The sequence below is a fragment of the Palleronia salina genome, assembly GCF_900141995.1.
GTDB classification, from domain to species: Bacteria; Pseudomonadota; Alphaproteobacteria; order Rhodobacterales; family Rhodobacteraceae; genus Palleronia; species Palleronia salina.
This window is the reverse complement of sequence record NZ_FQZA01000004.1, coordinates 167678-222657: the sequence shown is the minus strand read 5'-3', so window position 1 is coordinate 222657 and position 54980 is coordinate 167678. Positions and strand designations below refer to the sequence as shown.

The window sequence follows — 54980 nt, the reverse complement described above, 5'->3', positions numbered from 1 at the left end:
CAAATTCCAGCCGCGCGGCAAGCGGCGCATCCACCAACGCCCCGACGCGGGCGAAGTGCAGGCCTGCAAATGGTGGCTCGAGGCCGAGCGGCAGCTGGTCCGACCGAAACTGATCCTCGCCATGGGCGCGACGGCGGCGGAAAGCCTGACGGGCAGCGGCAAGGGCATCCTGTCGCGACGCGGCACGGTCGAGGCGGCCGAGGACGGCACACCCGTCCTGCTGACGCTGCATCCGTCCTACCTGCTGCGCGTGCCCGACGCGGCGGCGAAAGAGGCCGCCATGCGCGATTTCCGCGCCGACCTGTCCATTGCGGCCCGGATGCTGGCCGAGGCCGCCTGATCCCTCAGGCCGCCGACACCCGCTTCGACGCGTCCTGCGCGTCGACCGGCACCAGCGCGCGGACCAGGTCCTTCATGTGCAGAAGGCCCACCTGCTGCCCGCCCGACATCACGCGGTAATGCAGGTTCGTGTCGCCACCCGAGATCGCGATGACCGACTCGAGGTTCTGGTCGGCGTCGACCTCGCCCGCAAGGCCGTCGCCCTCGCGGTCGGTCTCTTCCATGATCGAGCGGACGCGCAGCACGCGGGCGCGATTGATGTCCGAGATGAAGTCCACGATGTAGGGGTCGTTCGGATGCAGCAGGATCTCCTGCGGTTCGCCCTGCTGGACCACGCGGCCGTCCTTCAGGATCACCAGGTGATCGGCCAGCTTCAGCGCCTCGTCGAGGTCGTGGGTGATGAAGACGATGGTCTTGTGCAGCTCTTTCTGCAGTTCCAGCAGCAGGTCCTGCATGTCGGTCCGGATCAGCGGGTCGAGCGCCGAGAACGCCTCGTCCATCAGCATGATCGGGCTGTCCGAGGCCAGCGCCCGCGCGATGCCCACGCGCTGCTGCATGCCGCCCGACAGCTGGTTGGGGTAATGCCCGCCGTAGCCGTGCAGGCCCACCCGGTCGAGCCACTTGGTCCCGTCATCCTCGGTCGCCTGGCCGCCCTCGCCACGCACGCGCCGGGGCATCGTGGTGTTCTCCAGCACCGTGCGGTGGGGCAGCAGCGCGAATTTCTGGAACACCATCGACATTTTCGAGCGTCGCAGGTCGCGCAGCTTCTTCTCGCCGTAAGCCAGCACGTCCTCGCCATCGACCTCGACCTTGCCATCGGTGGGTTCGATCAGGCGGTTCAGGTGTCGGATCAGGGTGGATTTGCCCGAGCCCGACAGGCCCATGATGACGGTGATCTCGCCATCGCGCATGTCCACGTTGATGTCCTGCAGGCCCAGCACATGGCCATAGCGCTTCAGCAGGTCGGGTTTGCCGACGCCGGCCTTCACGTGCTCCAGCGCCGATTTCGGGTCGGATCCGAAGATCTTGTAGAGCTTGCGGATCGAGATCTTCACGGGCTTTTTCTGTTTCATGTCGCTCACCGTCCGCTTGCGTCGATGCGGCTCAGCGCCGCCTTGGTGGACCGGTCCAGCAGGATCGCCAGAAGCACGATGCAGAAGCCAGACACCAGGCCCACGCCCAGCTCGAGGTTGCGGATGCCGCGCAGCACCAGCACGCCCAGTCCCGGCGCCGAGACCAGCGACGCGATAACGACCATGGCAAGGCTCATCATGATGGTCTGGTTGATGCCGGCCATGATGTTGGGCAGCGCCAGCGGGATCTGCACCCGGGTCAGTTTCTGCCACGAGGTCATCCCGAAGGCGTTCGCCGCCTCGATCACGTCCTTGTCGACCAGCCGGATGCCCAGGTCCGTCAGGCGGATCACCGGCACGATGGCGTAGAGGATGATGGCGATGCCGTAGAGCTTGGACTCGGTGACCGAGAACAGGAAGATCAGCGGCACGAGGTAGACGAATGTCGGCAGCGTCTGGAGCATGTCGAGTACCGGGATCGCGCCCCGTTGCAACACGTTCGAGCGCGACATGGCGATGCCTATGGGCACGCCCAGCACCACCGAGAATATCGTGCAGACGAAGATGATCGACAGCGTCTGGATCGCGTAGACGTAGTGGTCGATGAAGGCCATGAACAGGAAGCTGAACGCCACCAGCGCCGTCACCTTGGCCGATTTCGACGCGAACCACGTGATCGCGATCAGGAACGGGATCATGATGAACCACGGCACCGCCTGGAAGAACTGAAGCGACAGGTCCAGCATCCAGCCCAGCGGCGTGGTGATCGGGTCCAGCACCACGCGCAGCGCGTCCTTGATGCCCAGGAAACCCTGCTCGACCGCGTCGGTCATGTCGCGGGTGCGCGGAATGACCGAGCACGACTGGTTCAGCGCGTCCAGCGACGGGAAGGGCAGTTCCCACAGGTTGACGTCCGGCGCCTCGGTCTCGCCGCGGGCCTGCGCCATGAGCTCTTCCATGGTCATCGGGCCGCCAGCGCCCTCGACACTGCACCAATCGGTGAGGCCCACCGCCTCGATCACACCGTCATAGGTCGCCATGTCATATCCGCCTGTGGGTGATTTTCATGTTGGGCGCCGGGTCCGGTCCCGCGCGCCGGAAAGGGCGGGCCCGCACGATGGAGGCCCGCCCGGTCATGCGCTTACTGCAGCAGCATCGACAGGTTTTCCGAGGCCTCTTCGTTGACCCAGTCGCGCCACACGTCGGTGTAGGAAGTCAGGAAGTAGACCGCCGCCTCGTCGGCCGAGGCGTTGTTGGCTTCCTGCCAGGCCAGCACGTCGCCCATCTGGGCGTTGGTGAACTGCACGTTGGTCATCAGCTCGGTCAGGTCCGGGTGCTCGTCCGCGAAGGACGTGGTGACGACCGTCTTGACCGGTCCCACGGGGTAGGACGACACGCCCACTTCTTCGCAGTCGGGGTCGGAGTTGCACATGTGCACCTCGTGGTTGTACTCGCCCAGGTCCACCGACACCATTTCGTACTTGCCCAGAACGCTGGTGGGCGCCCAGTAGTAGCCCAGCCACGGCTCGTTGTTCTCGAACGCGGCCGCGATCGAGGTCGCCATGGTCTCGCCCGAGCCGTGCTGGAACACCTCGAAGCCGTTGCCTTCCAGGTCCACCGCGTCGGCCAGCGCGCGGTTGGTGTTCTTGCAGCCCCAGCCCTCGGGGCACTGGTGGAAGCGGGCGCCGACCACTTCGGGATTGGCCAGCAGGCCTTCCAGCGTGGTCACCTCGGGGTGTTCGTCGGCGATGTATTTCGGGATCCACCAGCCCTCGATCCCGCCGTCGGACAGCACGTCGGTCAGGGTCGTGATGACGCCTTGCTCGGACAGCCGGTCGTAGGCGGGGGTGCCGTTGATCCACAGCTCGGTCACGATGTCGGGCGAGCCGTTCTCGGCGACCGACACCAGCGACGGCGTGGTCGAGGACGGGACCTTCGTCACGTCGCAGCCATAGCCCTGTTCCATCAGGAAGGTCGCGACCGAGGTCACGATGGCCGACGAGGCCCAGTTCATCTCGGTGATCGAGACTTCGCCGCAATCGCTGGATTGGGCCTGTGCAAGCCCCGGCAGAGCCGCGAGGCCGAGCGCGGCCAGTGTGATGGTCTTCTTCATTGGATTTCCCCTTGCTGCGATCCGCCGTGAGGCGGCGGATGTTTATTATGGTTTGCATTACTGCCGCAGCTTGCGCTGCGATTGCAACCTTTCAAAACCTCAAGATTTCCGTGCGGTGCCTCCTTTTGGAACATTAATGCGATGATTGACTGATCAGTCAACACGTGGCATGGCGAAGCCTATCGCAACCGCAGGAGTCGATCATGCCGAGACCCGACATCCAGACCTCGCGCCGCCGGGCGCTGGTCCAGGCCGCCATCGCCGAGATCGGCAAGCGCGGCACGCTGGACGTCACCGTGGGCGGCATCGCCCGCCGGGCGGGCGTCTCCAGCGCGCTGGCGCATCACTATTTCGGGTCCAAGGATCACATCCTGACGGCGGCCATGCGCCATATCCTGCAAGGCTTGCGGGCCGAGCACATGCGGCGGCTGCGCGGCGTCACGGGCCCGCGCGAACGGCTCCGCGCCACGATCGCCGCGAATTTCGGCGGGCAGTCCTTCCGGCGCGAAGTCATCGCCGCATGGCTCGCCTTCTACGTCTCGGCGCAGCACGACCGCGAGGCGCGCAGGCTGCTGCGCGTCTACCAGCGGCGCTTGCGCTCGGCCCTGCTGTCGGACCTGCGTCCGCTGGCCGGCGACGATGCGCCGCAGCTGGCCGATACGGTCGCGGCCCTGATCGACGGGTTCTACATCCGCGAGGCGTCGCGCACCGGCGCGGCCGACCCGGCTGGCCTGGCCGCGCGCATCGACGCCACGCTCGACATCCTGCTGGAGGCCCGCGCATGACCAAGGGCCCGAACATCCTGATCCTCATGGTCGACCAGTTGAACGGCACGCTGTTTCCCGACGGCCCCGCCGACTGGCTGCACGCGCCCAACCTGAAACGGCTGGCCGCCCGCTCGCGCCGCTTCGCCAATGCCTACACAGCCTCGCCGCTCTGTGCGCCGGGGCGGGCCAGCTTCATGTCGGGGCTGCTGCCGTCGCGCACGCGGGTCTACGACAACGCGGCCGAGTTCGCGTCGGACATCCCCACCTACGCCCACCACCTGCGCCGTGCGGGCTGGCAGACCTGCCTGTCGGGCAAGATGCATTTCGTGGGCCCCGACCAGCTCCACGGGTTCGAAGAGCGTCTGGCCACCGACATCTACCCGGCCGATTTCGGCTGGACGCCGGATTACCGCAAGCCGGGCGAGCGCATCGACTGGTGGTATCACAACATGGGCTCGGTCACCGGCTCGGGCGTGGCCGAGATCACCAACCAGATGGAATACGACGACGAGGTCGCGCATTTCGCCAGGATGAAGCTCTACGACTACGCGCGCGGCCACGATCCGCGCCCGTGGTGCCTGACCGTCAGCTTCACCCATCCCCACGACCCCTACGTCGCCCGGCAGGAATTCTGGGATCTCTACGCCGATTGCGACCACCTGGACCCGCCGGTGGCCGAAATGGCCTACGAAGACCACGACCCGCACTCGCAGCGCATCCTCGACGCCAACGATCGCGGCAATTTCGACGTCACGCGCGAGGACGTGCGCCGGTCGCGCCGCGCCTATTTCGCCAACATCTCGTATCTCGACGCCAAGGTGGGCGAGATCCTGGACACGCTCGACCGCACGGGGCAGGAGGCCGCGATCCTCTTCGTCAGCGACCACGGCGACATGCTGGGCGAGCGGGGGCTGTGGTACAAGATGAGCTTCCTCGAAGGCTCGGCCCGCGTGCCGCTGATGATCGCGGCCGAAGGCGTCGCGCCGGGCCTGGACGAGACGCCGGTCAGCAATATCGACGTCTGCCCGACGCTCTGCGATCTCGCCGGGGTCGACATGTCGGAAATCGAACCCTGGACCACGGGCGAAAGCCTGCTGCCGCTGGGGCAGGGGGCCACGCGCACCAGCCCCGTCGCCATGGAATACGCGGCCGAAGGCTCCTACGCCCCGCTGGTCGCGTTGCGGCAGGGGCGGTTCAAGTACACCCGCTGCGCGCTGGACCCCGAGCAACTGTTCGACCTGGACGCCGACCCGCACGAGCTGACGAACCTCGCCGGCGAGCCCGCGCACGCGGACACGCTGGCGCAGTTCCGCGCAATGGCCGACGCGCGCTGGGATCTCGACCGCTTCGATGCCGAGGTCCGCGAAAGCCAGGCCCGCCGCTGGGTCGTCTACCCCGCGCTGCGCCAGGGCGGCTACTACCCCTGGGACTGGCAGCCCACGCGCATCGCGTCCGAGCGGTACATGCGCAACCACATGGATCTGAACGTGCTGGAGGACGCCCAGCGCGCCCCGCGCGGCCAGCAGCCCGACCCCGACGGAGACGCGTGATGACCCACGATGCCCAACCCACCGCCAGCCATTTCATCGACGGCCAGTATGTCGAGGACACGGCCGGCGACGCCATTGCGGTGATCTATCCCGCCACCGGTGAACAAATCGCCACGGTGCACGCCGCCACGCCCGCAATCATCGACCGCGCGCTCGACTCGGCGGCCCGCGCGCAGGCGGACTGGGCCGCGTTGCCAGGGGTGGAACGCGGCCGCATCCTGCGCCGCGCCGCCGACATCCTGCGCGACCGCAACGACGCGCTGTCGCGGCTCGAGACGCTCGACACCGGCAAGCCGATCCAGGAAACGCTGGTGGCCGACGCGACCAGCGGCGCCGACGCGCTGGAATATTTCGGCGGTCTCGCCGGTGACATCTCGGGGCGGCACATCCCGCTGGGCGGCGGCGATTTCGCCTACACGATCCCGCGCCCGCTGGGTGTCTGCGCGGGCATCGGCGCGTGGAACTACCCAACCCAGATCGCCTGCTGGAAGGGCGCGCCCGCGCTGGCCGCGGGCAACGCCATGGTGTTCAAGCCGTCCGAGACCACGCCGCTCTGCGCGCTGAAGGTGGCCGAGATCCTGCACGAGGCCGGACTGCCGCCGGGCCTGTTCAACGTGATCCAGGGCGCCGGCCCGGTGGGCGCGGCCTTGTCGACCGATCCGCGCGTGGCCAAGGTGTCGCTCACCGGCTCGGTGCCCACGGGGCGCAAGGTCTATGCTGCCGCGGCGCAGTCCATGAAACACGTCACGATGGAGCTGGGCGGCAAGTCGCCCCTGGTGATCTTCGACGACGCGACGCTGGACGACGCCGTGTCCGGCGCCATCAACGCGAATTTCTACAGCTCGGGGCAGGTCTGCTCGAACGGGACGCGGGTCTTCGTGCACGAGGCGGTGGTCGGGGACTTCCTCGAACGCCTGGAAGCCCGCGTCGCGAAGGCCGTGATCGGCGATCCGCTGGATCCGGCCACCAATTTCGGCCCCATGACGACCGAGGCGCAGATGCAGATCGTGCTCGGCCATCTCGACACCGCGCGGGCCGAGGGCGCGCGCGTGGTCTGCGGCGGCCACCGGATCGAACGCGCGGGCTACTGGATCGCGCCCACCGTGCTGGCCGACGTTACCGATGCCATGACATGCGCGCGGGACGAGATCTTCGGCCCCGTCATGTCGGTCCTGACCTTCACCGCCGAGGACGAGGTGATCGCGCGCGCCAACGACACCGCCTTCGGGCTGTCGGCGGGCGTCTTCACCCGCGATATCGCCCGCGCGCACCGGGTCGTGGCGCAGCTGAAGGCCGGAACGGCCTGGATCAACGAATACAACCTGACACCCGCCGGGATGCCCTTCGGTGGATCGAAGGCCAGCGGCATCGGCCGCGAGAACGCGCGCGAGGCGCTGGATCATTTCACCGAGGTGCAGACCGTCTATGTCGGCACCCACCCCGTGGAGGCCGCGTTTTGACCGGTTTGCAGGCCGATTACGTCATCGTCGGCGCGGGCTCGGCGGGCTGTGCCATCGCCTACCGGCTGGCCGAGGCCGGGCGGTCGGTGCTGGTCGTGGAACATGGCGGCACCGATGCCGGGCCGCTGATCCAGATGCCCGGCGCGCTGTCCTTCCCCATGAACATGAAGCGCTACGACTGGGGCTACAGCACCGAGCCCGAGCCGCATCTGGGCGGCCGCGTCCTGGCCACACCGCGCGGCAAGGTTCTGGGCGGCTCGAGCAGCATCAACGGCATGGTCTACGTGCGCGGCCACGCCCGGGACTTCGACCACTGGTCCGACAGCGGCGCGGCGGGCTGGGCCTTTGCCGACGTCCTTCCCTACTTCAAGCGGATGGAGACGTGGCACGATGGCGGCCACGGCGGCGACCCGCGCTGGCGTGGCACCGACGGCCCGCTGCACGTCACGCGGGGGCCGCGCGACAACCCGCTCTACCACGCTTTCGTGCAGGCGGGCGCGCAGGCGGGCTACGAGGTCACCGACGACTACAACGGCGAGAAGCAGGAAGGCTTCGGCCCGATGGAGCAGACGGTCTGGCAAGGCCGCCGCTGGTCCGCCGCCAACGCCTACCTGAAACCCGCGGTGAAGACGGGGCGCGTGCAGGTCGTGCGCGGCCTGGTCGAGCGGCTGGTCTTCGAAGGCGCGCGCGCCACCGGCGTGCGGCTGGCGGGCGGCAAGGTCGTCAGCGCGCGGGCCGAGGTGGTTCTGTCGGCGGGGGCCATCAACTCGCCCAAGATCCTGATGCAGTCGGGGATCGGTCCCGCCGCGCACCTGGCCGAACACGGCATCGAGGTGCGCGCGGACCGTGCGGGCGTGGGCCAGAACTTGCAGGACCACCTGGAATTCCTGGTCCAGATGGCCGCGAGCCAGCCGGTCACGCTGTTCAAGCACTGGTCGCTGATGGGCAAGGCCATGGTCGGCGCGCGGTGGCTGTTCACAGGGACCGGGCCGGGCGCGTCGAACAACTTCGAATCCGCCGCCTTCATCCGGTCGCGCGCGGGCGTAGAATATCCCGACATCCAGTATCACTTCCTGCCGCTGGCGGTGCGCTACGACGGCCAGACGGTGGCCGAGGGGCACGGGTTCCAGGCGCATGTGGGGCCGAACCGCTCGGCCTCGCGCGGGGAGATCACGTTGCGCTCACCCGATCCGGCGGATGCGCCGCGCATCCTGTTCAACTACATGTCCGACCCGAAGGACTGGGAGGATTTCCGCCTTTGCATCCGCCTCACGCGCGAGATCTTCGGGCAGGAGGCCTTCGCCCCCTTCCGCCGGCACGAGATCCAGCCGGGCGAGGCGGCGCAGACCGACGACGAGCTGGACGCCATCATCCGCGAGCACGTCGAGTCGGCCTACCACCCCTGCGGCACCTGCAAGATGGGCGCCGCGAACGACCCTCGGGCCGTGGTCGATCCCGACTGCCGCGTGATCGGCGTCGAGGGCCTGCGCGTCGCCGACAGCTCGATCTTCCCGCGCATCACCAACGGCAACCTCAACGGCCCGTCGATCATGACGGGCGAGAAGGCGGCGGATCACATCCTCGGCCGTCGCCTCGCGGCGGCGAATGACGAACCGTGGATCCACCCCGGCTGGCAGGTCGCTCAGCGGTAGACGCTGCGCCTGTTCCTGAGTGGGGGCCTGAGCGGCGAGCTTTGTCGATCGCGGCCCGGGTCTTCAGCACGCGCCATCGGCGTGGCCCGCGAAGGCGCCGTCGCATCGAGGCCGGCCCAAGTAAAAACCCCCGGCGTCAGCCGGGCATCACTCCACCCACGGTCCGTGGTGATCCCGCCCGTCGTCATCCAGCCGGGCGAAGCCGTGCCAGCCGAAGTAGTCGCGCTGCCCCTGGATCATGTCGGCGGTGCCGCGATGGCTGCGCATGGTGTCGAAATAGGTGACCGCCGCCGCCAGCGCCGGCACGGGATGGCCGGCCGCGATCGCCGTCGAGACCGTGTCTCGCAGGCCGGGCGTCGAGTCTTCGACCCGGTTCGCGAAACTCTCGGACAGCATCAGCGACGTGCCCGGCGCGTCGGCCAGCGCGGCCGCCATGTCGTCCAGCATGGCCGAGCGGATGATGCAGCCCGCGCGCCAGACCTTGGCGATCTCGGGCAGGGGCAGGCTCCAGTCGAACGCCTCGGACGCCTTGGCCAGCATCTCGAAGCCTTGCGTGTAGCAGGCGATCTTGCCCGCGATCATCGCCCGCTCCAGCGTCTCGTCGCCCGGCACGTCGAAGCGGCCCGCGCCCGCGCCGAAGCGATCCTCGCCCGCCTTGCGTGCGGCCTTCACCGCCGACATGTTGCGCGCGGCCACGGCGGCCTCGATCACCGGGACGGGGGCGGCCAGGTGCTGCGCCTCGATGGCGGTCCAGCGGCCGGTGCCCTTCTGACCGGCCGTGTCCTCGATCACCGACAGAAGCGGCTTGCCGGTCTTCGGATCCTCGGCGGCGGCGACCTTGGCGGTGATCTCGACCAGGTAGGATTGCAACGGCCCGTCGTTCCACCGCTCGAACAGGGTGGCGATCTCGCCGTAATCCGCGCCGCGCCCGTCGCGCAGAAGGCCGTAGATCTCGGCGATCATCTGCATGTCGGCGTATTCGATGCCGTTATGGACGGCCTTCACGAAATGACCGGCCCCGCCCGGACCCATGTAAGTGGCGCAGGGGGTGCCCTCGTGGCGCGCGGCGATGGCGGTCAGGATGTGGCTGACGCGGTCCCACGCCGCGCGGTCGCCGCCGCCCATGATCGACGGCCCGTGGCGCGCGCCGTCCTCGCCGCCCGACACGCCGATGCCCAGGTAGGGATTGCCCGAGTCGCGCGCGGCCTCGGCCCGGCGGATCGTGTCGCGGAAATTGGCGTTGCCCGCGTCGATGATCAGGTCGTCGGGATCCATGATCGCGCGCAGACGCTCGATATGGTCGTCCACGACATCGCCCGCGGGCACCATCAGGATCACCGCGCGCGGGGTGGCCAGCGCTTCCACCAGCCCCTGGAGATCCTCGGTCGCGGTGAGGCGCGGCTTCAGGTCGCCCGCGTTCGCCACGAAATCGCGGGTGACCGAGCTCGTGCGGTTCATCACCGCGATGTCGAAGCCCTTCTCGGCGATGTTCAGGGCCAGCGCGGCGCCCATGGTGCCCAGACCCACCAGTCCGATTTCCGATGTGCCCATGTCTTGACCTTTCCTCGTGTGCCTTGCGGTCCCGGAAGGATAGCTTGAACGCGGGGCGCGTCCACGCACCGCGTGCGCGCGATGATTTGCCGGTCGCGCCGCATGCCGCTTGTGCAAACGGCGCGCTTCGCTGTAGGGTTGCGCCATTGAATGCGGGAAAAGCGCCGTATTTCGGCGAAAGGCGTCATAGGTCCGATGAAAAAGAGTGCGAGCCGCAGCGCCACGCGCGCGCCGACCTTTTTGACGCGCTTGCGCGACGATCTCACGGCGCGGGCGACGACGCTCAGTCTCAACCAGAAACGCTCGATCCTGCTGGCCGTCGACATTTGCCTGACGGCGGTCTCCTACGTCCTGACATTGCTGATCCTGGCAGAACCGCTGGCCGTCATGCTGGGGACGTGGACCGGGCTGCTGACGGTCGGGATCATGCTGCTGATCTCGTCCGTCGTGTCGGTGATCCTGAAAATCCCGAACATCCGCCTCAAGGCGTTCGATTCCAAGGGCATCGGGCTGATCGGCGTGCTGGCGCTGATCTCGGCGGCGGTCGCGGCGGCGCTGCACCAGATCGGCAGCCTGCCGCTGTCGGTGGCGACCTTCGTGGTCTTCGGGATGATGATGTTCGTCGCGCTGTCCTCGGCGCGGCTGATCATGCTCGAGGTCCTGGTGGCGATCTACCGGATGCGGGGGCACCGCACGCGGGTGCTGATCTACGGGGCGGGCGCCACCGGCATACAGCTGGCGCGTGCGCTGACCGCCGACGACCAGATCGAGGCGGTTGCCTTCGTCGACGATAACCCGTCGCTGCAGGGGCTGACGGTCACGGGGCTCGAGGTTCTGCGTCCCGTGGATATCGACCGTATCGTCGCCGAGCGCGCCGTCGCGCGCGTGGTCCTGTGCATGCCGTCGATGTCGCGGCCCAAGCAGACCCAACTGGCCCGCCGGCTTCAGGCCCAGGGGCTCGAGGTTCAGGTTCTTCCCTCGTTCACCCAGCTGATCGGGCAGGAACCGCTGGTCGAGAAACTCGTGCCCATGTCCGAGGCGCGGCTGATGGGACGCCAGGTCTTCGACCGGCAGACCGACAAGGCCGCGCGTGAATTCGCCGGGCGCTCGGTGCTCGTCTCGGGCGGGGGCGGGTCCATCGGGTCCGAGCTCTGCCGCCAGCTTCTGGATTGCGCGCCGCGCAAGCTGATCGTGTTCGAACTGTCCGAACTCGCGCTCTACGAGATCCACAAGACGCTGACGCCGCTGGCCGCCGACGCGGGAATCGACCTGGTCCCGATCCTGGGCTCGGTCACCGAAGGCCGTCTCGTGCGTCACGTGATCGAGACCCACCAGGTCGATGTCGTGCTGCACGCCGCGGCCTACAAGCACGTGTCGCTGGTCGAGACGAACCCCCTGGTCGGGCTGGCCAACAACGTGCTGGGAACCTCGACCCTGGCGCGCGAGGCCGCGCGGGCGGGATGCGAACGCTTCGTGCTGGTGTCGTCCGACAAGGCGGTGCGCCCGACCAACATCATGGGCGCGTCCAAGCGCCTGGCCGAACTGGTGGTGCAGGACCAGGCCGCGCGCAGCCGGGGCACGATTTTCACCATGGTCCGCTTCGGCAACGTGATCGGGTCGTCCGGTTCGGTCATCCCGCTGTTCAAGGAGCAGATCGCCCAGGGCGGTCCGGTCACCGTCACCCATCGCGACGTCACGCGGTTCTTCATGACCGTCGAAGAGGCGGTGAGTCTCGTTCTCATGGCCGGGTCCATGGCGAAGGGGGGCGAGGTCTACGTGCTCGACATGGGCAAGCCCGTGCGCATCTGGGACCTGGCGCGTCACCTGATCGAGGAAAACCGCTATACCGTGCGCAGCGACGAAAATCCCGACGGCGATATCGCCATCGTCGAGGTGGGGCTGAAGCCGGGCGAGAAGCTGCGCGAGGAGCTCATCATCGGCGAAGGCCACGTGGTGACGATGCACGAGAAGATCTTCGTCACCCACGAGGCCAGCCTGTCCGAAATCGAGGTGGCCAGCGCCCTGCGGTCCTTGCGCGAAGCGCTGAGCTCGGGCAACGAGGAGGCCGCGGCCGCCGTCGCCATGCGCTGGGTCGAGGGGTATCGCAAACCCGGCACAGTTGACACGGTCGTTGCGCCACAAGGCGCCTAGCCGGCGGGCAGGCCTTGCCCTTGCGAAAGGCCGCCTTCATACCTTTTGCGTGACCCAAGTGATGCGCGCAGGAGCAGTTCTTTGACGATCAGGCGAACACTGGCGACCGGGTGCTGCACCGCCATGCTGGCCGTCGGTGCCGTGGCGACCCCCGCCGGGGCCGAGTTCGAACGCCCGCCGATGAACCTTTACGGCGTGACCGGTGCGATCGACATGCCCACCGCGCTCGAGCAACCCGAGGGCGAGCTGTCGGGCACCGTCGCGCAATTCGGCAACATCACGCGGGGCACGCTGTCCTTCCAGGCGCTGCCGTGGTTGCAGGGCTCGTTCCGCTATTCCCAGTTCTCCGGACTGCGGCTGCTGAACAACCCGGGCTACGAGGATTACTTCGACCGCAGCTTCGACGTGTCGGTCCGCCTGCTGTCGGAAACCCGCTGGCGCCCGGCCCTGAAACTGGGGCTCCAGGACCTCGCGGGTACCGGGATATCGTCGGGCGAGTACCTGGTGGCGACGAAGACGTTCGGGGGCACGCTGGCGCTGAGCGCGGGCCTCGGCTGGGGCCGTCTGGGCAGCTACAACCCCGCTTTCTCCACCGGCACGCGCGACCCCATCGACAACGGGCGGGGCGGCAACTTCAACGTGGACCAGTGGTTCCGCGGCGATGCCGCGCCCTTCGCCAGCGCCATCTGGCAGGCCACGCCGCGCCTGTCGCTGATGGCCGAGTACAGCTCGGACGCCTACGACCTGGAGACCGGCAACGGCACACTGGCCTCGCAGCGCATCATCGATCGCGACAGTCCGCTGAACTTCGGCGCGGTCTACCGGGTCAACGACGCGGTGACCGTCGGCGGCTACTATCTTTACGGCAGCGAATTGGGCGTCAGCCTGACCTTCCAGGGCAATCCCAACCGCCCGCCGGTGCAGGGTCAGGTGATCCGGGCGCCGGGTCCCGTGGCGCCGCGTCCGCCGCGCGCTTCGGCGCCCGAGAAATGGATCGAGACCTGGGCCGCCCGGCCGACCGCGCAGACCACGCTGCTGGGCGCGCTCGAGCGGGACCTGGCGGGCAGCGGGATCGACGTCGAGTCGCTGCAAGTCCAGGGACCGAACACCGTCGAAGTCCGCATTCGCAACCAGCGTTACGGCATGGCGCCGCAGGCCATCGGCCGCACGGCGCGCGCGCTCAGCCGCACGATGCCCAGCTCGGTCGAGACGTTCCGCATCGTGCCCAGTTCGAACGGCCTGCCGCTGTCGGCGATCGTGATGCGCCGCTCGGATCTCGAGGCGTTGGTGCTGGAGCCCGACGCCTCGGCGCAGCTCTTCGCCGCGACAGGCTTCGCCGATCCGCCCGCGCGCGACCCGCGCGCCTCGCTCTCGCCGTCGGTCTTCCCGCGCTTCGACTGGTCGGTCGGCCCCTACGTCCGGCGCGTGCTGTTCGAGCCGGAAGAGCCGCTGCGCCTTGATGTCGGCGTCCGCGCCCAGGCGACCTACGAGCCGCGGCCGGGCCTCGTCTTCAGCGGCTCGGTCACCAAGCGGATCGCGGGCAACCTGTCGGACAGCGTGCGGCAGAGCAACTCGGTGCTGCCCCGCGTCCGCACGAACTTCAACCTCTACAACGAACAGGGCGACCCCGCGCTCGAGAAGCTGACAGGCGCCTATTACTTCAAGCCGGGTGACAACCTCTACGGTCGGGTCACGGTGGGCTATCTCGAGCGGATGTTCGGCGGGCTATCGACCGAGCTTCTGTGGAAACCGGTGGGCAGCCGGCTCGCCCTCGGGGCCGAGCTGAACTACGTCCACCAGCGCGATTTCGACACCCAATTCGGGTTCCAGGACTACTCGGTCGCCACCGGGCATCTGTCGGCCTACTACAAGCTTCCCGAGAAATTCCACGTGCAGCTTGACGTGGGCCGCTACCTGGCGGGCGACGTGGGCGCGACCCTGAGCCTGCACCGCGAATTCGCCAATGGCTGGCGCATCGGGGTCTTCGCCACCAAGACCGATGTCTCGGCCGAGGAGTTCGGCGAGGGCTCGTTCGACAAGGGCATCACGCTGGAAATCCCCGTGGGTCAGTTCCTGGGACGGCCCTCCCGGACCACCGCGGCGACGACCCTGCGGCCCATCACCCGCGACGGCGGCGCGCGGCTCGAGGTCGATGGACGCCTTTACGACCGGGTGCGCGACTACCATCGCCCCGACATGCAGGACGGCTGGGGTACGGTATGGCGATGACACGGATGGCACCGGCGGCCCGGGCGCTGGCGCTCGGGATCGGGCTGCTGGCGGCGCTGGGCGCGTGCTCGAACCGCAACGCCAACAGCGACACGATCCTCCGGGACTTTCGCGGCCTCGCCGTCGGCCTCGTGCGCGGCGGCGGCGATGGGCCGCCCCCGGGCATCACCCTGTCCGACGCGGAACTGAACGCGGCGCCCAACGACATCCTGATCCTGCGCATCCCCGAGTCCGGGTTCGAGGCCGGGATGCTTCAGCAAGTGGTCAACCGCGATGTCACCACCTGGATCACCGCGGATGGCGACGCCGTGTCGCTGAAGGACGGACAGATCGTGGGCACGGCGGGCTTCGGCTTCGATCTGTCCTCGGCCGAGGTGCCCAGCGTGGCGCAACTGGCCGGCGGCCCCGCGCAGGTGGTGCGCGATCATTACCGGCTCGAGGGGCCGCAGGTGATCCGGCGCACGCGGTATTTCTGCACGCTCGACCGTACGAGCGGGCAGGCGATCACCGTCACCTCGCGCCGCTTCGTGACCATCCGCGTGGACGAAAGCTGCCGCACCGAGGCTGGCGAGACGACGCGCAACACCTACTGGATCGACGGGCGCGGCGTGGTCCGCCAGTCGCGGCAGTTCGTGACGCCGACGCTGGGGTATTTCGAGCTTCAGGCCGTCCATACCGGCCTGCGCTAGCGCGGGCGGATGCGCGTCACCGTCTCGGCGATCAGCGCCAGGTCGAAGCACAGGCTCCGGTTGCGGGCGTAGATCAGGTCCAGCGCGGCCTTGCGCGGCACGCAGCGCCGGCAATAGACCTCTTCCGTCTCGGCCGCGGTGGCGCACGCGTCCAGCAGCCGCTCCTCGCGCCGGTGAAAGCGCAGGGTCGCGAGGCCGGTGATCCCGGGCCGCGACCGCAGCACCTGCGCGTAAAGGTCGGGAAACATCTCGGTATAGCGGCGCAGGGGCGGGCGGGGGCCGACGAAGCTGATATCCCCGCGCAACACGTTCCAGAGCTGGGGCAGCTCGTCCAGCCGGGTGCGGCGCAGCACCCGCCCGATCGGGGTGATGCGGTCGGTCTTGTCGCCGCCTGTCACGCCGCCATCGCCCGGATCGGGCCGCATGGAGCGGAACTTCCACAGCATGAACGGATCATCGATACCGCGCATCCGTTCCGAGCGGTGCAGCACCGGGCGCCCCGACAGCGCAAGCACCAGCCCCGCGATCACCAGGCCGGGGATCAGCAGGACCGCCGACAGTAGCAGCGCCAGGGCGATGTCGAACGCGCGCTTGCCCGGGGTCATGCGCGCGCAACCACGGGATCGGTCGCCCGGACCTCGTCCCACAAGGCGGCGGCATCCGGCGACGGGACCGGCCACAGGCGGCTCAGGGCGGCGGTGTCCAGGTGCACCCGTGCGATGGCGCCGGGCGGCGCGACCGGACGCTCGGGTCTCACGCCCACCGCGACGAAGAGATCGGCCATGGTCAGCGGATCGCGCCCGGCGAGGTTCAGAACCGGCGGCGGGCGTTCGCCGGCCTCGGCCTGGTCGGCCAGGGCGGCCAGCGCACGGGCCAGGGTCACCGGCCCGATGAAGCTGCGCGATGGCGCGTCGGGCGCGTCGGGAAACCGGTCCAGCCGTGTGGCCCCGCGTCGAATGGACAGGAACGGCTCCGAGGCGCCGGCGACATTGGCCAGCCGCAGGGCGGTGACGTCCGGGCCCCGAACGGCGCGTTCCATCTCGATCTTCGCGCGCGCATAGGGGGACGCCCCGGCCAGGGGGGCGTCCTCGCCGGCGGGCCGGTCGCCCGTCGCCCCGTAGACCGCCGAGGTGGACAGGATGAAGGCGTGGGCCGCGCCCCACGCCCGCGCCGCGTCCACGCCGGCCCGGGCCAGCCTGGTGTTGTGCTCCAGCGGCCGCCCCGACAGCGGCGTGACGCCCGCCAGAACGACCACCGCCGCGCCGCGCGCCGCCGGGCAGGAGGGCGGCGGCATGTCCATGTCCCACCCCAGGTCGGCGGCCTGCCCGCGGCCCACGCCGAGGGCGGGGCGCCCGATCAGCGGAAAGGCGCGCATCAGCCGGGCGCCTACGAGCCCGCTGGCGCCGATCAGGATCAGTGGTTTCATGGCATCATCCGTCGCCGAGGTTGCATCCCCCGGTGCGGGCGATTGCCTTTGCACCGCATCCTAGTAGATTGCCGGGGCGAGGCAAAAGCCCCGGCGGCACCACGCGCGGGCAGGAGGAACGACTTGATCACACGCAAGGGCACGATCGTCGCCGCACTGGTTCTGGCCGCTCTCACTGGATGCAGCCTGCCGCGGGGCGCGGCGCTGCAATCGGAAATCAGCCGTCCCGCCGCCGGCGACACTGCGGACTACGCGTTCTACCAGGTGACACGGGCCCTGCTGCCCACGGTCCAGGCCTGGCCCGACGTGAACGTGACCCGGACCGATGGCTGGCCGCGGGCCGGACACGGGGCACTGGGCCAGATCATCGTGCCCGGCGATACCGTCTCGATCACCGTGTGGGACAGCTCCGAGAATTCGCTCCTCACCAGCCTCGAACAGCGGCAGACGGCCCTGGGGGAACTGACGGTCAGCCCGGGCGGCACGGTCTTCATTCCCTATGTCGGGGCCGTGCGCGTCGCGGGCCAGAGCCCCGAGGTCGCCCGCCGGGTCATCGAGGAACGACTGGCCGAGGTCGCGCCCTCCAGCCAGGTGCAGCTTTCGCTGATCGAAGGGCAGAACAATTCGGTCACGGTGGCCGCGGGTGTCTCGGCCCCGGGTGTTTTTCCCATGCGCGACCGCAATCTCAACGTCCTGTCGCTGCTGGGGCAGGCGGGGGGCGTCGCCCCGACCCTGCGCAACCCGCTGATCCGCTTGCAGCGCGGGCAGAACAACTATGCCACGTCGCTCAAGACGCTTTACGAGAACCCGCAGGCCAACGCGGTCGTGCGCCCCGGCGACACGATCATCGTGGAAGAGGATGACCGCTACTTCCTCGCCCTCGGCGCCGCCGGGAAAGAGGATTTGATCTACTTCCCGCGCGATCACGTCACCGCGCTCGAGGCGGTGTCCCTGATCGGCGGCCTGACCGAGACGCGCGCCGACCCCGAGGGCCTTCTGGTGTTGCGCGAATACCCGGCCTCGGCGCTGGCCGCGGGTCTGCGCGGGCCGCGCCAGACGCGGGTCGTCTTCTCGATCGACATGACCACCGCCGATGGCCTGTTCAGCGCCAAGAACCTGCAGATCATGCCCGGCGATGTGGTGCTGGCGACCGAGTCGCCCGTCAGCTCGCTGCAGGTGGCGCTTGGTCTGCTGACCGGTGGCCTGGGCTTCGCCAACCAGCTGGGCGGCTGACGCCGGTCACGGTTGAGGAATGAGTAACGGCGCCGGCCCGCCGGCCCTTTGTATTGCTTGGTGCAATCCGTGGTTGGGCTGCCTGTGAGCAGGGCACTCTGCCCGACATAGCCTCAGCAGGAAATCTCTGGGAGGCCTTCCTGCCGCAGGTCGGCGTTGCGGACAAAACCGCCGTTCATCTGTACGAAGGTCTCGTTAGTGGAGGAGTAACCGCATGCGCCTTGGGGTCATAGGATGTGGAACCATTGCAAGCGCGGTGGTCCGGGGGATCGCGGACGATGGGCACAGCATTTCTGTTTCGGAACGCAGTTCCATTCACGCAAGGGCACTCGCCGAGGCTTACGAGAACGTCAGGATCGCCGACAATCAGGCTGTCGTTGACGCCAGCGAAGTGATTTTTCTCGGTCTCATGGCAGAACTGGCGTCGGATGTGCTGGGCGCGCTTCGATTTCGTGAGGATCAGAGGCTTATCAGCTTCATGGCGGGTGCCACCCTTGAGCAGGCGGACGCCATGGTGCGTCCCGCGCGGGTGGTCGCGTTGATGATGCCGTTCCCGGGAATTTCGACCGGTGGGACACCCATTATGGTTCAGGGTGACGCGGGGCTCGTCGGTCAGTTGTTCGGCGGACGCAACAGCATTTACCCCCTGAGAGACGGCACCGAGATGGCAGCATATGTGTGCGCGCAGGCCGTTCTTTCGCCGGTCGCGCGACTGATCAACGACACCGCGGAATGGCTCGGAGAGCGCGTTTCGGACAAAGGACAAGGGGAAGCTTTTCTTCGGGAACTTGTTGCCTCCAACCTATCTGAAACCGAGAGCGCCGCGCTCATCGACGCCCTGAATACGCCTGGAGGATTCAATCAGCGTTTACGCTTGCATATGGAAGCAAGCGGTATGGACGAAGCGCTTCGGGTTGGCCTGAATCGTCTAGAGTAGCTGCATCGGCACAATGGCCGCTTCGGGCTCGGAGCCGACACCGCGCTCCGAGCCCATGGCATCCAATCGCACCACAAAAAAACAAAGGACGGCGACACCCTCGGGGGCGCCGCCGTTTTCTTGTCTCCCGGTGTGCCCGCTCGGCGGGACGCTTACAGGGGGCCGTCCTCGCCCGAGAAGCCGGCCATCTGGTCCTCGGCCCAGGCCTTGATGTCGTATTTGCGGATGGTCTCGCGCATGTGCTTCATGCGGTCTTCCTGCTCGGCCTCGGACATGTCCAGCGCCTGCAGCAGGGCGCGGTCCATGCTCTTGTGCGAGAACGGGTTCGCCAGGATCGCTGACCCCATCTCGACCGCCGCGCCCGCGAATTCCGACAGCACCAGCGCGCCCCGGTTGTCGGTGCGGCAGGCCGCGAATTCCTTGGCGACCAGGTTCATCCCGTCCGCAAGCGGCGTGATCCACGCCACGTCGGTGGCGCGGTAGTAGGCCACGAGGTCGTCAAAGGGGATCGCCCGGCTGATGAGCGTCACGGGCGTCCAGTCGAAGGTGCCGAAGCGGCCGTTGATGCGTCCCACCGTGGCCTCGATCTCGTTCTGGATACCCTCGTAGACGGTCATGTTGCGGTTGGCACTCACAGACACGTGCATCAGGCGCACCTTGCCGTGCAGGTGCGGATTCTCGTCCAGCACGCGCTCGAAGCTCATCAGCTGGTCGGTGCCGCCCTTGGTATAGTCGGTGCGGCCCACCGACAGGATCATGGCGCCTTCGCCGATCTCCTCGCGGATTTCGCGCGCCTTGGCCTGTGTCTCGTCGGCCGAGGCCTTGCCCTCGATATAGTCCACGTCGACCCCCACGGGCGAGGCCTGCACCTGCACCTTGTGCCCCTGGTAGGTGATCTGCTGCGCCACGCGGCGCTCGGACAGGGCCACGTGTTCCTTCACGAAATCGGGGTTCACGTCCTCGCGGGGGCCGGTCTCGACCGTGAACAGGCTCTCGGCCACGCCCACGAAGTTCGCGGCATAGCGCGGGATGTGGAAGCCCACCACGTCGGCGGCCAGCAGCGATTCGACGATCTCGCGCCGCCAGGGCAGCACGTTGAACATGTCGGCCGAGGGGAAGGGCGTGTGGTGGAAGAAGCTGATGCGCAGGTCGGGGCGCAGCTTGCGCAGGTATCCCGGCACCAGCCACAGGTTGTAGTCGTGGACCCAGACCACGGCGCCCTGCGCCGCCTCGTTCGCGGCAGCCTCGGCAAAGGCCCAGTTCACCTCGCGGAAGGTGGGCCAGTCGACGGGGTCGTAGTCGTACTTTTCCTTGAACGAGTGCAGGATCGGCCAGAACGCCTCTTTCGAGGTGACGTGGTAGAACGACTTCACCTGCGCCTCGGTCAGGGGCAGGCGCGACACGGAATACTTGCCGAAGCTGTCCTCGATCTCGACCACCCGCTCGAAATCGGGCTCGGCGGGGGTCGATGACAGCTTCCAGGCGACCCAGGCGCCCTTGTCCACGCGGCCGAAGAAGGACTTGAGCGTCGGCACGATGCCGTTCGGGCTCTTGTTCTCCTTGAAAACGATCTTGCCGTTTTCCTCGACCTCTTCGTAAGGCTGGCGGTGGTAGACGATGACCAGATCAGACGGCATCAATATCCCTCGGGCGTTGCGTGAAAATCGAACTGGGCGACGGCCTCGATGATACCGGCGGCGCCCACGGCGGTGGCAACATGCACGTGGCTCAGGCCCTCAACCCGTTCGACAAGGGCGGGTTCCGCCCCGCCCACCGCCACGGCGGGCAGGCCGCATTCCAGCATAGACAGGTCGTTCAGCGTGTCGCCGGCCGCCAGGACCTTGTTCGGCGCGATCCCCAGGTGCGACACCAGCCGCTTGAGCGAGGGGCCCTTGCTGATCCCTTTCGGCAGCACGTCGAAATACTTGTTGTCCGAGATCAGCACGTCGTAGCCCATCTCGTGCACCAGGTCGATGCTGGCGCGGTCCAGCTTGTCGGGGTCCAGGTCGAAGCTCACGCGATACCGGAAATCGGTGGGTTGCAGGGTAAGACCGGCATGATCGGCCAGCGCCTCGCGCACGCGGTCGCCGCCGTCGCCCCAGGCCGCGGCGATCTCGGCCTCCAGCGTGTCGATGGGCGCGATGCGCTTGTTCTCGACCCGGGCGATGGTGGTGCCCACGTCGCCCACCACGTATTCGGGCCAGGGCACGCCGCCGTCGCACAGCTCGCCGATGAACTTGGGGTCGCGGCCGGTGACGAAGATCAGGCCGATCGAGTCGCGATGCGCCTCGATCCAGTCGTAGAGCGCCTTGCGGTCCTCGTCGCTGCCGCCCAGGAACGTGCCGTCCAGGTCGGTGGCCAGGACGAAGCGGCGCCCGGCCATGTCTTCGCCGGGGGTGTAGCTGTCAGAGCTCATGCATTTTCTCCGAAGGGGTGATCGAATGCGAGACCCAGCGCCTTCGGCTCGGCCTCGATCGGGCGTGACCACAGGTCACGGAACGTCTGTGTCAGGTCGGCGCCCTCGTGCAGGACGGCGTGGACCGACTCGCAGATGGGCAGGCTCACGCCGATGCGCTGCGCCAGGTCGATGACCGAGATCGAGTTCACTTCGCCCTCGACCACCACCGGCTTGCCGTCGAAGCATTCTTCGCGCTTCAGCCCTTTGCCTAGCTGCGTGCCCAGGCTCATGTTGCGCGAAGTGGTGGACGAACAGGTCAGCGTCAGGTCGCCCGCGCCCGACAGGCCGGTCACCGTCTCGCGCCGCCCGCCCAGCACCTCGGCCAGGGTCTTCATCTCGTCCATGCCGCGGGTGATCAGCGCGGCGCGCGTGTTCTCGGCAAAGCCCGCGCCCGACATCATCCCGCAGGCGATGGCGATCACGTTCTTCACCGCGCCGCCGATCTCGACCCCCACCAGGTCGTCGCTGATATAGGGGCGGAAGAACTCGGACGACATGGAGATGGCCAGCCGCGCCGCGGGGCTGTCCTTGGGCGACAGCCGGTCGGCATAGGTGAAGTCGAAGGCGACCGTGGCCGCCGTGGGGTGCCCCAGCACCGTTTCCTTGGCGAAGGTCGGGCCCGACAGCGCGCCGATGGGATGGTCGGGCAGCTCCTCGGACGCGACCTCGCCCAGCAGCAGGCCGGTCTTTGTCTCGATCCCTTTGGCGCACAGCGCGACGGGCACGCCCTTTTTTAGGTGCGGCTTCATCTGGGCGCAGATCTTGCGCAGGGTCTTCGACGGCGTGACCACCAGCACCGCGTCGGCGTCCTTCAGTGCGGCGGCCATGTCGGTGGTGGCGTCGATCCCCTTGGGAAGCTCCACCCCGGGCAGGTATTTCGGGTTCTCTCCGCGTTCGCGGATGGCGTCTGTCGTTTTCTTGTCGCGGCCCCAGATCACCACCTCGCGCCCCGCGCGCTTGGCCACGGTCGCCAGCGCCGTGCCCCACGACCCCGAGCCGATGACCGCGATCTTCGGATAGGGTTTCGCCAGGGCGGGCAGGATCTGTTGGTCGGATTTGCTGATCGTCATCGAACATCCCAGGGGCAAGAAAGCAGGAAACGCCGCCCATGCGACGCACCGTCGCTTTACCTAGTGGTCCGCCGGGGCGAAGCAAAGGGGAGCCTTGTGCGAAGCTGCGCCAGGTGCACGTTCCGCGGGCATTGTGCGCAATCCGGTGGCAGCGATGGAGGATCGGCCAATCGCGGCACCGCGGATCCGCGCCCCGAGCCGCAGGCGTCACGGGGGCCGGCGCACCGGGTTTTCCCCTATTTTTACCGAAAAATCAGGCCACAGGCACCGAAAGATGGGCCGATTGCGCCCGCGAACCGGCGTGGACGGGCTTCGCGCCGGTATTGGCCGGCCCGACCGGTCCCACCTAGTCTTTCCCACCACCGCCCCCGCCCGCAGGGCCTGTCGAAAGGAAAGACCGTCGATGAAAAACGATCCCGTCCGCACGGCGATTTTCCCCGTCGCAGGCCTGGGCACCCGGTTCCTGCCCGCCACCAAGGCGACGCCAAAGGAATTGCTGCCGGTCATCGACACACCGCTGATCCAGTACGCCATCGACGAAGCCCGCGCCGCGGGGATCGAGCGCATGGTGTTCGTGAGCCACCCGTCGAAGGCGTCGATCGAGCGTCACGTGCGCCACGACGCCGACCTGTCGCGGATGCTGCGGTCGAAGGGCAAGAACGGCGTGGCCCGCACGCTCGAGGCCGCCTGCCTGAACGAGGGCGAGCACGAGGTCGTCTTCGTCATGCAGGACGAGCCGTTGGGCCTCGGCCACGCGGTGAACTGCGCCGCCCCCCATGCGCTGCCGGGGGCGGTGGCCGTGATCCTGCCCGACGATCTGATCCTCGGCGGCCGCGGGTGCCTGGCCGAAATGGTCGACGCCTATGAACACGGCAAGGCCGGTCACCTGGTCGCCGCCATGGAAGTCGCCCCCGACGCGGTGTCGTCCTACGGCATCCTCGCGCCCCGAAGCATCGAGGGCCCGATGATCTTCGCCTCGGGCATGGTCGAGAAACCGGCCATCGACGCCGCGCCGTCGCGCCAGGCGGTCGTCGGGCGCTATGTGCTCGACGGGTCGATCTTCGCGGATCTCGACGCGCTCACACCGGGGGCGGGCGGGGAGTATCAGCTTACCGACGCGATCGCCGCCGGGATCGGCCGCGTGGGCCTGGCGGGCTATGCCTTCTCGGGCAAGCGGTTCGACTGCGGCTCGAAGACCGGGATGCTCGCCGCGATCCTGCACGTGGCCCGGTCGAACCCCGACTACGCGGACGTGCTGGAGGAGTTCTGCAGCCTTCAGGCCGCGACGGCGCCTGCGGCGGCCTGATGTAACAATTCGCGGTCCTGCGTCACGCACCCTGACATGTCGGTGAGCCCGCTATCGCGGGGCCGCGGCGCTGCCTAACGTCGGGTCATGCAGCATGAAAGGACGCTTGCCATGACCGCCGACCGTCGCCGTTTCCTGGCGCTTGCCGCCAGTCTTCCCGCCCTCGGCCTGATCGCCGCGCCCCTGGCCGCGCAGGCCGCGCCGCAGGTCTATGCCGAGGACGGCATCGCCATCGACGGCACGGATGCCGTCGCCTATTTCACCGAAGGCCGCCCGGTGCCGGGCGATCCGTCCATCACCCATGACTGGCGCGGGGCGACCTGGCGGTTTGCCAGCGCCGCCAACCGAGATGCCTTCGCCGCCGACCCCGAGGCCTATGCCCCGCAATACGGCGGCTTCTGCGCCTGGGCGGTGAGCGAGGGCTACACCGCCTCGACCACGCCAGAGGCCTGGCGCATCGTCGACGGCAAGCTCTACCTCAACTACTCGCGCCGGATCCAGCGCCGCTGGAACCGCGACATCCCCACGCATATCAGCCGCGGGGATGCCAACTGGCCCGGGCTGATGGGATCATCCTGATCAGCCGTTCCCGTACCGGGGCGGGCGCCTACAGCAGCGTCCGCTCCACGAACCACCAGGCCCCGACCAGCGCGATGGCGATGCTGGCGGGGTTCGCGATGACGCGGCGATACCAGTCCTTGCGCCCGAACCAGTAGCCCACCAGCGCGAAGGCCACGGCGATCACGAACAGCTGGCCCAGCTCGACGCCCACGTTGAAGCCGATCAGCTTGGCCACCAGGTTGCTGCTGCCTAGCCCGTATTCGGTCAGCACGCCCGCAAAGCCCAGCCCGTGCAGCAGTCCGAACAGCAGCACGATCAGCGGCCGCCAGGGCGTCATCCCCCGGCTCAGCACGTTCTCGACGCCGACATAGACGATCGAGGCCGCGATCAGGGGCTCGACGATGGACCCGGGCACGCTGACGATCCCCAGCACGGCCAGCGCCAGCGTCACGGTGTGCGCGGCGGTGAAGGCGGTGACCTGCCACAGAAGCGGGCGCAGTTGCGTGGACAGGAAAAACAGGCCCAGCACGAACAGGATATGATCCAGGCCCAGGGGGACGATGTGCTCGAACCCCACGGGGATGAAATCGACGAACGCCTCGAAGCCCGATTGCGCCGCGCCGCCGGTGCGCGGGATCGGGTCGCTGGCCGCGCCGTTGGTCAGGTAGCCGGTATAGCCGTCCTGCCCGGCGCCCATCTGGCGCAGCACCAGCGCGCCCAGGCTCGCGTCCCACTGCACGACCACGGGCGCGTCGCCCTCGGGCAGCGGGCCGGTTACGACGAAATCCGACAGGCGCGGCAACTCCACGTTGCCCACGGGCGCGGCGCTGACCGATTGCAGCGACAGCGGCACGCGCGCGCCGTCCACGTTCACGTCGATCTGGTCGGCGAAGCGGTCGAACGCTTCGCGGAACGCCTCTTCCAGCGCGGCGGGCTCCAGCGCCCTCAGGCGGTCGACCTCGTCCGCCACGTCCGAGTCGTTGGTGTCCGACAGCCCCTCCAGGTCGACGCCCGCGATGAAGGGCTCCAGCGTGGCCTCGAAATCCAGGGCGATCTCGTCGCCGCCGATGGTCACGTCCGCCACCGATGGCTGGACCTCGTGCGCGGCCAGCGGCGATGACAAAGCCGCGATGAGCAGCGCAAGCCCCAGAAGCCCGCTTGACAGCACCGACCGCAGCGCCACCCTGACCGGCAACCTGCCCTTGGAAATATTGCGCATCATGTCCCTTTTTCGCCCTTTCGTCCCGGTTATCGCCATCGCAGCTAGCACATCGCTGGCATGGGGCCACGAGTTTTGGATCGACCCCGAGGATTACACGCTGGCCCCCGGCGATACGCTGACCGCCGCCATCCGGGTGGGCGAGAACTTCAAGGGATCGAGCTATGCCTACATTCGCGACAACTTCCGCCGCTTCGACCTGGCGCAGGGCGGCGACGTGGCCCCGGTCGAGGGCCGCATCGGCGACCGCCCGGCGCTGAGCACGACCATCGACGAGGACGGGCTGGCCATCGTGGTCCACGTCACCCGCGACTACGACCTGACCTATTCCAGCTACGAAAGTTTCGTGAATTTCGTCACCCACAAGGACGCCGAATGGGTGATCGACGCCCACGCCGAGGCGGGGCAGGAGGGCGTGGCCCCCAAGGAAATCTATTCCCGCCACGCCAAGTCGCTCGTCGCGGTGGGAGAGGGCGCGGGGCAGGACCATGCCTTCGGCCTGGTCACCGAGATCGTCGCGCTCGAGAACCCCTATACCGGCGACATGGGCGACGGGATCGACGTGCAGGTCTTATACCAGTCCGAGCCACGCGGAGACGCGCAGGTCGAGATCTTCGACCGCGATCCCGATGGCGAGGTCACCGTCAGCACAGTGACCACCGATGCCGAGGGCGTCGCGACCGTGCCGGTCACTGCCGGCCACAGCTACCTGGTGGATGCCGTCGTGCTGCGCCGCCCCGGCGACGACGTGGCCGAGGAAACCGGCGCCGCGTGGGAAAGCCTCTGGGCCTCGCTTACTTTCGCCGTACCCGAGTGAGTGATCCGGGCCGGGCGGTGCACCCGGTCTGTTCCGGCGCTCACTCCGGCTCGTTCGCCTCGCGCTCGCGCATGATGCGGTCGGTGCGCTTGCGCACCAGCACCTGCCGCAGGTCGTGCATCGACAGCAGCAGGGGGTTCAGGATGGCGTCGATCTGCTCTTCCGTGGCCTTGGTCTGGACCCAGTGGGCGGTCTGGTTCAGATGGTCGACGGTGCGCAGGATATCGTCGATCTCGCGGTAGGCCAGAGTGGCGCGGCGTTCCTCCATCCACTCGGTGATGGCGGCCATGTCGTGTTCGTCCAGCGTGCGCTCGCCGTTGGGCTTCACCTCGCCATTGCGGATGTTGACGACCGCGATCTGGTCCATCTCGATCCGGCGCTGGCGATTGTCGGAATCGACGCGGAACACGAAGGCCCCGTTATCGCGCACGCGGAAGAAATACTCGGGCAGTTCCAGCGACATGGTGGCCCCTCTCAGTCTGTCTGCCGCGGTGCCGGGCGCGTGCCGCGCCCGGGGTACCCGCTCAGCTGCACCCGGCGCAGAACCGCTTGATCCGCGTCATCGCCTCGGTCAGCGCCGCTTCGGAGGTGGCATAGCTGACGCGGAAGGCGGGGCTCAGCCCGAAGGCCGCGCCGAAGACCACGGCGACGCCTTCCTCCTCCAGAAGCGCGGTGGCGAAGGCCTCGTCGCTGTCGATGGCGGTTCCCGCCGGGCTGACCATGCCGATCAGCTCGGCGATGGACGGGTAGACGTAGAAGGCGCCGTCGGGCGTGGGGCAGGTGATGCCCTTGCACTGGTTCAGCTCGGACACCACCAGGTCGCGGCGCCGCTCGAAGCTGCGGCACCAGTCCTGCAGGAACTCCTGCGGGCCGTTCAGCGCCTCGACCGCCGCCCACTGGCTGATCGAGCAGGGATTCGACGTGCTTTGCGACTGGATCTTGCGCATGGCGCCGATCAGCCATTCGGGTCCGGCCGCGTAGCCGATCCGCCAGCCGGTCATGGAATACGCCTTCGACACGCCGTTGCAGGTCAGCGTGCGGTCGTAAAGCTCGGGCTCGACCTGGGCGGGGGTCGTGAACTCGAAATCGCCGAAGCGCAGGTGTTCGTACATGTCGTCGGTCATGATCAGAACGTGCGGGTGATGCACCAGCACGTCGGTCAGCGCCTTCAGCTCCTCGCGGGTGTATCCCGCGCCCGTCGGGTTCGAGGGCGAGTTGAAGATCAGCCACTTGGTCTTGGGCGTGATCGCGTCGTTCAGCTGCTTGGGCGTCATCTTGAAGCCCTGCTCGATGCCGCATTCCACGACCACCGGCTCGCCCCCGCCCAGCAGGACCATGTCGGGATAGCTGACCCAGTAGGGCGCGGGGATGATGACCTCGTCGCCCGGGTTCAGGGTGGCCATCAGCGCGTTATACAGGATCTGCTTGCCGCCGGTGCCCACGCTGACCTGCTTGGGGGTGTAGTCCAGCCCGTTGTCGCGCTTGAACTTGGCGCAGATCGCCTGCTTCAGCTCGGGGATGCCGTCGGGCGCGGTGTACTTGGTCTTGCCCGCGTCGATGGCGGCCTTGGCCGCGTCCTTGATGTGGTCGGGCGTGTCGAAATCCGGCTCGCCGGCGCCAAGGCCGATCACGTCGCGCCCCTCGGCCTTCAGCTCGGCCGCCTTGGTGGTGACGGCGATGGTGGGCGACGGCTTGACCCGCCCCAGTGTCGCGGAAAGCATGTCCATGGTCGTCCTCCGGTGGTTCGCAAAGCTGGTTTGTCTTAGGCTTGGCCCTAGCTTCCTTCAACAGCGAAAAACGGATCGAGGATCACCATGACCGACGACCTGGTAGACACGCAGCACGATTGGTATTCCAACGACACCGCGACCTTCGGGGACCGGCTGGCCGACGCGCGCCAGGCCGCGAGCCTTTCGCAGAACGAATTGGCCCATCGCATCGGCGTGCGCATCGGCACGCTCGAGAAGTGGGAAAACGACATGTCCGAGCCGCGCGCCAACCAGCTTCAGACCATCTCGGGGCTGCTGAACGTCAGCCTGCGCTGGCTGATGACGGGCGAGGGCGACGGCCTCGCCGCGCCGTCCGAGCCGTCACCACTCTCCGACGACATGACCCAGCTTCTCAACGAGATGCGCCAGCTCCAGCGCGCGATGGTACAGCAGGCCGACACGCTGGGCCGGCTGCAAAAGCGCCTGCGCCGGATGCAAGAGACCGCCCAATGACCGAGGCGAACGATCGCGAAACCATGCTGCGCCGCCTGCGGATCCGCTCCTGGCGGCGCGGAATCAAGGAGATGGACCTTATCCTGGGCGCCTATGCCGACCACCGGCTGGCCGAACTGGATGACGAGACGGTGGCGCTCTACCAGCAGATGCTGCTGGAAAACGATCAGGACCTTTACCAGTGGGTCAGCGGGCAGGCCCCCGCGCCGCCCCTCTACGCCGACCTGACCGCCGACATCGCGGCCCACATGGCCGAGCATGTGCGCGGCGGCGTGGCCTGAGCACCGGAATAAACCATTACTTAGCGAATTCATCGCATCTTCGCCCGGCGATGCAGAATGGCGAGGTGCGAGATGAATTCGCTGCAAAGGGTGGAGACCGCCGAGAAACGGGGTTTCATCAAGGAATACCTGGATACGCTGTCCCTGGTCGAGCGGTTGCACAGGCTGCTTCTCGACGTTCTCAAGGATGAATTCGAACGCGTCGGCGTGCTGGAGGTGAACCCGGTCCAGGCGTTGCTTCTGTTCAACGTGGGCGACAACGAGGTGACGGCGGGCGAGCTCAAGACCCGCGGCTACTACCAGGGCTCGAACGTCTCCTACAACCTGAAGAAGCTGGTCGAGATGGGCTACATGCACCACCAGCGCTGCGAGATCGACCGCCGCGCGGTTCGCGTGCGGCTGACGCCGAAAGGCCGGCAGGTGCACGAGGCGGTGGGCCGTCTTTTCGCCCGCCACGCCGAGGGGCTGCAATCGCGCAACGTGCTCAGCTACGACCAGGTCGACCTCATCAACGGTACGCTGCGCCGGGTCGAACGCTACTGGACCGACCAGATCCGCTATATCTACTGAAGCGCGCCCAGCAGCATCGACCGCAATTCGCGGATCAGCTTGCGCTCCATCGCGTCGGCGTAGCCTTCGAACCCGTCCGCGCGTTCGACGAAGGCGCCGGGCCCGCTGATGACCTCGGCGCGGAAATAGGACTCTAGCTGGGAAGCGGCCTTCGCGTCCGGCGCAACCACCAACCCGTTCACGGTCACGCCCGCCAACGCCGGCGCCCGCCGCGCATCGCGCGGGCGGGGGCCGGTGTTGGATGGCCCGTCGCCCGAGACGTCCAGCGTCAGCGTCGCGCAGTCGGGGCGCCCGGCCAGCAGGGCGGCGCCGGCTTCCATGGCCGAGCCCAAGGCGGTCGAGGGGCCGAAATCGGGACGGGTGCCGCCCCGCAACCGCGCGGTCACCCGGTCCAGCGCCGCGCCGTCGGTCAGCGCGGCCCAGGGCTGGATCACGTGGCTTTGCCCGGGATCCGCCCACTCGAAAACCGCGATCCAGACGACCTCGCCGGGGGTCGAGAACAGCGCGTTGCGCACCGCCGGGCGCGACAGGGCGTCGGCCAGCCCGTCGCGCTGCAACCGGTACTCGGTCGCGTCCACCGACCCCGAGATGTCGAGACCCAGCGCCAGGGCCTGGCGGCACCCGGCCTCGGCGGTCGTCATCGAAAGTAGCCCCAGCAGGGCGGCAAGCGCGGCCCGGATCATTCGGCGACCCCGATCACGCGCGCGCCCAGTTCGCGCACCAGCTTGCGGCGCATGGCGCGCTCGAAATCCGCGAAGCCGCGCGCCACCTCGATGAAGGCCCCGGGGCCGTGCCGGACCTCGCGCTCGAAGAAGGTGACGACGGCCTGGTCGTGGCCGGTCACCACCAGCCCGTTCACCGTCACCTCGTCATAGGGGAAGTTCTGGTAGGCCAGCGCGGGGCCGAACCCGTCGTTGTTGATGCCGTCGCCCGACAGGTCCAGCGTGCGGAACAGGCATGGCGGCGCCCGGCGCAACAGGTCCGACGCATAGCCCAGCGCGTATCCCATCGCCGTCGGGAAATCGGCGTAGGAGCGTTTCGACGCGGCGATGGTGGCGCTGATCCGCTCCATGTCGGCGGCGCTTTCGACCAGCGTCCAGTCCAGAAGAAGGTCCTGCTGCCAGCGGCCCGACCATTCGAACACCGCGATGGCCACCGGCTGGCCGGGCAGGGCGGTGGCGGCCTGCACCACCTGAGGGGCGATCAGGGCGCGGGCGAGGCCCTGCCGCTGCAGCGCGTCCTCCTCGGCATCCACCGAGGACGAGATGTCGAGGCCCAGCACCAGCGCCAGCCGGCACTGGGCCTCGGCCGCGGCGGCCCACAGGGTCAGGGCCGCCGCGGCGCCAAGGCTTACCAGTGCCCGGTGTTTTCCATGCTGGCCCAAGGTTCCTGCGGCTCCTTCGCGTCGCCCTTCTGCAAAAGCTCGACCGAGATGTTGTCGGGCGAGCGCACGAAGGCCATGTGCCCGTCACGCGGCGGGCGGTTGATCGTCACCCCCGCATCCTGCAGCTTGGCGCACATGTCGTAAATATCGTCGACGCGATACGCCAGGTGGCCGAAATGGCGGCTGTCGTCGGGCAGGGCGTCGTCGCCGTCCCAGTTATAGGTCAGCTCCACGTCGGCGGTGCCGTCGTCCTGATCGGGCGGGCACATGAACACCAGCGTGAAACGGCCGGCTTCGACCTCCTTGCGCATCCGTTCCTTCAGGCCCAGCAGCTTGAAGAACGCCATGGTCTTGTCCAGATCCTTGGCGCGCACCATCGTGTGAAGATACTCGATTGCCATCGGTAAGTCCTTTCTGCGATTGTCTTTCGATTGCGCCGAAAGCTAGGCCGGGCGCCCCGTGCGTAAAGCGTCAGAACCGCGACCGCACCCCCAGCGACACGCCGAATTCGCGCCGGTCATACAGGTCGACCGTGGACGAATTCTTCAATGCCTCGATCGTCACGTCCGGCACGAACCCCATGTAGTCCAAGGCTGGGAAGGCCATGGTCGCGCGCGCGGCCAGCCGCGTGTCGTCGCGCCCGTTCAGCGCGAAGGGTATGCTGTCGTGATGCCGGTCCGCCGCCGACAGGCTGAACGACACCTGCGCGCCCATGACCGGCTCGGGCAGGGCGGCGCCCAGCGTGATCTCGGTCTCGCGGAAATCCAGCGCGCCCGAGGCCGAGTCGCGGTCGCTGTGGCTGATCGCGGCGCTCAGCTGAAGGCCGCTGTCGGTGACCCGTCCGACCCCGGCGCCCAGCCGCCAGCCGGTCACGTCGGCGCGTCCGTTCAGCCCGTTCTCGCGGTCGGCCGACAGGCTCAGCTGTCCCTTGGTCTTCGGCGTCAGGGCATAGCCCACGGCGGCGCTGGCCCGCACGCTCTGGGCCAGGGTGTCGCCGCCGTACCAGGTGCGCTGGGTCGCGAGGCCGAAGCGCAGGTCGCCGCGCCCGTCGTCGATCTTGCGCTTGTGGGTCAGGCCCAGCGTCGCGGCCGAATAGGCGAAGTCCGACCCCGAGGCCGTGGGCGCCATGCGCTTGGCCTCGTCCGACAGGATGTAGCTGCGCTGGAGCAGGCCCATGTCCAGCGTCGTCTTCTCGGTCGCCGTCTCGTGCAGGCGGCGCGACGCGCTGACGCCCAGCGCCAGTTCGACCCCCGACAGCGCCCGGGCCGTGGGGCTCAGCTGCGCGTCGGGCAGGTACAGATCGCCAATGGGCGTGCCGCTCAGGTACAGGTCCGCGGTCTCGTTGCTGGTGCCGCCGTTCACGTTCGACGATGGCGCCAGGGTGAAGGACAGCTGCGTGGCCCACGGGTTGCGCGCGCGGACATAGCGGTAATCGCGGATGGCCCGCGCCTCGGCCCGGTCGTCGGGCGCCACCTCGACCGCGCGGCGCAGCCAGAACTGCGATCGCGTGCGCGCGCCCTTCGACGCCTGCGCCTGCGCCACGGCCAGCGCGGCGGCATAGCGGTCCTCGTCCCGCCGGCCCAGCGACCAGGCGCGCATTCCCGCGTCGCGCGCGGCGTCGTAGTCGCCCAGGTCGCGCTCGGCCCGCGACAGCGCCAGAAGCGCCTGTACGTCGTCGCGGTCGCGCGCCAGCAGGGCCTCGGCCATGGCCTTGGCGGCCAGGGGCTGCCCCGCCGCCGCCGCGCGGCCCGCGGCCACCCGCATCTGGTCGGGGTTCAGCGCGGCGGGGTCGGCCGCGACCGGCCCGGCCAGGGCCAGTGCCGCCAGCAGGGCCAGCGCCACGCGCCGAAGGGACTGGGGCCGCCGCGCCCCGCGCATCATTGACGGTAGACGATGAAGCCGCCGGTCTCCTGGAAGGTCGCGTCGCTGCGCGCGTCCGCTCCTTCCATCACCAGCACGCCCACGATCTCGGACGCGTTCTGGCCGGACATGATGGCATAGTACTGGCCATCGCCCGCCTCGAACGACGTGCCGTCGGTCTCGGAGTAGCGCGCGAAGATCTCCTGCACGATCTCGCCATTCGCGTCGGCGACGTTCGGGTTCACCCGGCTGCCGATATTGGCCAGCACCTCGTTGCCGCTGCCGTCGTTGGCGCGGGGCCGGATCAAATCGGCGTTGTCGGCCTCGAGCGCGTCCAGGTAGGCCGACGTGATGTCGTTGCCGTTGACGTCGTAAAGCCGCCGGTTGCGCACCCGCAGCAGCACGCCCGCCTGGCTGTCGTTGAAATCCTTGAAGTCGATCAGCATCGACGCGTCGCCGGTCACGTATTCCAGCCCGCCGCGCCCGTCGAAGATGCGCACGCCCGCATAGTCGCCGGCGTATTCGGCGTCGCCCTCGGTCGGCAGGTCCAGCGTCACCGGGTTGCCGGCCGCGTCCTCGGCGTTGCGCTGGTAGACGAAGCCGCCGAAGCCGTAATTCAGGTAGCCGCCGGTGCGCACGATGGCGAACTCGGTCTGGCCGGTGCGCGACACGCCGTAGATTCCGCGGTAGGGGAAGGTGTCGATCACGTTGCCGGTGACCGGGTCGGTGGTGGTCACGTCCGACTCGTACACCGCGAACGGCCCGAGCGAGCTGACCGCCGTGCCGCGGGCGTAGGTGTTGTCGCCGTCGAAGGCCAGGTTGTCGACGGTGAACGTGTCCGTGGCCCGGTCGTATTCGATCCCCTCGGCGAAACCGCCGCCGCCGGCCGAGTCGTTGGCCTCGTAGCGGACGATGGCGTTGTCGGGGCTGGGCGACGACGTGCCGGGGGGCAGGCCGCGATCGGACTGGATCGGCGTGCCGTCATCGCCGCCGGTGCCGCCATCGGTGCCGCCGTCGGTCTCTTCCTCGGGCGCATTGAACGGGTTGGGACCGCCGCAGGCGGCAAGGGACAACACCGCGGCCAGCGCGATGGAAAGGGGAATCCGGAACATGGCTCTACCTGCCTTGGAGGTCTGCTCGTTGTTTTTCCGGCAACGTGCCTCCGGTCCGCGTGCCCGGTCAAGCGCACCCGGGGGGCGCGGCCAAATCGCCACTCGCCTGTGGGGAAATTGCCCCAATTGTCGTGGATAACCCGCATATGGTTGTTTTGCGGATGCCGCCCCCACGATATGGTAGCTCTCGACTCACGAAGCCCGGAAGGACACCGCCCCATGCCCCTGTCGCCCGACCAGCAGGCCGAAATCGACGCCCAGCGCGCCCAGTCCCAGCCCACGCTGCGGGCCACCTCCAAGGGGATCGAGGCGCAGCTCTACCGCGCGCACCCGGTGCTCGACCACGGCTTCGTGCGGGTCATCGACTACATGGGCGACGACGCCGCCATCACCCAGGCCGCGCGCGTCAGCTATGGCCGCGGGACCAAGTCGGTGCAGAACGACGAGGGGCTGATCCGCTATCTCATGCGGCACTGGCACTCGACCCCGTTCGAGATGTGCGAGCTCAAGCTGCACGTGAAGCTGCCGGTCTTCGTCGCGCGGCAGTGGATCCGCCACCGCACCGCCAACGTGAACGAGTATTCCGCCCGCTACTCGGTGCTCGACCGCGAGTTCTACATCCCCGCGCCCGAGCACCTGGCCGCCCAGTCCAGCATCAACAACCAGGGCCGCGGTGCCACGCTCGAGGGGGACGAGGCCGCCCGCGTGCTGGAAACCCTCAAGGCCGATTCCGACCGCGCCTACGACCATTACGAGCAGATGATGGGGCAGGAGGGGCAGCAGGGCCTCGCGCGCGAGCTTGCCCGCATGAACCTGCCCGCCAATGTCTACACCCAGTGGTACTGGAAGGTGGACCTGCACAACCTTTTCCACTTCCTGCGCCTGCGCGCCGATCCCCACGCGCAATACGAGATCCGCGTCTACGCCGAGACCATCTGCGACCTGGTCCGCGACTGGGTCCCGCTCGCCTATGCCGCCTTCGAGGAATACCGCCTGGGCGCCGCGCAGCTCTCGGCCACCGGCGTGCAGGTGGTCCGCCGGATGCTGGCCGGCGAAGAGGTCACGCAGGAGACCAGCGGGCTGACGAAGCGGGAATGGGCGGAGTTGATGGGGGTGATTGGGTGATGAGTTTCTCTGAACGCTTCGGCTATGCAGAGCCAAAGGTAGACTTATCACCTAAGGATTTGCCTAACAGCTTGCTGAATGGGCTTTGGGATGTTCTGAGGCTGAACCTTTTCAGTCAAATAGCCGATTACGATTTTATGGGACAAATTCAGGGATTCGCTCCAAAATTTAAGGATCGCTGCGTTAGGATCTGGTTCGACTTTTACCGTGAGAGTATCGACGAAATACCACCATTTCCCGATCAGGCCCGAGACAAAATTAGAGGGAGATTTATGGATCGACCCTTTCCTTACTGTTACGACTTTTTAGAGTTTGCAGTCTCTCTCTCGCCAGAAAGGTGGCGCGGTGATCTTGAGCGTGATTTAAACGCCGTCTTAGAGAGGGAGAGAGCCGCTTTTCGATTTATTGACGGACTTTTGATCCAGATAACTGACGATTCTGTTTTGAGGGAAATAGAAGCGGCACTAACCCAGAGTGGTTCTGAGGGTGTTCGAGAGCACCTCAGGCGCGCGGCCCAACTATTCAGCCAAAGGCCGGAACCAGACTATCGAAATTCAGTCAAGGAGTCTGTCTCTTCTGTTGAGGCTGCGGTGCAGTACTTACTCGAAGAGAAGTCTTCTGGAGTTAGTAAGCCGCTACGACAGGTTGTTGAGGTCTTGGATATACATCGTGCACTAGCAGATGGATTTGAGAAGCTGTATGCATATACTTCTGATGATGCTGGTATTCGACATGGGATGCTCGAGAAGAAGGAAATATATCAGGAGGATGCGCGGTATATGCTGGCGTCCTGCGCCGCTTTCTCAAACTACTTAGTCGCAAAGAAGGTAAAAAAAATGGCTCAGTGATGGGCCCGAATTTAATTCCAGTATGTGACACTTTCCGCCCGGCGGCACGCCGGGCAGCGCCCGACCCGCCCCCCAGGGCGGGCGCTTCACGCCCCCCCTCGGGCCGGGCGCTGCCTTCTCCGAGACGCACGACCGTAGACGTCCGACCATCCGCCGGGCTCACGCTGCGCCACTGGCACGACGGTCCGGTCGAACCCCAGGGCGGGCGCTGCCCTCTCGGCGATGAACGGCCGTCGGTCCCCCTGACGTCCGTCCCCTGCGGATTGCTCGCGCAATCCGCGTTCGGCCCTTGGGGCTTTCCACTGGAAAGCCCCATCGCGGCCGGGGCCGCGACCGGGCCTTACCCCACTGTTTCCAAACCGGGAAATTGACCGAGCGTCATCTCGCGGCTAGCCTTCCTTTCACAGGCGCGCGGGATCGGCCCGGGGGCCACCGACGAGGGGTCAATATGAAACGTATCGCAATCGCCCTGGCGCTGGGCTGTCTCGCCGCGCCGGCCATGGCCGAACAGCAGGTCTATCCGTTCAAGACGCACGAGAACTTCTGCCCCAACGGGCTCCAGCCCGTCTACGCGGGCGGCGAGATCTGCTGCGGCAAGCCCACCACCCACATGACCTATGCCCAGGTGATGCAGCACCCGGCCCCCCGGCGCCACGCGCCCCGCCGGGTCGAGTACATCCCGGCCGAGAAGGGCATCCCAACGCACAAGGGTCTCGACTGATCACGTCCGACGCGCGGTGTACGCACCGTGCCACTTGTCCGACGCCGTCGGCACACGCCGTGACGGCGGGTGTACGCCGTTGGCCGGTCGGTGCACGCGGCGGGTACGCTGGCCCGACGGATGCGGCACACGTGCTGCACGGGCCGTGCACGAAAAAGCCCGCGCCGGGTGGGCGGCGCGGGCCAGATCCTCGGGAATGTCCTGAGCGTCAGAGCGCTTGAAGTTCGCCCGCCGATTCGCGGCCGTCACGGCCCGCGATCAGCTCATAGCTCACCTTCTGGTTGTCGGCCAAGCCGGTCATCCCGGCGCGTTCCACCGCCGAGATATGGACGAAGACGTCCTTGCCGCCGGCATCCGGCGCGATGAAGCCGAAGCCCTTGGTAGTATTGAACCATTTTACGGTGCCAGTGGGCATGCCGTTTTCTCCCTGTCGTCGTGGTCCCGCCCGCGGTATTGCGGCGGGGGTGGTGCAGCCAGAAAGTCCCAGTAGTGGCCGCTCCGAGGGAAGGCTCGCCGGTCGTTCAGTGCTAATCACGCAAAAAGGCTGATAAATTCTGCCTTCGATTGCAAGAAAAACTACGGTGTCAATTTCCCAAACGGTGACAAAGATGCATGTCTACGCGCTCAAATCCTGCGATACCTGCCGCAAGGCCCTGAAATCCCTCAAGGACGCGGGCCATGACCCGCAGGTGACCGACATCCGCGCCGACGGGATTCCCGCCGATCTGCTGGACCGGCTGGTGGCGCGCTTCGGCGACGCCATCGTCAACCGCCGCTCGACCACCTGGCGCGGTCTGGACGACGCCGAGCGCGGCGGCGACCCCGCCACGCTCATCGCCGCGCATCCGACGTTGATGAAGCGTCCCGTCATCGACCACGACGGAACGCTCTACCTGGGCTGGACCCCCGAAACCCGCGCCGCCCTCACCTGAGATCCGGCGGCGTGGCCTCGGCCACCAGCTCGTCCACCAACGCGTCGAGCGTCAGGCTGCGCGTCTGCTTTTCGCCCAGCCGGCGCAGCGACACGGTGCGCTCCTCGACCTCGCGCCCGCCGATCGCGAGGATCACCGGCACCTTGCCGACCGAGTGCTCGCGCACCTTGTAGTTGATCTTCTCGTTGCGGGTGTCGGCCTCGGCCCGGATGCCGTTCTTCCGCAGAAGCTCGGTGATTTCCGAGACATACGCGTCCGCGTCCGACACGATCGACGCCACCACCACCTGCCGCGGCGCCAGCCACAGCGGCAGTCGCCCGGCATGTTCCTCGATCAGGATGCCGATGAACCGCTCGAACGATCCCAGCGCGGCGCGGTGCAGCATGAACGGGCGATGCTTCTCGCCGTCCTGCCCCACATAGGTCGCGTCCAGACGCTCGGGCAGGTTGGGGTCGACCTGGAACGTGCCGCACTGCCAGACCCGCCCGATAGCGTCGGTCAGGTAGAAGTCGAGCTTCGGTCCGTAAAACGCACCGTCCCCCGCCTCGAGCGTGTAGGTGCGCCCGGTCTTGCGGATCGCCTCCTCCAGCGCGTTCTCGACGTAATCCCACGACTCCTCGGACCCCACGCGTTTCTCGGGACGGGTGGCGAACTTGATCTCGAAGGTGGGAAAGCCAAGCTCGGCGTAGACGTCCGCCAGGAACTCGATGAAGCGGGCGCATTCCTCCTCGATCTGCTCCTCGGCGCAGAAGATGTGGGCGTCGTCCTGGGTGAAGCCCCGGACGCGCATGATCCCGTGCAGCGCGCCCGACGGCTCGAACCGCGCGCAGGACCCGAACTCGGCCAGCCGCAGCGGCAGGTCGCGGTAGGATTTCAGCCCCTGATTGTAGACCTGGACGTGGCAGGGGCAGTTCATGGGCTTCAGCGCGTTGATGCGGGTGTGCGCCTTGCTTTTGGCCGAGGCGTCGTCCTCCTCGCCGTCGCGGGACTCGTCCACCTCGACCAGGAACATGTGGTGCTGGTACTTGTCCCAGTGGCCCGAGGCTTCCCACAGCTTGCGGTCGACCACCTGCGGGGTGTTGATCTCGCGGTAGCCGCCGGCGCGCTGCTTGCGGCGCATGTAGTCCTGCAGCGCGGTGTAGATCGTCCAGCCATTGGGGTGCCAGAAGACCTGCCCGGGGGCCTCTTCCTGCATGTGGAACAGGTCCATCTCGCGGCCCAGTTTGCGGTGGTCCCGCTTGGCGGCCTCCTCGAGCATGGTGAGGTGCGCGTTCAGGTCCTTCTTGTTCTTGAAGGCCACGCCGGTGATCCGCTGCAGCTGCGGCCGGGTCACGTCGCCGAACCAGTAGGCGCCGGATACGCCCATCAGCTTGAACGCATCGCCGGGCACCTGTCCCGTATGCGCCAGATGCGGGCCGCGGCAGAGATCCTGCCAGTCGCCGTGCCAGTACATGCGAATGGGCGCGTCCTCGGGGATGCGTTCGATCAGCTCGACCTTGAACGGCTCACCGGTCTCTTCGTAATGGGCGATGGCGCGGGCGCGGTCCCAGATCTCGGTGCGCACGGGCTCGCGCGCGTTGATGATCTTGCGCATCCGGTCCTCGATCTGGCCCAGGTCCTCGGGGGTAAAGGGCTCGGCCCGGTCGAAGTCGTAGAACCAGCCGTGGTCGGTCACGGGGCCGATGGTCACCTTCACGTCCGGCCAGATCTCCTGCACCGCGCGGGCCATGATGTGGGCCAGGTCGTGGCGGATCAGTTCCAGCGCCGGGGCGTCGTCCTGCAGCGTGTGGATGGCGATGGCGCCGTCACGCTCGATCGGCCATTGCAGGTCCCAGTGTTCGCCGTCGAGGCTGGCGGAAATGGCCTTCTTGCCCAGCGACGTGCTGATCGACGCGGCCACGTCGGCCGCGGTCACGCCGGCGTCGAACGCGCGCGCATTGCCATCGGGAAAGGTGAGAGAGATCTGGGCCATGTCGGGCCTCCTCGTCGGTTTGGCGCCCACGGAACGCCCGGTTGCAAGTTATGTGGCCCCCGAGTGCCGGGGACCGGCGCCCAAGTCAAGGCAAAGGGCGCGGCGCCCGTCGAAAGCGCCGCGCCCTGTCCTCTCGTGTGCCGTGAACGCCGGCCGAGTGGGGTTTCGAAGGCCGTGTCCGCCTGACGCCGGGCACGGTCCCTGATCGATCGAAGCGGTCCCCGTCTCAGCCTGCCTGCGCGAAACGCACGCTTTCGCCGGTCTCGAGCCAGGTCTTCAGCCCCGACAGCAGGCGCGACCAGCCTTCGTTCACGCCCTCCGAGCCGGGCGGCAGGTCATAGTGCTCGACGGTCAGCTTCATGCCGCCGGGGCTGTCTTCGAGCAGCATGACGGTGCGCGAGGACGGGGCGTCCGGCATCCAGGCGGGCTCGAACGTGGCTTCGATGCGGGACTTGGGCGTCAGGGCGATCACCTCCTCGCGCAGCATCGGGCCGCCGTCGGGGCGGGTCATCGCCACGGCGTCGCCGGGTTTCGCCAAGTCGCCTTCGACGGATTTCGCGGCAAAGTGGTAGCCCGCCCGGATCTCGGCGCGGGTCAACGCCTCCCACAGGGCATCGCGGGTGCAGCGGATGAAGGTATGCAGCACCAGGTCGGGCTTGGGTTGCGTCAGCATGGCAGTATCCTTTTCCAAATGTGTTTTCAGGTCGATAAGGCCGCGCGCGGTGGGCCCTGCCAGCATCGGTTCGATCCAGCGGTCGACCAGTTCCTGCAGGGGCACGGCATTGAGATAGTGGTACTTGAAACGCCCGCGCTTGACGGTGGTGATCAGGTGCGCGTCCTCCAGAAGCCCAAGGTGCTTGGCGACCCCGAAGCGGGTCATGTCGATGGTTTCGACAAGCTCGGTCAGGGTCTGTCCATCGCGCCGGCGCAGCGCGTCCAGAAGCGCGCGGCGGGAGGGGTCGTTGAGGGCTTTGAAGATCGCGTCCATGGATCACAATAGGTGCGCATTTAGTCACGTGTCAATATGGTAACGTGTCTCGCGCCCGCGGGGTGCTAGATGCGATCAGGTCAGACGGAGGGCGGGATGAGCGACACGACGAGTTACGAGGAAACGCTGTTCGAGGCATTGACCGACGACACCGAAGACCCCGGCGGGTTGAGCGAGGCGGCGCAGGCCGACGAGCCCGGCAATTTCCTGCGCCATGCCACGTCGCTGTCGATGACCAAGCTGGCCGACGGGCTGCTGTCGCCCAAGCTGGTGCTGAGCTGGCTGCTGAACACGCTGGGCGCGTCGTCCTTCCTTGTCGGGCTGCTGGTCCCGATCCGCGAGGCGGGCGCGCTGCTGCCGCAGCTGTTCACGGCGCCGCGCATTCACGCGATGGCTCGGCGCAAATGGGCCTGGGCGGGCGGATCGGCGGTGCAGGGCGCCGCATGTGCGGGGATCGTGCTGGCAGGCCTGACGCTTGACGGCAACGCGGCGGGCATCGTGATCTGCCTGCTTCTGGCGGTGCTGGCGCTGGCGCGGTCCGTCTGCTCGGTCAGCTACAAGGACATTCTCGGCAAGACCGTGGGCACGTCGCGGCGCGGCTCGGCCACGGGTCTGGCGGCCAGCGTGGCGAGCGTCGGCGTCATCGTCTTCGCGCTGATCCTCGTACTGGACCTCGGGCCGCGGTTCGCGCTGGTCATCGGCGCGCTGAGCCTCGCGGCCGCGCTGTGGCTGATCGCGGGGGCGCTGTTCTCGACCCTGCGGGAGCAGCCGACCCCGCAAGAGCCCGAGGGTACGTCGCTGGGGCAGATGTCGCTTCTGACCGAGGACCGGCAGCTTCTTCTGTTCATCATCGTGCGGGGCTTGCTGACCGCCACGGCGCTGGCGCCGCCCTACCTGATCCTTTTGGGGGCCGAGGCGGGGCAGGGCGGCTTCGACCAGCTGGGCGCGCTAGTGTTGGCGTCGTCGGTGGCGTCGTTCCTGTCGTCCTATGTCTGGGGCCGGATGTCGGACAGGTCGTCGCGCAACGTGCTGCGCCTGTCGGGCGTGGTCGCCGCGCTGGCGTTGGGGGCCGCGCTGCTTCTCGAGATGTCGGGTCTGGCCGGCCAATGGTGGGCCATGCCCGCGGTTCTGTTCGTCCTGATGATCGCCTATCACGGCGTGCGGCAGGGGCGGTCGACCTACCTGGTCGACATGGCGCCCGGCGACAAGCGGGCCAGCTACACCGCCGTCAGCAACACCGTCATCGGCGTCGTGCTGCTGGGATCGGGGCTCTTCGGCGCGCTGGCCTCGATCTGGGGCGCGGGCACGACCCTGGCGCTGTTCGCGGTGATGTCGCTTGCGGCCGTGGGGGTGGCGGGGCAGCTCGACGAGGTCGAATAATCCCTTTTCTTTCAGAATGATCCGGCTAGGCTGCGCGCCATGACCGATTTCCTGGAAACGCCGCAGGGCCGCCGCATCGCCTATCACCTGACCGCCGGCAAAGGGCCGGTCGTCGTATTCCTGGGCGGGTTCAAATCCGACATGGGCGGCACCAAGGCCGTGCATCTCGAGGCGTGGGCCAAGTCGCGCGGCCGCGCCTTCCTGCGGCTGGACTACTCGGGCCACGGGCAATCCTCGGGCGAATTCGAGGAAGGCGCCATCGGCGACTGGGCCGAGGATGCCGAGGCCGCGGTGTCGGCGCTGACCGAGGGGCCCGTCCTGCTGGTCGGGTCGTCCATGGGCGGCTGGATCTCGCTTCTTCTGGCGCAGCGCATCGCGCGGGTCGCGGGCTTCGTCGGCATCGCGGCCGCGCCGGACTTCACCGAGGACAGCATGGCCGCCGGCTTCTCGCCGCAGCAGCACGACGAGATGGAACGCTGGGGCAGGGTCGTCCTGCCGTCGGACTATGGCGCGCCCTATGTCATCACCCGCCGCCTGATCGAGGACGGCCGCAACCACTTGGTCCTGCGCGAACCGTTGCGCGATATCGGACCGGTGCGCCTGTTGCAGGGCACGGCGGACGAGGATGTGGACCGGACCGTGGCGTTGCGTCTGCTCGATCACCTGACGGGTGACGTGCGGCTAACGCTGGTGCGCGGGGCCGATCACCGGTTTTCCGATCCCGACTGCCTTGCCTTGATCGAAGCCGCCATCGACGAGGTCTTGGAGCGTATGGCGTGACCTGGCTGATCCGGCTGACGGTCGCGGCGCTGCTGCTGTTCGGCGGCGCCTGGGCGCTTTACCCGCCCGAGGGGCTGGGCACCGCGCCGGATTTCGACGCGTCCGCCATCGGCGACGATCCGGCGGAATACCTGGCAGTGCAGGAAGCGCGGTTCGACGACATCGTGCCGGGGACTGAGAAACGGATCGTGTGGGCCGGCGCGCCGGGCGAGGACACCGACTGGGTGGTGATCTACCTGCACGGCTTTTCGGCCAGTTCCGAGGAAATCCGCCCGGTCCCCGACCGCGTGGCCGAGGCGCTGGGCGCCAACCTCGTCTTCACGCGGCTGACCGGCCACGGCCGGGACGGCCCCGCCATGGCGCAGCCCGTGGCCGCCGACTGGGTCCGCGACCTGGACGAGGCGCTGGCGGTGGCCGATCGGATCGGCGACCGTGTGCTGGCGGTCTCGACCTCCACCGGCGGAACGCTGGCGGCCTACGGTGCGGCCACGGGCCGCGGGATCGACGCGCAGATCATGATCTCCCCCAATTTCGGGATCCAGAACTCCGCTGCTTTCCTGCTGCGCTGGCCGGCGGCCGAACACCTCGTGCCGCTGCTCGCCGGCGAGACCCGCAGCTTCGAGCCCGAGAACGACGCCCACGCGCGCTACTGGACCACGCGCTATCCCACGGTGTCCACGCTGCCCATGGCGGCGTTGGTGGCGGCGGCCAACGACGCCGACCTCGGCCAGGCGACCGCCCCGGCGCTGGTCCTTCTGTCCGAGAATGACGAGGTCGTGCGCCCCGCCGCGACCCGCGATGCGATGGGGCGCTGGGGTGGGCCGGTGACGATCGAGACGGTGGACGTGCCGCCGGGCAACGCGCCGTCGCACCACGTTCTTGCCGGCGATATCCTGTCGCCCGGTCTGACCGATCCGATGACCGCGCGCATGGTCGACTGGGTCCGCGCGTTGCCGTGAAAGCACGGCGGCGCCCGACGCGCGGTCGCCACTTGCGGTTGATCGGGCGGAGGTCCTAACCTCCAAGTCCGACAATGCAAAAATGGGCCGCGCGACCACCTGTCGCCGGGCCCGAAACAGGAAACGACCCATGCAGACACCATTGGTTCTGCTGCCGGGTTTCATGACCGACCTGCGGATCTGGGGACCGCAAATCGAGGCGCTGGCCAGCGACACCACGCTGGTGCTGCCGCCACTCGGCCCGTTCGACCGGGTCGAGGACATGGCAACCCATCTTCTGACCCAACTGCCGCCGCGCTTCGCGCTTGCGGGCCATTCGCTGGGCGGTCACGTGGCGATGGAGATCCTGCGACGCGCGCCGGACCGTGTCGCGCGTATCGCCTTTGTCGCAGCGGGCTGCCTGCCCGAGCCGCCCCACCAGGCGGCCGAGCGCGAGTTGCGGCTGGTGCGCGCCAAGGCCGGGCAATTGGCCGCGGTCATGGCCGAGGACGTGCCGGCGGCGACGCTGGCCGATGGCCCCCTGCGCGCGCCCTTGGCCGACTTCCTCGCGGACGGCGCCGAGGCGCTGGGCGTTGCCACCTACGAACGGCAGGTGCGCGCGCTGCAACGGCGCCCCGACCAGCAGAAGACCCTGCGGCAGGCGCACCTGCCCGCGCTGATCCTCGGCGGGTCCGAGGACCGCCTGATGCCGCGCCAACGCTGCGATTTCGTCGCCGGGCTGATGCCGCGCGGCGTCGCGCGTACCATCGCCGGGGCGGGACATCTGCCCATGCTGGAACGCCCCGATGACGTCATCGGGGCGCTGCGGGAGTGGATGGGGTGGTCGGAGGTGGCCGTGATGCTGAGATAGGCGCGGCCGCCGCCGCTCAGACCGGCGTCGGACCTTCGCCCGAGCGCTTGCGCTTGCCGCCGGTGCCGCGCGGCGCCGATTTGACGTTGGCCGCGCGCTGCGAGTGCTCACGCTCGGCGTTGTCGTCGATGAAATCCAGCACCAGCGGCCGGATGTTGTTGCGCCAGGACCGGCCCGCGAAGATGCCGTAATGGCCGGCCCCGGGCTCGAGGTGCTGGGCCTTCTTGTCATCGGGCAGGTCGGGCATCAGGTCCAGCGCGGCAAGGCACTGCCCGGGGGCCGAGATGTCGTCCTCCTCACCCTCGACGATATGCACGGCCACGTCGGTGATCTTCGAGATATCGACGGTTTCGCCGTTCACGGTGAACACGTTGCGGGCGATGTCGCGGTTCTTGAAGATCCGCTCGACGGTCGAAAGGTAGAATTCGGCCGTCATGTCCATCACCGACAGGTATTCGTCGTAGAACTTGTTGTGCTTGTCGTGGTCGCTGGCCTCGCCCTTGGCGACGCGCAGGATCTGGTTGTGGAAGGCCTGCGCGTGCTTTTCCGCGTTCATCGAGATGAAGGAAGTCAGCTGCAGAAGGCCGGGATAGACCATCCGGCCCGCGCCCGCGTATTTGAAGCCAACCCGCTGGATCACCATGTGCTCCAGCTGTCCCATTGTCACGCGGCGGCCGAAATCGGTCACCTCGGTCGCTTTCGCGTCGGGGTCCACGGGGCCGCCGATCAGCGTCAGCGTGGCGGGCTGGGCCTTGGGCTCGTGCTCGGCCAGGTAGGCGGTGGCGGCGAGCGCAAGCGGCACCGGCTGACACACCGCGATGACATTCGTGTCTGCGCCCAGGTGGCGCATGAAATCCACGAGGTAGAGGGTGTAGTCGTCGACGTCGAACTTGCCTTCCGAGACCGGGATCTCGCGCGCGTTGTGCCAGTCGGTCACGTAGATGTCGGCGTCGGGCAGAAGCGACGCGACGGTCGAGCGGAGCAGGGTGGCGTAGTGGCCCGACATGGGCGCGACCAGCAGGATCTTGCGCTCCATGGGCGCGCGGCCCGAGACCGAGAACTTGATCAGGTCGCCGAAGGCTTTCTTCACCACCGGTTCGACGGTGACGACATGGTCGCGCCCGTCCTCGCCCACGACGGTATCGATGCCCCAGTCGGGCTTGGCCACCATGCGGTCGAAACTGCGTTCGGTCACGTCGCCCCACGCCGAAAGAAGCTGGAACATGGGGTTGGGAAAGAGGCCCGTCGCCGGATATGACCCGATGGCACGGGCCGTGGCGCCCATCCATTGATAGCTGACGCGCGCCGTCTCCATCATGTCGTAGGTGAGCATATAACGCATGGCACAAGTCCTTTCGCCCGCGGTTCGCGTGGCTTTAATTCCTCAGCACGCTGGGTTAATTTCGCCACAAGAATAGGCGAAAATCGCAATGCTGCTGTGCAGCAAGCTAGATCGGAGCACACCTCATGGCAACTGGACATTCGGACAAGTCGACCGATGTGACCGAAGTTTCGGAAAAGATGGCCGAAAACATCAAGAAGCTGGAGGAACTGTCCGAGCGCCTGGTGAAGGTTCTGTCGAACAAGCGCACGGTCCCCGGTGCGTTGCAGGGGCCGGGAAGCGATCTTTACATGAAGGCCGCCACGGCCTGGATGGCCGAGATGATGTCGAACCCGTCCAAGCTGCTGGAGCACCAGATCAGCTATTGGGGCAAGTCGCTGACCCACTACGTCGAGGCGCAGCACAAGCTGGCGCGGGGTGATTTCAGCGCGCCCGAGGACCGCAGCGGTGATGATCGCCGCTTTTCGGACCCGATGTGGGCCGAGCATCCGTTCTTCAACTATCTCAAGCAGCAATACCTGTTCAACGCCCACGCCATGACCGAGGCGGTGGACAAGCTCGAAGGGCTGGACCCGGCCGACCGCAAGCGGCTGAACTATTTCAGCCAGCAGATCGTCGACATGATGAGCCCCACCAATTTCCTCGGCACCAACCCCGAGGCGCTGAGCCGCGCGGTCGAGACCGAGGGACAGAGCCTGGTGGACGGGCTGGAGAACCTGGTGCGCGATCTCGAGGCCAATGACGGCGAGCTGGTCGTTACCCTGGCCGACAAGGACGCGTTCGAGGTGGGGGGCAACCTGGCCACCACGCCGGGCAAGGTCGTCTATCGCAACCGCATGTTCGAGCTGATTCAGTACACGCCGACGACCGAGCAGGTCCACAAGACGCCGCTGCTGATCTTCCCGCCCTGGATCAACAAGTTCTACATCCTCGACCTGAAGGACAAGAACAGCCTGGTGAAGTGGATCGTCGACCAGGGTTACACCCTGTTCGTCGTCAGCTGGGTGAACCCCGACGAAAGCTACGCCGACGTCAGCCTCGGCGACTATATCGAGGAGGGGTTCCTAGAAGCGATCGCGCAGGTGAAGGAGATCACGGGCGAGCCCAAGATCAACGCCGTCGGCTACTGCATCGCCGGCACCACCCTGTCGCTCACCCTGTCGCTGCTGGAAAAGCGCGGCGAGAAGCCGATCAACTCGGCCACCTTCTTCACCACCCTCACCGACTTCTCGGACCGGGGCGAGGTTGGTGTGTTCCTGGAAGACGATTTCGTCGACGGGATCGAGCGCGAGGTCGAGCGGACGGGCGTGCTCGACAGTTTCTACATGAGCCGGACCTTCAGCTTCCTGCGCTCGAACGACCTGATCTACCAGCCCGCCATCCGCAGCTACATGATGGGGCAGACCCCGCCGGCCTTCGACCTGCTGTACTGGAACGGCGACGGGACCAACCTGCCCGGCAAGATGGCGGTCGAGTACCTGCGCGGGCTGTGCCAGGACGACAAGTTCGCCACCGAGGGCATCGAGATCCTGGGCGAGACCCTGAAGATCGGCGACGTGAAAGTGCCGCTCATGGCCATCGCCTGCGAAACCGACCACATCGCCAACTGGAAAAGCAGCTTCCGCGGTATCCAGAAGATGGGCAGCCGGTCCAAGACCTTCGTGCTGTCGGAATCCGGCCATATCGCCGGGATCATCAACCCGCCCAGCAAGAAGAAGTACGGTCACTACGTGAACGGCGACTGGAGCGGCACGCCCGAGGACTGGCAGGCGGCGGCCGAGTTCCACGAAGGGTCCTGGTGGGGCCGCTGGGGAGAGTGGCTGTCGAAGAAGTCCGGCAAGAAAATTGCCGCGCGTGCACCGGGGGATGACGGCCGGGAAATCCTCGGCGATGCGCCTGGAACCTACGTGAAGGGCCATAAAAAATAGCCGTCTCAGGGGTCTAGGGCCGGATCGGGATTTTTTGCTGCAGTGCAGAAAGACCCCTTGAAATGCCGCGCCGCAGCATGCATATTCCTTTCAGAACGCAACGGAGCCGCGTCCCCACAACTCACCGGGCTCCGAACTGAAAAGGAGACTGAATTATGGCTGCCAAGACGCAAGACTTCAGCAAGACCATCAACGAGATGATCGCCGCCATGCCCATGGACATGAGCGCGTTTCAGGACGGCTTCAAAACCTATGCCAGCTTCGGCGAGAAGATGTCGAAGGTCGCTCTGGAAGCTGCTGAGAAGTCGACCGAGATCTCGACCAAGTGGACCAAAGACACCCTGTCCAAGATGTCCGACGTGACCGTCGCCCGTGACGAGCCCACCGACTACACCAAGGCCATGACCGATTTCGCCTCGGCCCAGGCCGAGATGTCGGCCGAAACCATGGCCGCCTTCGCCGAAGTCGCGAAGAAGGTCCAGATGGAAACCGTCGAACTGATGCTGGCCGCCGGCAAGGACATGTCGGAAGACATGACCGCCGCCGCCAAGAAGGCCACCAACGACATGACCGCCGCCACCAAGAAGGCGACCGCCGCCGCCAAGTAAGGCCGCGCAGGATCCATTGCGGATCCGGTCAGAGAGACGGAAGGGGCGTGCCACCCGGCGCGCCCCTTTCTTTTTCCGCACATGCAATCTACGCTTCTGTTGCAGCGCAGAATACCCGCGAGGAATCGATGCCAGACGCCCCCAAGCCTTTGTTGATCAAGCGCTACGCCTCGCGCAGGCTCTACAACACCGAGACCAGCGATTACGTCACGCTCGAAGATATCGCGGGTTTCATCCGCGCGGGCCGGGATGTGCAGATCGTCGACCTGAAAAGCGGCGATGACCTGACGCGTCAGTACCTTCTGCAAATCGTGGCCGAGCACGAATCCAAGGGCGAATCCGTCCTGCCCCTGGCGGTGCTGACCGACCTCGTGCGCAGCTACACGACGCAGGCGCAGTCGGTGGTGCCGCAGTTCCTGGCCATGAGCTTCGACATGCTGCGCGACAGCCAGTCGAAGATGATCGACCGGGCCATGAATCCCATGTCTGCCATGCCGGGCTACGACGCTATGCAGGCGCAGCAACGGGCGTGGCTGAAAGCCGTGACCGGCGGGCTGGCCGGTGGCGACCAGGGGGAGGGCGAGACGAAGGCCGAAGAGGCCGAGCGCAAGACCGCCGAACTGGACGAGATCCGCACCCAGCTGAGCGAGCTTCAGAGCCAGCTGGCCGAGATGAACAAGAAGGGCTGAGCTTGCCCGTTCAGACGCTGATCAGCAGGTGCTCCCGCTCCCACGGCGAGATTACCTGCAGGAATTCGCCGTACTCGGCCGCCTTCACGGCGCCGTAGACCTTGCCGAACTCGTCGCCCAGCAGATCCAGCAGGGCCGCGTTGTCCCCGAATTGCTCCAACGCATCGTAAAGCCCGCGCGGGATGTCGTCGGCGCTGTCATAGGCGGTGTCTTCACGCTCGGGCCGGGGCATGTCGCCCGCCACCATCCCGAGATAGCCGCAGGCGAGCGACGCCGCGATCCCGAGATAGGGGTTGCAGTCCATGCCCGCGATCCGGTTTTCCACCCGCCGCGCCTCGGGGGTCGAGACGGGGACACGCAGGCCGACCGTGCGGTTGTCGCGGCCCCATTCCAGGTTCACCGGCGCCGAGAAGTCCCGCACGTAGCGGCGATACGAGTTCACGTAGGGCGCCAGCAACGCGATGGCGCTGGGCAGGTGCCGCTGCATACCGCCGATGAAATGCTGGAACGCCGGCGTCTCGGAGCCATCCTCGGCCGAGAAGATGTTGCGCCCGCTTTCGTCCAGTACCGAGTGGTGAATGTGCATCGAGCTTCCGGGCTCGCGCTCGATCGGCTTGGCCATGAAGGTGGCGAAGCAGTTGTGGCGCAGCGCGGCCTCGCGGATCAGGCGCTTGAAGAAGAAGATCTCGTCGGCCAGCTTCACCGGGTTGCCGTGGCGCATGTTGATTTCCAGCTGCCCAGCGCCGCCTTCCTGGGTGATGCCGTCGATCTCGAATCCCTGCGCCTCGGCGAAGTCGTAGATGTCGTCGATGACACTGCCGTACTCATCGACCGCCGACAGCGAATAGGCCTGCCGTGCCGCCGCCGCGCGGCCCGTGCGCCCCGTCATCGGCGCGATCTGCTGCGCGGGGTCCGTGTTCCGGGCGACCAGGTAGAACTCCATCTCGGGCGCCACCACCGGCGTCCAGCCGCGGGCATGATAGGCCGTGACCACGCGTTTCAGCACGTTGCGCGGCGCGAAGGGAACGGGCTCGCCCGATTGCAGGGTCATGTCGTGGATCACTTGCAGCGTCCGGTCCGCCGTCCAGGGGGCGGCGGTGGCGGTGGCGTAGTCCGGGGTCAGGATCATGTCGGGCTCGGTCGTGCCCATGGGGATGATGTCATCCGCCCAGTCGCCGGTGATCGTCTGCAGGAAGATCGACGCGGGCAGGAAGAACCGGTTCTGGCGCGCGAATTTCGGTCCGGGCATGGCCTTGCCGCGGGCGATGCCGGGCAGGTCGGCAACGATGCACTCGACCTCGTCCAGGCGATGGCCTTGCAGGTAGTCGCGGGCGGCCTCGGGGGCGTGCTTGAGCCAGTCGGTCATCTCGGATCCTTGTGGGCGCGGTAGAAATCGGCCAGCCACGCGCCGATGCGCGCGTTGTCCACCGGCTGACCTAGCCCGTCGCGCGCGCCGTCCAGCAGCGGTTCGGGCACGACGCCGCGTCCACGTGCGTCGATCAGGTCGGCGACGTAGTCGCGCCCGAACTCGGGGTGGGGCTGCAGGGTCAGGGTCGCGGGGCCGATGCGCAGACCCGCGGTCCGGGCGAAATCGTTCGTGGCGATCACCTCGGCGCCCGGCGGCAGTTGCGTCACCTGGTCCTGGTGCCACGCGTTCAGGTGTACCGTGTCGCCCTCGAGCGTGTAGGTCTGGCGTCCCACGGCCCAGCCGCCCGCGAATTTCTCGACCCGTCCGCCAAGCGCCTGCGCCACCACCTGGTGGCCGAAGCAGATGCCCACAAGCGGGCGCCCGCTGTCGTGGATCCCGCGGATGAGACGTTCCAGCGGCGCGATCCAGTCGTGATCCTCGTAGGCGCCGAATTTCGACCCCGACACCAGCCAGCCCTCGGCCGCGTCGGGTCCATCGGGGAAATCGCCGTCGAAGACGCGCCAGGTCGTCCAGTCGAAACCGGGGCCGATCAGCGCGGCGTAAAGCTCGGGGTAGCCGCCGTGGCGATCATCGAGCGCGGGTGCGGTGGGGCCGCATTGCAAAAGGCCCAAGTGCATGGTCGGTCTACTCGCCCTCGAAGGCGCAGAGCGCCTCGACCGTCATGCCCATGTCTTCCAGCCGCTTGCGCCCGCCCAGGTCCGGCAGGTCCACGATGAAGGCACAGCCGGTGACCACGCCGCCCAGCCGTTCGACCAGCTTGATGCCGGCCTCGGCCGTGCCGCCGGTGGCCAGCAGGTCGTCGACGATCAGGATGCGCTCGCCCTTGGCGATGGCGTCGTCATGCACCTCCATCGTGGCCGAGCCGTATTCCAGCTGGTACTCCTGCGACAGCGTCGCGGCGGGCAGCTTGCCCTTCTTGCGGATCGGCACGAACCCGACGGACAGCTGGTGCGCGACGGCGCCGCCCAGAATGAAGCCGCGCGCCTCGAGGCCCACGACCTTGTCGATCCGCTGATCGGCGAAGGGATGGAGCAGCTGGTCGATGCACATGCGAAACCCGCGCGGATCGGCGAACAGCGTCGTCACGTCGCGGAACATGATCCCCTCGTGCGGGAAATCGGGGATCGTGCGGATGTAGTCGCGCAGGGTCTTCCGGGCCATGGGCATCCTTTCAACACGCAAGGAACGGTCGGGCGCGGCTTAGCACCCTTTGCGCGGCGGGGAAACGGGCTGTGGGGCGACGGCGGAGTCGGGAACCCGGCCGTGTCGACGCCCTGTCCCGACGGTTGCATGCGGTGTGGGAGCGGGCCGATCCGCGCTGCCTGCGATCCGGGGGTGGGACGCTGCACCGTGTGGCTGTGCAGCGCCCCCGTCCCGTGGGGGAACGCGGTCTTTGGGGGACCCACCCGAACCCTGCGCCAGCAAGGTAAAGGAAGTGTTAAGTGCTGCCGAGCACGCGGCCGGCCACGGCATCGAGCCTGGCCACCACCTCGGGGTGGCGGTGATCGGGCGCGGTCATGATCGCGTATTCGAGCGCCCGGTCGCAGCCGTGGGGGCAGGGCTCACGCGCGCCGCCCAGAAGGCCGGGCAGGCGCGCCACCAGTCCGCGCGCCGCGTCGGCATTGGCCCCCAGCGTCGCGATGATGTCCGAGATGTCGACCGAGCCATGGTCCGGGTGCCAGCTGTCGTAGTCGGTGATCATGGCGACGCTGGCATAGCAGATCTCGGCCTCGCGGGCGAGCTTGGCCTCGGGCATGTTGGTCATCCCGATCACGTCTGCGCCCCAGGCCTCGCGGTACATCTTCGATTCGGCGGCCGAGCTGAACTGCGGTCCCTCCATCGCCAGGTAGGTGCCGCCGTCGTGCACCGTCACGCCCTGCGCCTTGGCGGCCTCGAAGCAGGCCTTCCCGAGCCGCGGGCAGGTGGGGTGCGCCACGCTCACATGGGCGACGCAACCGGTGCCGAAGAACGACTTTTCGCGCGCGAAGGTGCGGTCGATGAACTGGTCGACGATGACGAAATCGCCGGGCGCCATTTCTTCGCGGAAGGATCCGCAGGCCGAGACGCTGACGATGTCGGTAACGCCCATCCGCTTCATCGCGTCGATATTGGCACGATAGGGGACGGTGGTCGGCGAATGCACGTGGCCGCGTCCGTGGCGCGGCAGGAAGACCATGGCAACGCCGTCCAGCGTGCCGGTCAGCACCTTGTCCGACGGTTCGCCCCACGGCGTTTCGACCCCGACCCAACGGGCGTCCTCCAGCCCCTCGATCTGGTAGACGCCCGATCCGCCGATGATCCCGATAACGGTCTTGTCCATGGCCCTGCGCCTCCGTGCCCGTTGCTGCCCGCGGCAGGATGCCCGCGGGTCGTCCGGATGAAAAGGGGCATGCCCCGTCGTGTCGGGGCCGGCTTGAGGCACCCGCAACGCGGGTATGCGCGGCACGGTGTCCACGGTTAGATCGGGGGCTGGCGATTTTCCGCCCGTGTGTTATGTGAGCGGCAACAAACAATGTGACGGGGCTGCTGTGCGGCCCCGTCCGTGCTTTGGCCCCCCTGCGCACCACGGTGCCCCACGCACATCGAAGGAGAAGGACATGGCCGGTTCTCTCATGGCCGCCCTCGGCGATGCCATCACACCGAAAAAGCCGCGCGGCGCGACCGATCCGCGTCAGATCAAGACCGAGATCCTTTCGGGCCTGACTGTCGCTTTGGCGCTGGTCCCCGAGGCGGTGGCCTTCGCCTTCGTCGCGGGCGTGCCGCCGCTGGTCGGGCTCTACGCGGCCTTCATCGTGGGGCTGATCACCGCCGTTCTGGGCGGACGGCCCGGCATGATCTCGGGCGCGACGGGTGCGCTGGCCGTGGTGATGGTCAGCCTCGTGGCGCAGCACGGGATCGAGTACCTGTTCGCCACGGTGGTCCTGATGGGTCTGATCCAGATCTTCGTGGGCGTGATGCGATGGGGCAAGTTCATCCGCCTGGTGCCGCACCCGGTGATGCTGGGCTTCGTCAACGGCCTGGCCATCGTGATCTTCCTGGCGCAGCTGACGCAGTTCCAGGTGCCGGGCACCGCCGAAGTCACGGGCCACGGCATGTCCGGCGGCGAATGGCTGTCGGGGCCGCGGCTTTACCTGATGCTGGCGCTGGTGGCGCTGACCATGGCGATCATCTGGGGCCTGCCGAAGCTGACCACGATCATCCCGGCCCCGCTGGCCGGCATCGGCGTCGTGGCCGTGGTCGTGATCGGGCTGGGGCTCGACACGCCGCTGGTGGGCGACCTGGCCTCGATCGAGGGCGGTCTGCCGCCGTTCCACATCCCCGCCGTTCCGCTGACCCTCGAGACGCTCCAGATCATCCTGCCCTACGCCGTGATCCTGGCGGCCATCGGCCTGATCGAATCGCTGCTGACGCTGAACCTCGTGGGCGAGATCACCGGCCAGCGCGGCGGGGCGTCGAAGGAATGCGTGGCCCAAGGCGCGGCGAACACCGTGACCGGCTTCTTCGGCGGCATGGGGGGCTGCGCCATGATCGGCCAGTCGATGATCAACGTGAACTCGGGCGGGCGGATGCGCCTGTCGGGCATCTCGGCCGCGCTGTTCCTGCTGTGCTTCATCCTGTTCGCCGCGCCGGTGATCGAGCTGGTGCCGCTCGCGGCGCTGGTGGGCGTGATGTTCATGGTCGTGATCGGCACCTTCGCGTGGAATTCGCTGAAGATCCTGACCAAGGTGCCGTTCGTGGATGCCTTCGTCATCGTGCTGGTAACGGCGGTGACCGTGGCCTACGACCTTGCCACCGCCGTGGTGGTGGGCGTGATCGTGTCGGCGCTGGCCTATGCGTGGCAGAACGCAAGCCGCATCCGCGCGCGCACCCACGTCACGCCCGAGGGCGCCAAGGTCTACGCGGTGGACGGCCCGCTGTTCTTCGGCTCGGCCGAGGGCTTTTCCGAGCTGTTCGACCCCGAGACCGACCCCAAGCTGGTGATCGTCGACTTCGCCAATTCGCGCGTGGCGGACCAGTCGGCCCTGACCGCGATCGAGGCCGTGGCCGCCAAGTACGAGGCGGCGGGCAAGAAGCTGGAACTGCGCCACCTGAGCCGCGACTGCCATTACCTGCTGAAGAAGGCCGGGCAGTTGATGACCGACAGCGAGGACGATCCCGACTACGCGCTGGCCGTGGATTACGGCGTGCGCACCGGCCAGCTGGGCGCGGGTCACTAGGGTTTCGTGGCTTGATCGATGGACGCGCCGGGGGCGGCTCACTGCCCCGGCGCGTCAACGCACCCATGGCCGGATCGGTGTGAGGCCTAGGGCGCCAGCCGCGCCAGCGCGGCGACGTCACCGGCCTGAAGCGCGCCCGCCGCCTGCGCGATCCGCTCGATGGGCCAATCCCACCACGCCAG

The 54980-nt window shown here is 67.5% G+C and carries 54 protein-coding genes (2 of these 54 running past the window's edge); 28 read left to right on the top strand and 26 right to left on the bottom strand.

Features of this window, described 5'->3' with window-relative positions; genetic code table 11:
* Nucleotides 1-340, top strand: the 3' end of a protein-coding gene (locus BUB76_RS08290; RefSeq protein WP_073128293.1) for a UdgX family uracil-DNA binding protein. Its footprint begins 1094 nt before the window's first position; 340 of the gene's 1434 nt are visible here — the last part of the coding sequence; its start codon lies beyond the left edge, outside the window; it ends in the stop codon at nt 338-340.
* A 4-nt stretch (nt 341-344) separates the two neighbouring features.
* Here the strand turns inward: BUB76_RS08290 and BUB76_RS08285 are convergent, their stop codons facing one another.
* From BUB76_RS08285 to BUB76_RS08275, 3 genes are all read right to left on the bottom strand, one after another.
* On the bottom strand, nt 345-1412 hold the full coding sequence (locus BUB76_RS08285) for a quaternary amine ABC transporter ATP-binding protein (RefSeq protein ID WP_073128292.1): 1068 nt from the start codon (nt 1410-1412) through the stop codon (nt 345-347).
* A gap of 5 nt (nt 1413-1417) precedes the next feature.
* Complete coding sequence (locus BUB76_RS08280) at nt 1418-2452, bottom strand: ABC transporter permease (protein ID WP_073128291.1); 1035 nt, start codon at nt 2450-2452, stop codon at nt 1418-1420.
* 101 nt (nt 2453-2553) lie between these two features.
* Nucleotides 2554-3525 carry an ABC transporter substrate-binding protein gene (locus tag BUB76_RS08275; protein WP_073128290.1) on the bottom strand — a complete coding sequence of 324 codons (972 nt, stop codon included), beginning with the start codon at nt 3523-3525 and terminating at the stop codon, nt 2554-2556.
* Nucleotides 3526-3728: 203 nt separating this feature from the next.
* Here BUB76_RS08275 and betI point away from each other — a divergent pair, with 203 nt between their 5' ends.
* The 4 genes from betI to betA are packed head-to-tail and all read left to right on the top strand — an operon-like array spanning nt 3729 to nt 8954.
* Nucleotides 3729-4310: a transcriptional regulator BetI gene (gene betI / locus BUB76_RS08270; RefSeq protein WP_073128289.1), complete on the top strand. Its 582-nt coding sequence runs from the start codon at nt 3729-3731 to the stop codon at nt 4308-4310.
* The gene (gene betC, locus BUB76_RS08265) at nt 4307-5842 is read left to right on the top strand and encodes a choline-sulfatase (RefSeq protein WP_073128288.1); all 1536 of its coding nucleotides are present in this window, start codon (nt 4307-4309) and stop codon (nt 5840-5842) included. Before betI ends, betC begins: the two co-directional genes overlap by 4 nt.
* Nucleotides 5842-7302, top strand: coding sequence for a betaine-aldehyde dehydrogenase (gene betB / locus BUB76_RS08260; RefSeq protein WP_073128287.1), 1461 nt, complete (start codon nt 5842-5844; stop codon nt 7300-7302). Before betC ends, betB begins: the two co-directional genes overlap by 1 nt.
* Nucleotides 7303-7307: 5 nt before the next feature.
* Nucleotides 7308-8954: a choline dehydrogenase gene (betA, locus tag BUB76_RS08255; RefSeq protein WP_073128376.1), complete on the top strand. Its 1647-nt coding sequence runs from the start codon at nt 7308-7310 to the stop codon at nt 8952-8954.
* A gap of 147 nt (nt 8955-9101) precedes the next feature.
* On the opposite strand, the gene gnd is transcribed toward betA, so the two are convergent.
* The gene (gene gnd, locus BUB76_RS08250; RefSeq protein WP_073128286.1) at nt 9102-10505 is read right to left on the bottom strand and encodes an NADP-dependent phosphogluconate dehydrogenase; all 1404 of its coding nucleotides are present in this window, start codon (nt 10503-10505) and stop codon (nt 9102-9104) included.
* 195 nt (nt 10506-10700) lie between these two features.
* Between gnd and BUB76_RS08245 the strand changes: the two genes are divergently transcribed.
* The 3 genes from BUB76_RS08245 (at nt 10701) to BUB76_RS08235 (ending at nt 15574) form a co-directional block, all read left to right on the top strand.
* The gene (locus tag BUB76_RS08245; protein WP_084140594.1) at nt 10701-12656 is read left to right on the top strand and encodes a polysaccharide biosynthesis protein; all 1956 of its coding nucleotides are present in this window, start codon (nt 10701-10703) and stop codon (nt 12654-12656) included.
* A gap of 81 nt (nt 12657-12737) precedes the next feature.
* The gene (locus BUB76_RS08240) at nt 12738-14885 is read left to right on the top strand and encodes a YjbH domain-containing protein (RefSeq protein WP_139250818.1); all 2148 of its coding nucleotides are present in this window, start codon (nt 12738-12740) and stop codon (nt 14883-14885) included.
* Nucleotides 14882-15574 carry a YjbF family lipoprotein gene (locus BUB76_RS08235; protein WP_175550284.1) on the top strand — a complete coding sequence of 231 codons (693 nt, stop codon included), beginning with the start codon at nt 14882-14884 and terminating at the stop codon, nt 15572-15574. The genes BUB76_RS08240 and BUB76_RS08235 overlap by 4 nt, the downstream gene beginning before the upstream one ends.
* On the opposite strand, the gene BUB76_RS08230 is transcribed toward BUB76_RS08235, so the two are convergent.
* Nucleotides 15571-16179 carry a sugar transferase gene (locus tag BUB76_RS08230; RefSeq protein ID WP_073128283.1) on the bottom strand — a complete coding sequence of 203 codons (609 nt, stop codon included), beginning with the start codon at nt 16177-16179 and terminating at the stop codon, nt 15571-15573. The two genes, BUB76_RS08235 and BUB76_RS08230, sit on opposite strands and share 4 nt — an antisense overlap.
* Nucleotides 16176-17000: an NAD-dependent epimerase/dehydratase family protein gene (locus BUB76_RS08225; RefSeq protein ID WP_073128282.1), complete on the bottom strand. Its 825-nt coding sequence runs from the start codon at nt 16998-17000 to the stop codon at nt 16176-16178. Before BUB76_RS08225 ends, BUB76_RS08230 begins: the two co-directional genes overlap by 4 nt.
* A gap of 123 nt (nt 17001-17123) precedes the next feature.
* On the opposite strand from BUB76_RS08225, the gene BUB76_RS08220 reads away from it, so the two are divergent.
* Nucleotides 17124-18233 carry a polysaccharide biosynthesis/export family protein gene (locus BUB76_RS08220; protein ID WP_084140592.1) on the top strand — a complete coding sequence of 370 codons (1110 nt, stop codon included), beginning with the start codon at nt 17124-17126 and terminating at the stop codon, nt 18231-18233.
* A gap of 214 nt (nt 18234-18447) precedes the next feature.
* On the top strand, nt 18448-19170 hold the full coding sequence (locus BUB76_RS08215; protein WP_073128281.1) for an NAD(P)-binding domain-containing protein: 723 nt from the start codon (nt 18448-18450) through the stop codon (nt 19168-19170).
* Nucleotides 19171-19322: 152 nt separating this feature from the next.
* Here BUB76_RS08215 and ggpS read toward each other — a convergent pair whose 3' ends face one another.
* The 3 genes from ggpS to BUB76_RS08200 are packed head-to-tail and all read right to left on the bottom strand — an operon-like array spanning nt 19323 to nt 22698.
* Nucleotides 19323-20807, bottom strand: a complete 1485-nt coding sequence (ggpS, locus tag BUB76_RS08210) for a glucosylglycerol-phosphate synthase (RefSeq protein ID WP_073128280.1) — start codon at nt 20805-20807, stop codon at nt 19323-19325.
* Nucleotides 20807-21586, bottom strand: a complete 780-nt coding sequence (locus BUB76_RS08205) for an HAD-IIB family hydrolase (protein WP_073128279.1) — start codon at nt 21584-21586, stop codon at nt 20807-20809. The genes ggpS and BUB76_RS08205 overlap by 1 nt, the downstream gene beginning before the upstream one ends.
* Nucleotides 21583-22698 carry an NAD(P)H-dependent glycerol-3-phosphate dehydrogenase gene (locus tag BUB76_RS08200; RefSeq protein WP_073128278.1) on the bottom strand — a complete coding sequence of 372 codons (1116 nt, stop codon included), beginning with the start codon at nt 22696-22698 and terminating at the stop codon, nt 21583-21585. The genes BUB76_RS08205 and BUB76_RS08200 overlap by 4 nt, the downstream gene beginning before the upstream one ends.
* A gap of 403 nt (nt 22699-23101) precedes the next feature.
* Between BUB76_RS08200 and BUB76_RS08195 the strand changes: the two genes are divergently transcribed.
* Both BUB76_RS08195 and BUB76_RS08190 read left to right on the top strand, forming a co-directional pair.
* Nucleotides 23102-24004: a UTP--glucose-1-phosphate uridylyltransferase gene (locus tag BUB76_RS08195; protein WP_073128277.1), complete on the top strand. Its 903-nt coding sequence runs from the start codon at nt 23102-23104 to the stop codon at nt 24002-24004.
* Nucleotides 24005-24115: 111 nt separating this feature from the next.
* Nucleotides 24116-24583 (top strand): YHS domain-containing (seleno)protein, encoded by a 468-nt coding sequence (locus BUB76_RS08190; protein WP_073128276.1) that lies wholly within the window; start codon nt 24116-24118, stop codon nt 24581-24583.
* A gap of 28 nt (nt 24584-24611) precedes the next feature.
* Here BUB76_RS08190 and BUB76_RS08185 read toward each other — a convergent pair whose 3' ends face one another.
* Nucleotides 24612-25787 (bottom strand): HupE/UreJ family protein, encoded by a 1176-nt coding sequence (locus BUB76_RS08185; protein WP_073128275.1) that lies wholly within the window; start codon nt 25785-25787, stop codon nt 24612-24614.
* On the opposite strand from BUB76_RS08185, the gene BUB76_RS08180 reads away from it, so the two are divergent.
* On the top strand, nt 25786-26601 hold the full coding sequence (locus BUB76_RS08180; RefSeq protein ID WP_073128274.1) for a DUF4198 domain-containing protein: 816 nt from the start codon (nt 25786-25788) through the stop codon (nt 26599-26601). The two genes, BUB76_RS08185 and BUB76_RS08180, sit on opposite strands and share 2 nt — an antisense overlap.
* Before the next feature lie 40 nt (nt 26602-26641).
* Here BUB76_RS08180 and BUB76_RS08175 read toward each other — a convergent pair whose 3' ends face one another.
* Nucleotides 26642-27064 carry a hypothetical protein gene (locus tag BUB76_RS08175; RefSeq protein WP_073128273.1) on the bottom strand — a complete coding sequence of 141 codons (423 nt, stop codon included), beginning with the start codon at nt 27062-27064 and terminating at the stop codon, nt 26642-26644.
* A 61-nt stretch (nt 27065-27125) separates the two neighbouring features.
* Nucleotides 27126-28328: a pyridoxal phosphate-dependent aminotransferase gene (locus BUB76_RS08170; protein ID WP_073128272.1), complete on the bottom strand. Its 1203-nt coding sequence runs from the start codon at nt 28326-28328 to the stop codon at nt 27126-27128.
* An 87-nt stretch (nt 28329-28415) separates the two neighbouring features.
* Between BUB76_RS08170 and BUB76_RS08165 the strand changes: the two genes are divergently transcribed.
* The 3 genes from BUB76_RS08165 (at nt 28416) to BUB76_RS08155 (ending at nt 29674) form a co-directional block, all read left to right on the top strand.
* Nucleotides 28416-28823 (top strand): helix-turn-helix domain-containing protein, encoded by a 408-nt coding sequence (locus BUB76_RS08165; RefSeq protein WP_073128271.1) that lies wholly within the window; start codon nt 28416-28418, stop codon nt 28821-28823.
* Nucleotides 28820-29104 carry an FAD assembly factor SdhE gene (locus BUB76_RS08160; protein ID WP_073128270.1) on the top strand — a complete coding sequence of 95 codons (285 nt, stop codon included), beginning with the start codon at nt 28820-28822 and terminating at the stop codon, nt 29102-29104. The genes BUB76_RS08165 and BUB76_RS08160 overlap by 4 nt, the downstream gene beginning before the upstream one ends.
* 72 nt (nt 29105-29176) lie before the next feature.
* Nucleotides 29177-29674 (top strand): MarR family winged helix-turn-helix transcriptional regulator, encoded by a 498-nt coding sequence (locus tag BUB76_RS08155; RefSeq protein ID WP_073128269.1) that lies wholly within the window; start codon nt 29177-29179, stop codon nt 29672-29674.
* On the opposite strand, the gene BUB76_RS08150 is transcribed toward BUB76_RS08155, so the two are convergent.
* The 5 genes from BUB76_RS08150 to BUB76_RS08130 all read right to left on the bottom strand — a co-directional run bounded on the left by BUB76_RS08150 (nt 29668) and on the right by BUB76_RS08130 (nt 34030).
* The gene (locus tag BUB76_RS08150) at nt 29668-30357 is read right to left on the bottom strand and encodes a DUF1194 domain-containing protein (protein WP_073128268.1); all 690 of its coding nucleotides are present in this window, start codon (nt 30355-30357) and stop codon (nt 29668-29670) included. The two genes, BUB76_RS08155 and BUB76_RS08150, sit on opposite strands and share 7 nt — an antisense overlap.
* Nucleotides 30354-31058, bottom strand: a complete 705-nt coding sequence (locus tag BUB76_RS08145) for a DUF1194 domain-containing protein (protein ID WP_175550283.1) — start codon at nt 31056-31058, stop codon at nt 30354-30356. The genes BUB76_RS08150 and BUB76_RS08145 overlap by 4 nt, the downstream gene beginning before the upstream one ends.
* On the bottom strand, nt 31025-31459 hold the full coding sequence (locus BUB76_RS08140) for a VOC family protein (RefSeq protein ID WP_073128267.1): 435 nt from the start codon (nt 31457-31459) through the stop codon (nt 31025-31027). Before BUB76_RS08140 ends, BUB76_RS08145 begins: the two co-directional genes overlap by 34 nt.
* A 70-nt stretch (nt 31460-31529) precedes the next feature.
* Nucleotides 31530-32939, bottom strand: coding sequence for a surface lipoprotein assembly modifier (locus BUB76_RS08135; protein WP_073128266.1), 1410 nt, complete (start codon nt 32937-32939; stop codon nt 31530-31532).
* Nucleotides 32936-34030: a hypothetical protein gene (locus tag BUB76_RS08130; RefSeq protein WP_073128265.1), complete on the bottom strand. Its 1095-nt coding sequence runs from the start codon at nt 34028-34030 to the stop codon at nt 32936-32938. Before BUB76_RS08130 ends, BUB76_RS08135 begins: the two co-directional genes overlap by 4 nt.
* 219 nt (nt 34031-34249) lie before the next feature.
* Here BUB76_RS08130 and thyX point away from each other — a divergent pair, with 219 nt between their 5' ends.
* The 3 genes from thyX to BUB76_RS08120 all read left to right on the top strand — a co-directional run bounded on the left by thyX (nt 34250) and on the right by BUB76_RS08120 (nt 36724).
* Nucleotides 34250-35155 (top strand): FAD-dependent thymidylate synthase, encoded by a 906-nt coding sequence (gene thyX, locus BUB76_RS08125; RefSeq protein WP_073128264.1) that lies wholly within the window; start codon nt 34250-34252, stop codon nt 35153-35155.
* Complete coding sequence (locus tag BUB76_RS17920; RefSeq protein ID WP_175550282.1) at nt 35155-36003, top strand: AbiJ-NTD4 domain-containing protein; 849 nt, start codon at nt 35155-35157, stop codon at nt 36001-36003. The genes thyX and BUB76_RS17920 overlap by 1 nt, the downstream gene beginning before the upstream one ends.
* A 448-nt stretch (nt 36004-36451) precedes the next feature.
* Nucleotides 36452-36724, top strand: a complete 273-nt coding sequence (locus tag BUB76_RS08120) for a hypothetical protein (RefSeq protein WP_073128263.1) — start codon at nt 36452-36454, stop codon at nt 36722-36724.
* A gap of 208 nt (nt 36725-36932) precedes the next feature.
* On the opposite strand, the gene BUB76_RS08115 is transcribed toward BUB76_RS08120, so the two are convergent.
* Nucleotides 36933-37139 (bottom strand): cold-shock protein, encoded by a 207-nt coding sequence (locus tag BUB76_RS08115; RefSeq protein WP_073128262.1) that lies wholly within the window; start codon nt 37137-37139, stop codon nt 36933-36935.
* Between the two features lie 193 nt (nt 37140-37332).
* On the opposite strand from BUB76_RS08115, the gene BUB76_RS08110 reads away from it, so the two are divergent.
* Nucleotides 37333-37656: an arsenate reductase family protein gene (locus BUB76_RS08110; protein ID WP_073128261.1), complete on the top strand. Its 324-nt coding sequence runs from the start codon at nt 37333-37335 to the stop codon at nt 37654-37656.
* Here the strand turns inward: BUB76_RS08110 and thrS are convergent.
* Together thrS and BUB76_RS08100 are read right to left on the bottom strand one after the other, a co-directional pair.
* Nucleotides 37649-39628: a threonine--tRNA ligase gene (thrS, locus tag BUB76_RS08105; RefSeq protein WP_073128260.1), complete on the bottom strand. Its 1980-nt coding sequence runs from the start codon at nt 39626-39628 to the stop codon at nt 37649-37651. The genes BUB76_RS08110 and thrS overlap by 8 nt on opposite strands.
* 226 nt (nt 39629-39854) lie before the next feature.
* Nucleotides 39855-40616 (bottom strand): ArsR/SmtB family transcription factor, encoded by a 762-nt coding sequence (locus BUB76_RS08100; protein ID WP_073128259.1) that lies wholly within the window; start codon nt 40614-40616, stop codon nt 39855-39857.
* A 96-nt stretch (nt 40617-40712) separates the two neighbouring features.
* Between BUB76_RS08100 and BUB76_RS08095 the strand changes: the two genes are divergently transcribed.
* The 4 genes from BUB76_RS08095 to BUB76_RS08080 all read left to right on the top strand — a co-directional run bounded on the left by BUB76_RS08095 (nt 40713) and on the right by BUB76_RS08080 (nt 44585).
* Nucleotides 40713-41996, top strand: a complete 1284-nt coding sequence (locus tag BUB76_RS08095) for an MFS transporter (protein WP_073128258.1) — start codon at nt 40713-40715, stop codon at nt 41994-41996.
* A gap of 39 nt (nt 41997-42035) precedes the next feature.
* Nucleotides 42036-42776, top strand: a complete 741-nt coding sequence (locus tag BUB76_RS08090; protein WP_073128257.1) for an alpha/beta hydrolase — start codon at nt 42036-42038, stop codon at nt 42774-42776.
* Nucleotides 42773-43735 carry an alpha/beta hydrolase gene (locus BUB76_RS08085; protein ID WP_073128256.1) on the top strand — a complete coding sequence of 321 codons (963 nt, stop codon included), beginning with the start codon at nt 42773-42775 and terminating at the stop codon, nt 43733-43735. Before BUB76_RS08090 ends, BUB76_RS08085 begins: the two co-directional genes overlap by 4 nt.
* 130 nt (nt 43736-43865) lie before the next feature.
* Entirely contained in the window at nt 43866-44585 is a 720-nt protein-coding gene (locus BUB76_RS08080; protein ID WP_073128255.1) for an alpha/beta fold hydrolase, read from the top strand.
* Nucleotides 44586-44601: 16 nt separating this feature from the next.
* Here BUB76_RS08080 and phaZ read toward each other — a convergent pair whose 3' ends face one another.
* Nucleotides 44602-45927: a polyhydroxyalkanoate depolymerase gene (phaZ, locus tag BUB76_RS08075; protein ID WP_073128254.1), complete on the bottom strand. Its 1326-nt coding sequence runs from the start codon at nt 45925-45927 to the stop codon at nt 44602-44604.
* 125 nt (nt 45928-46052) lie between these two features.
* On the opposite strand from phaZ, the gene phaC reads away from it, so the two are divergent.
* The 3 genes from phaC to phaR all read left to right on the top strand — a co-directional run bounded on the left by phaC (nt 46053) and on the right by phaR (nt 49152).
* Complete coding sequence (gene phaC / locus BUB76_RS08070) at nt 46053-47855, top strand: class I poly(R)-hydroxyalkanoic acid synthase (protein ID WP_073128253.1); 1803 nt, start codon at nt 46053-46055, stop codon at nt 47853-47855.
* Nucleotides 47856-48010: 155 nt separating this feature from the next.
* Nucleotides 48011-48463, top strand: coding sequence for a phasin family protein (locus tag BUB76_RS08065; protein WP_073128252.1), 453 nt, complete (start codon nt 48011-48013; stop codon nt 48461-48463).
* Between the two features lie 128 nt (nt 48464-48591).
* On the top strand, nt 48592-49152 hold the full coding sequence (phaR, locus tag BUB76_RS08060; RefSeq protein WP_073128251.1) for a polyhydroxyalkanoate synthesis repressor PhaR: 561 nt from the start codon (nt 48592-48594) through the stop codon (nt 49150-49152).
* Between the two features lie 10 nt (nt 49153-49162).
* Here phaR and BUB76_RS08055 read toward each other — a convergent pair whose 3' ends face one another.
* The 4 genes from BUB76_RS08055 to BUB76_RS08040 all read right to left on the bottom strand — a co-directional run bounded on the left by BUB76_RS08055 (nt 49163) and on the right by BUB76_RS08040 (nt 52901).
* A complete protein-coding gene (locus tag BUB76_RS08055; RefSeq protein WP_073128250.1) occupies nt 49163-50518 on the bottom strand; it encodes a glutamine synthetase family protein in 1356 nt (451 codons plus the stop codon).
* On the bottom strand, nt 50515-51198 hold the full coding sequence (locus BUB76_RS08050; RefSeq protein ID WP_073128249.1) for a type 1 glutamine amidotransferase: 684 nt from the start codon (nt 51196-51198) through the stop codon (nt 50515-50517). Before BUB76_RS08050 ends, BUB76_RS08055 begins: the two co-directional genes overlap by 4 nt.
* A 7-nt stretch (nt 51199-51205) precedes the next feature.
* Entirely contained in the window at nt 51206-51742 is a 537-nt protein-coding gene (locus BUB76_RS08045; protein WP_073128248.1) for an adenine phosphoribosyltransferase, read from the bottom strand.
* 277 nt (nt 51743-52019) lie between these two features.
* Nucleotides 52020-52901: an S-methyl-5'-thioadenosine phosphorylase gene (locus tag BUB76_RS08040; protein ID WP_073128247.1), complete on the bottom strand. Its 882-nt coding sequence runs from the start codon at nt 52899-52901 to the stop codon at nt 52020-52022.
* A 277-nt stretch (nt 52902-53178) separates the two neighbouring features.
* On the opposite strand from BUB76_RS08040, the gene BUB76_RS08035 reads away from it, so the two are divergent.
* The gene (locus BUB76_RS08035) at nt 53179-54798 is read left to right on the top strand and encodes a SulP family inorganic anion transporter (RefSeq protein ID WP_073128246.1); all 1620 of its coding nucleotides are present in this window, start codon (nt 53179-53181) and stop codon (nt 54796-54798) included.
* An 86-nt stretch (nt 54799-54884) separates the two neighbouring features.
* Here BUB76_RS08035 and BUB76_RS08030 read toward each other — a convergent pair whose 3' ends face one another.
* Nucleotides 54885-54980: the 3' end of a CatB-related O-acetyltransferase gene (locus BUB76_RS08030; RefSeq protein ID WP_084140591.1), read on the bottom strand. The gene runs 564 nt beyond the window's last position; 96 of the gene's 660 nt are visible here — the last part of the coding sequence; its start codon lies off the right edge, out of view — the gene reads right to left on this strand; the stop codon is at nt 54885-54887.

What these genes read in the sequence shown, in the direction of transcription:
- BUB76_RS08115 (WP_073128262.1), bottom strand. Translation starts at nt 37,139, where the DNA reads ATGCCCACTGGCACCGTAAAATGGTTCAATACTACCAAGGGCTTCGGC.
- BUB76_RS08170 (WP_073128272.1), bottom strand. Translation starts at nt 28,328, where the DNA reads ATGGACATGCTTTCCGCGACACTGGGGCGGGTCAAGCCGTCGCCCACC.
- BUB76_RS08080 (WP_073128255.1), top strand. Translation starts at nt 43,866, where the DNA reads ATGCAGACACCATTGGTTCTGCTGCCGGGTTTCATGACCGACCTGCGG.
- BUB76_RS08230 (WP_073128283.1), bottom strand. Translation starts at nt 16,179, where the DNA reads ATGACCCCGGGCAAGCGCGCGTTCGACATCGCCCTGGCGCTGCTACTG.
- BUB76_RS08045 (WP_073128248.1), bottom strand. Translation starts at nt 51,742, where the DNA reads ATGGCCCGGAAGACCCTGCGCGACTACATCCGCACGATCCCCGATTTC.
- ggpS (WP_073128280.1), bottom strand. Translation starts at nt 20,807, where the DNA reads ATGCCGTCTGATCTGGTCATCGTCTACCACCGCCAGCCTTACGAAGAG.
- phaR (WP_073128251.1), top strand. Translation starts at nt 48,592, where the DNA reads ATGCCAGACGCCCCCAAGCCTTTGTTGATCAAGCGCTACGCCTCGCGC.
- BUB76_RS08090 (WP_073128257.1), top strand. Translation starts at nt 42,036, where the DNA reads ATGACCGATTTCCTGGAAACGCCGCAGGGCCGCCGCATCGCCTATCAC.
- BUB76_RS08200 (WP_073128278.1), bottom strand. Translation starts at nt 22,698, where the DNA reads ATGACGATCAGCAAATCCGACCAACAGATCCTGCCCGCCCTGGCGAAA.
- BUB76_RS08120 (WP_073128263.1), top strand. Translation starts at nt 36,452, where the DNA reads ATGAAACGTATCGCAATCGCCCTGGCGCTGGGCTGTCTCGCCGCGCCG.
- BUB76_RS08195 (WP_073128277.1), top strand. Translation starts at nt 23,102, where the DNA reads ATGAAAAACGATCCCGTCCGCACGGCGATTTTCCCCGTCGCAGGCCTG.
- BUB76_RS08185 (WP_073128275.1), bottom strand. Translation starts at nt 25,787, where the DNA reads ATGATGCGCAATATTTCCAAGGGCAGGTTGCCGGTCAGGGTGGCGCTG.
- BUB76_RS08065 (WP_073128252.1), top strand. Translation starts at nt 48,011, where the DNA reads ATGGCTGCCAAGACGCAAGACTTCAGCAAGACCATCAACGAGATGATC.
- BUB76_RS08155 (WP_073128269.1), top strand. Translation starts at nt 29,177, where the DNA reads ATGAATTCGCTGCAAAGGGTGGAGACCGCCGAGAAACGGGGTTTCATC.
- BUB76_RS08160 (WP_073128270.1), top strand. Translation starts at nt 28,820, where the DNA reads ATGACCGAGGCGAACGATCGCGAAACCATGCTGCGCCGCCTGCGGATC.
- BUB76_RS08175 (WP_073128273.1), bottom strand. Translation starts at nt 27,064, where the DNA reads ATGTCGCTGGAACTGCCCGAGTATTTCTTCCGCGTGCGCGATAACGGG.
- BUB76_RS08135 (WP_073128266.1), bottom strand. Translation starts at nt 32,939, where the DNA reads ATGATGCGCGGGGCGCGGCGGCCCCAGTCCCTTCGGCGCGTGGCGCTG.
- BUB76_RS08050 (WP_073128249.1), bottom strand. Translation starts at nt 51,198, where the DNA reads ATGCACTTGGGCCTTTTGCAATGCGGCCCCACCGCACCCGCGCTCGAT.
- BUB76_RS08165 (WP_073128271.1), top strand. Translation starts at nt 28,416, where the DNA reads ATGACCGACGACCTGGTAGACACGCAGCACGATTGGTATTCCAACGAC.
- phaC (WP_073128253.1), top strand. Translation starts at nt 46,053, where the DNA reads ATGGCAACTGGACATTCGGACAAGTCGACCGATGTGACCGAAGTTTCG.
- betB (WP_073128287.1), top strand. Translation starts at nt 5,842, where the DNA reads ATGACCCACGATGCCCAACCCACCGCCAGCCATTTCATCGACGGCCAG.
- BUB76_RS08190 (WP_073128276.1), top strand. Translation starts at nt 24,116, where the DNA reads ATGACCGCCGACCGTCGCCGTTTCCTGGCGCTTGCCGCCAGTCTTCCC.
- BUB76_RS08205 (WP_073128279.1), bottom strand. Translation starts at nt 21,586, where the DNA reads ATGAGCTCTGACAGCTACACCCCCGGCGAAGACATGGCCGGGCGCCGC.
- BUB76_RS08235 (WP_175550284.1), top strand. Translation starts at nt 14,882, where the DNA reads ATGACACGGATGGCACCGGCGGCCCGGGCGCTGGCGCTCGGGATCGGG.
- BUB76_RS08040 (WP_073128247.1), bottom strand. Translation starts at nt 52,901, where the DNA reads ATGGACAAGACCGTTATCGGGATCATCGGCGGATCGGGCGTCTACCAG.
- thyX (WP_073128264.1), top strand. Translation starts at nt 34,250, where the DNA reads ATGCCCCTGTCGCCCGACCAGCAGGCCGAAATCGACGCCCAGCGCGCC.
- phaZ (WP_073128254.1), bottom strand. Translation starts at nt 45,927, where the DNA reads ATGCGTTATATGCTCACCTACGACATGATGGAGACGGCGCGCGTCAGC.
- BUB76_RS08215 (WP_073128281.1), top strand. Translation starts at nt 18,448, where the DNA reads ATGCGCCTTGGGGTCATAGGATGTGGAACCATTGCAAGCGCGGTGGTC.
- BUB76_RS08055 (WP_073128250.1), bottom strand. Translation starts at nt 50,518, where the DNA reads ATGACCGACTGGCTCAAGCACGCCCCCGAGGCCGCCCGCGACTACCTG.
- BUB76_RS08180 (WP_073128274.1), top strand. Translation starts at nt 25,786, where the DNA reads ATGTCCCTTTTTCGCCCTTTCGTCCCGGTTATCGCCATCGCAGCTAGC.
- BUB76_RS08150 (WP_073128268.1), bottom strand. Translation starts at nt 30,357, where the DNA reads ATGATCCGGGCCGCGCTTGCCGCCCTGCTGGGGCTACTTTCGATGACG.
- BUB76_RS08100 (WP_073128259.1), bottom strand. Translation starts at nt 40,616, where the DNA reads ATGGACGCGATCTTCAAAGCCCTCAACGACCCCTCCCGCCGCGCGCTT.
- BUB76_RS08225 (WP_073128282.1), bottom strand. Translation starts at nt 17,000, where the DNA reads ATGAAACCACTGATCCTGATCGGCGCCAGCGGGCTCGTAGGCGCCCGG.
- betI (WP_073128289.1), top strand. Translation starts at nt 3,729, where the DNA reads ATGCCGAGACCCGACATCCAGACCTCGCGCCGCCGGGCGCTGGTCCAG.
- betC (WP_073128288.1), top strand. Translation starts at nt 4,307, where the DNA reads ATGACCAAGGGCCCGAACATCCTGATCCTCATGGTCGACCAGTTGAAC.
- BUB76_RS08285 (WP_073128292.1), bottom strand. Translation starts at nt 1,412, where the DNA reads ATGAAACAGAAAAAGCCCGTGAAGATCTCGATCCGCAAGCTCTACAAG.
- gnd (WP_073128286.1), bottom strand. Translation starts at nt 10,505, where the DNA reads ATGGGCACATCGGAAATCGGACTGGTGGGTCTGGGCACCATGGGCGCC.
- BUB76_RS08275 (WP_073128290.1), bottom strand. Translation starts at nt 3,525, where the DNA reads ATGAAGAAGACCATCACACTGGCCGCGCTCGGCCTCGCGGCTCTGCCG.
- BUB76_RS08130 (WP_073128265.1), bottom strand. Translation starts at nt 34,030, where the DNA reads ATGTTCCGGATTCCCCTTTCCATCGCGCTGGCCGCGGTGTTGTCCCTT.
- BUB76_RS08245 (WP_084140594.1), top strand. Translation starts at nt 10,701, where the DNA reads ATGAAAAAGAGTGCGAGCCGCAGCGCCACGCGCGCGCCGACCTTTTTG.
- thrS (WP_073128260.1), bottom strand. Translation starts at nt 39,628, where the DNA reads ATGGCCCAGATCTCTCTCACCTTTCCCGATGGCAATGCGCGCGCGTTC.
- BUB76_RS08035 (WP_073128246.1), top strand. Translation starts at nt 53,179, where the DNA reads ATGGCCGGTTCTCTCATGGCCGCCCTCGGCGATGCCATCACACCGAAA.
- BUB76_RS08110 (WP_073128261.1), top strand. Translation starts at nt 37,333, where the DNA reads ATGCATGTCTACGCGCTCAAATCCTGCGATACCTGCCGCAAGGCCCTG.
- BUB76_RS08095 (WP_073128258.1), top strand. Translation starts at nt 40,713, where the DNA reads ATGAGCGACACGACGAGTTACGAGGAAACGCTGTTCGAGGCATTGACC.
- BUB76_RS17920 (WP_175550282.1), top strand. Translation starts at nt 35,155, where the DNA reads ATGAGTTTCTCTGAACGCTTCGGCTATGCAGAGCCAAAGGTAGACTTA.
- BUB76_RS08140 (WP_073128267.1), bottom strand. Translation starts at nt 31,459, where the DNA reads ATGGCAATCGAGTATCTTCACACGATGGTGCGCGCCAAGGATCTGGAC.
- BUB76_RS08280 (WP_073128291.1), bottom strand. Translation starts at nt 2,452, where the DNA reads ATGGCGACCTATGACGGTGTGATCGAGGCGGTGGGCCTCACCGATTGG.